Source organism: Neobacillus niacini NBRC 15566 (genome assembly GCF_001591505.1).
Taxonomy (GTDB): domain Bacteria; phylum Bacillota; class Bacilli; order Bacillales; family Cytobacillaceae; genus Neobacillus; species Neobacillus niacini.
Genome location: NZ_BCVA01000006.1, coordinates 1 through 57671, shown reverse-complemented (window position 1 = coordinate 57671; position 57671 = coordinate 1). Strand labels below are relative to the sequence as shown.

Annotated in this window: 57 protein-coding genes and 1 pseudogene (1 of these 58 running past the window's edge); 9 read left to right on the top strand and 49 right to left on the bottom strand. The window is 39.2% G+C overall.

The window, feature by feature from the left end; genetic code table 11:
- The 6 genes from BANA01_RS07495 to BANA01_RS07470 all read right to left on the bottom strand — a co-directional run.
- Positions 1 to 262: the 5' portion of a metallophosphoesterase family protein gene (locus BANA01_RS07495; protein ID WP_063252377.1), read on the bottom strand. It extends 227 nt beyond the left edge of the window; 262 of the gene's 489 nt are visible here — the first part of the coding sequence; it begins with the start codon at positions 260 to 262; its stop codon lies beyond the left edge, outside the window.
- Between the two features lie 296 nt (positions 263 to 558).
- Complete coding sequence (locus tag BANA01_RS07490) at positions 559 to 1896, bottom strand: YjiH family protein (protein ID WP_063252375.1); 1338 nt, start codon at positions 1894 to 1896, stop codon at positions 559 to 561.
- Positions 1897 to 2028: 132 nt separating this feature from the next.
- Positions 2029 to 3036 (bottom strand): agmatinase family protein, encoded by a 1008-nt coding sequence (locus BANA01_RS07485; protein ID WP_235847078.1) that lies wholly within the window; start codon positions 3034 to 3036, stop codon positions 2029 to 2031.
- Complete coding sequence (gene hutI / locus BANA01_RS07480; RefSeq protein ID WP_063252371.1) at positions 3008 to 4306, bottom strand: imidazolonepropionase; 1299 nt, start codon at positions 4304 to 4306, stop codon at positions 3008 to 3010. The genes BANA01_RS07485 and hutI overlap by 29 nt, the downstream gene beginning before the upstream one ends.
- 14 nt (positions 4307 to 4320) lie before the next feature.
- Positions 4321 to 5994 carry a urocanate hydratase gene (gene hutU / locus BANA01_RS07475; RefSeq protein WP_063252369.1) on the bottom strand — a complete coding sequence of 558 codons (1674 nt, stop codon included), beginning with the start codon at positions 5992 to 5994 and terminating at the stop codon, positions 4321 to 4323.
- A gap of 200 nt (positions 5995 to 6194) precedes the next feature.
- Positions 6195 to 7730, bottom strand: a complete 1536-nt coding sequence (locus tag BANA01_RS07470) for a helix-turn-helix domain-containing protein (protein ID WP_063252367.1) — start codon at positions 7728 to 7730, stop codon at positions 6195 to 6197.
- Between the two features lie 132 nt (positions 7731 to 7862).
- On the opposite strand from BANA01_RS07470, the gene BANA01_RS07465 reads away from it, so the two are divergent.
- Positions 7863 to 8273: a VWA-like domain-containing protein gene (locus tag BANA01_RS07465; RefSeq protein ID WP_063252365.1), complete on the top strand. Its 411-nt coding sequence runs from the start codon at positions 7863 to 7865 to the stop codon at positions 8271 to 8273.
- Positions 8274 to 8458: 185 nt separating this feature from the next.
- Here BANA01_RS07465 and BANA01_RS07460 read toward each other — a convergent pair.
- The 14 genes and pseudogenes from BANA01_RS07460 to BANA01_RS07395 form a co-directional block, all read right to left on the bottom strand.
- Positions 8459 to 8740: pseudogene (locus BANA01_RS07460) on the bottom strand (gas vesicle protein); the annotation flags it as partial.
- A gap of 19 nt (positions 8741 to 8759) precedes the next feature.
- Positions 8760 to 9023, bottom strand: coding sequence for a gas vesicle protein K (locus BANA01_RS07455; protein ID WP_063252363.1), 264 nt, complete (start codon positions 9021 to 9023; stop codon positions 8760 to 8762).
- Positions 8998 to 9234, bottom strand: a complete 237-nt coding sequence (locus BANA01_RS07450; RefSeq protein WP_063252361.1) for a gas vesicle protein — start codon at positions 9232 to 9234, stop codon at positions 8998 to 9000. Before BANA01_RS07450 ends, BANA01_RS07455 begins: the two co-directional genes overlap by 26 nt.
- Positions 9235 to 9236: 2 nt before the next feature.
- The gene (locus BANA01_RS07445) at positions 9237 to 10055 is read right to left on the bottom strand and encodes a GvpL/GvpF family gas vesicle protein (RefSeq protein ID WP_063252359.1); all 819 of its coding nucleotides are present in this window, start codon (positions 10053 to 10055) and stop codon (positions 9237 to 9239) included.
- Positions 10056 to 10082: 27 nt separating this feature from the next.
- On the bottom strand, positions 10083 to 10316 hold the full coding sequence (locus BANA01_RS07440; protein ID WP_063252358.1) for a gas vesicle protein GvpG: 234 nt from the start codon (positions 10314 to 10316) through the stop codon (positions 10083 to 10085).
- Positions 10313 to 11071: a GvpL/GvpF family gas vesicle protein gene (locus tag BANA01_RS07435; RefSeq protein ID WP_063252356.1), complete on the bottom strand. Its 759-nt coding sequence runs from the start codon at positions 11069 to 11071 to the stop codon at positions 10313 to 10315. Before BANA01_RS07435 ends, BANA01_RS07440 begins: the two co-directional genes overlap by 4 nt.
- Positions 11068 to 11973, bottom strand: coding sequence for a gas vesicle protein GvpN (gene gvpN, locus BANA01_RS07430; protein ID WP_082799429.1), 906 nt, complete (start codon positions 11971 to 11973; stop codon positions 11068 to 11070). The genes BANA01_RS07435 and gvpN overlap by 4 nt, the downstream gene beginning before the upstream one ends.
- Before the next feature lie 86 nt (positions 11974 to 12059).
- A complete protein-coding gene (gene gvpJ / locus BANA01_RS07425) occupies positions 12060 to 12293 on the bottom strand; it encodes a gas vesicle protein GvpJ (RefSeq protein ID WP_063252352.1) in 234 nt (77 codons plus the stop codon).
- A 240-nt stretch (positions 12294 to 12533) separates the two neighbouring features.
- Entirely contained in the window at positions 12534 to 13340 is an 807-nt protein-coding gene (locus tag BANA01_RS07420) for a hypothetical protein (protein WP_063252350.1), read from the bottom strand.
- A 218-nt stretch (positions 13341 to 13558) separates the two neighbouring features.
- A complete protein-coding gene (locus BANA01_RS07415) occupies positions 13559 to 14863 on the bottom strand; it encodes a UDP-glucose dehydrogenase family protein (RefSeq protein WP_063252348.1) in 1305 nt (434 codons plus the stop codon).
- Between the two features lies 1 nt (position 14864).
- The gene (gene galU, locus BANA01_RS07410; protein WP_063252346.1) at positions 14865 to 15770 is read right to left on the bottom strand and encodes a UTP--glucose-1-phosphate uridylyltransferase GalU; all 906 of its coding nucleotides are present in this window, start codon (positions 15768 to 15770) and stop codon (positions 14865 to 14867) included.
- 130 nt (positions 15771 to 15900) lie between these two features.
- Positions 15901 to 16677 carry a HipA family kinase gene (locus BANA01_RS07405; RefSeq protein ID WP_063252344.1) on the bottom strand — a complete coding sequence of 259 codons (777 nt, stop codon included), beginning with the start codon at positions 16675 to 16677 and terminating at the stop codon, positions 15901 to 15903.
- On the bottom strand, positions 16670 to 17800 hold the full coding sequence (locus BANA01_RS07400; protein ID WP_326160867.1) for a glycosyltransferase family 4 protein: 1131 nt from the start codon (positions 17798 to 17800) through the stop codon (positions 16670 to 16672). The genes BANA01_RS07405 and BANA01_RS07400 overlap by 8 nt, the downstream gene beginning before the upstream one ends.
- Before the next feature lie 54 nt (positions 17801 to 17854).
- Entirely contained in the window at positions 17855 to 18937 is a 1083-nt protein-coding gene (locus BANA01_RS07395) for a hypothetical protein (RefSeq protein WP_063252343.1), read from the bottom strand.
- A gap of 323 nt (positions 18938 to 19260) precedes the next feature.
- Here BANA01_RS07395 and BANA01_RS07390 point away from each other — a divergent pair, with 323 nt between their 5' ends.
- On the top strand, positions 19261 to 20571 hold the full coding sequence (locus tag BANA01_RS07390) for an alkaline phosphatase family protein (RefSeq protein WP_063252341.1): 1311 nt from the start codon (positions 19261 to 19263) through the stop codon (positions 20569 to 20571).
- Between the two features lie 17 nt (positions 20572 to 20588).
- Positions 20589 to 21845, top strand: coding sequence for an MFS transporter (locus BANA01_RS07385; protein WP_063252339.1), 1257 nt, complete (start codon positions 20589 to 20591; stop codon positions 21843 to 21845).
- Positions 21846 to 21897: 52 nt separating this feature from the next.
- On the opposite strand, the gene BANA01_RS07380 is transcribed toward BANA01_RS07385, so the two are convergent.
- Positions 21898 to 22938 (bottom strand): ATP-grasp domain-containing protein, encoded by a 1041-nt coding sequence (locus BANA01_RS07380; protein WP_063252337.1) that lies wholly within the window; start codon positions 22936 to 22938, stop codon positions 21898 to 21900.
- A gap of 175 nt (positions 22939 to 23113) precedes the next feature.
- Here BANA01_RS07380 and BANA01_RS07375 point away from each other — a divergent pair, with 175 nt between their 5' ends.
- Positions 23114 to 23791, top strand: a complete 678-nt coding sequence (locus tag BANA01_RS07375) for an SOS response-associated peptidase (RefSeq protein ID WP_063252335.1) — start codon at positions 23114 to 23116, stop codon at positions 23789 to 23791.
- Positions 23792 to 23832: 41 nt separating this feature from the next.
- Here BANA01_RS07375 and BANA01_RS07370 read toward each other — a convergent pair whose 3' ends face one another.
- A complete protein-coding gene (locus tag BANA01_RS07370; RefSeq protein WP_063252333.1) occupies positions 23833 to 24327 on the bottom strand; it encodes a flavodoxin domain-containing protein in 495 nt (164 codons plus the stop codon).
- Positions 24328 to 24562: 235 nt separating this feature from the next.
- On the opposite strand from BANA01_RS07370, the gene BANA01_RS07365 reads away from it, so the two are divergent.
- Positions 24563 to 26653: a metallophosphoesterase family protein gene (locus BANA01_RS07365; RefSeq protein WP_235847077.1), complete on the top strand. Its 2091-nt coding sequence runs from the start codon at positions 24563 to 24565 to the stop codon at positions 26651 to 26653.
- A 30-nt stretch (positions 26654 to 26683) separates the two neighbouring features.
- On the opposite strand, the gene BANA01_RS07360 is transcribed toward BANA01_RS07365, so the two are convergent.
- From BANA01_RS07360 to BANA01_RS07340, 5 genes are all read right to left on the bottom strand, one after another.
- The gene (locus BANA01_RS07360; RefSeq protein ID WP_477497683.1) at positions 26684 to 27325 is read right to left on the bottom strand and encodes a YfjL-like protein; all 642 of its coding nucleotides are present in this window, start codon (positions 27323 to 27325) and stop codon (positions 26684 to 26686) included.
- Positions 27326 to 27473: 148 nt separating this feature from the next.
- Positions 27474 to 27821: a metal-sensitive transcriptional regulator gene (locus BANA01_RS07355; protein WP_034673066.1), complete on the bottom strand. Its 348-nt coding sequence runs from the start codon at positions 27819 to 27821 to the stop codon at positions 27474 to 27476.
- A 115-nt stretch (positions 27822 to 27936) separates the two neighbouring features.
- Positions 27937 to 29400, bottom strand: coding sequence for an alanine/glycine:cation symporter family protein (locus BANA01_RS07350; RefSeq protein ID WP_157411738.1), 1464 nt, complete (start codon positions 29398 to 29400; stop codon positions 27937 to 27939).
- A gap of 143 nt (positions 29401 to 29543) precedes the next feature.
- Positions 29544 to 30281 (bottom strand): GTP pyrophosphokinase, encoded by a 738-nt coding sequence (locus BANA01_RS07345; RefSeq protein ID WP_034673060.1) that lies wholly within the window; start codon positions 30279 to 30281, stop codon positions 29544 to 29546.
- 29 nt (positions 30282 to 30310) lie between these two features.
- On the bottom strand, positions 30311 to 30985 hold the full coding sequence (locus BANA01_RS07340) for a TetR/AcrR family transcriptional regulator (RefSeq protein ID WP_034673063.1): 675 nt from the start codon (positions 30983 to 30985) through the stop codon (positions 30311 to 30313).
- A 260-nt stretch (positions 30986 to 31245) separates the two neighbouring features.
- Here BANA01_RS07340 and BANA01_RS29840 point away from each other — a divergent pair, with 260 nt between their 5' ends.
- On the top strand, positions 31246 to 31407 hold the full coding sequence (locus BANA01_RS29840) for a hypothetical protein (RefSeq protein WP_169803660.1): 162 nt from the start codon (positions 31246 to 31248) through the stop codon (positions 31405 to 31407).
- A gap of 564 nt (positions 31408 to 31971) precedes the next feature.
- Positions 31972 to 32142 carry a YuzK family famiily protein gene (locus BANA01_RS29835; RefSeq protein WP_169803658.1) on the top strand — a complete coding sequence of 57 codons (171 nt, stop codon included), beginning with the start codon at positions 31972 to 31974 and terminating at the stop codon, positions 32140 to 32142.
- Positions 32143 to 32183: 41 nt separating this feature from the next.
- Here BANA01_RS29835 and BANA01_RS07335 read toward each other — a convergent pair whose 3' ends face one another.
- From BANA01_RS07335 to sigX, 18 genes are all read right to left on the bottom strand, one after another.
- On the bottom strand, positions 32184 to 32921 hold the full coding sequence (locus BANA01_RS07335; RefSeq protein ID WP_063252331.1) for a protein-glutamine gamma-glutamyltransferase: 738 nt from the start codon (positions 32919 to 32921) through the stop codon (positions 32184 to 32186).
- Between the two features lie 106 nt (positions 32922 to 33027).
- Positions 33028 to 33282, bottom strand: a complete 255-nt coding sequence (locus BANA01_RS07330; RefSeq protein WP_063252329.1) for a hypothetical protein — start codon at positions 33280 to 33282, stop codon at positions 33028 to 33030.
- A 181-nt stretch (positions 33283 to 33463) separates the two neighbouring features.
- Entirely contained in the window at positions 33464 to 34774 is a 1311-nt protein-coding gene (locus BANA01_RS07325) for a hemolysin family protein (protein WP_063252327.1), read from the bottom strand.
- 59 nt (positions 34775 to 34833) lie between these two features.
- A complete protein-coding gene (locus BANA01_RS07320; RefSeq protein ID WP_063252324.1) occupies positions 34834 to 35247 on the bottom strand; it encodes a MerR family transcriptional regulator in 414 nt (137 codons plus the stop codon).
- 430 nt (positions 35248 to 35677) lie between these two features.
- Positions 35678 to 36613 carry a manganese-dependent inorganic pyrophosphatase gene (locus BANA01_RS07315; RefSeq protein ID WP_063252322.1) on the bottom strand — a complete coding sequence of 312 codons (936 nt, stop codon included), beginning with the start codon at positions 36611 to 36613 and terminating at the stop codon, positions 35678 to 35680.
- Between the two features lie 153 nt (positions 36614 to 36766).
- Positions 36767 to 37975 (bottom strand): iron-containing alcohol dehydrogenase, encoded by a 1209-nt coding sequence (locus BANA01_RS07310; protein ID WP_063252320.1) that lies wholly within the window; start codon positions 37973 to 37975, stop codon positions 36767 to 36769.
- Between the two features lie 16 nt (positions 37976 to 37991).
- On the bottom strand, positions 37992 to 39515 hold the full coding sequence (locus BANA01_RS07305) for an aldehyde dehydrogenase family protein (protein WP_063252318.1): 1524 nt from the start codon (positions 39513 to 39515) through the stop codon (positions 37992 to 37994).
- 71 nt (positions 39516 to 39586) lie between these two features.
- Positions 39587 to 40480, bottom strand: coding sequence for a R2-like ligand-binding oxidase (locus tag BANA01_RS07300; protein ID WP_063252317.1), 894 nt, complete (start codon positions 40478 to 40480; stop codon positions 39587 to 39589).
- Between the two features lie 9 nt (positions 40481 to 40489).
- On the bottom strand, positions 40490 to 42010 hold the full coding sequence (locus BANA01_RS07295; RefSeq protein ID WP_063252316.1) for an AMP-binding protein: 1521 nt from the start codon (positions 42008 to 42010) through the stop codon (positions 40490 to 40492).
- Between the two features lie 122 nt (positions 42011 to 42132).
- The gene (locus BANA01_RS07290; RefSeq protein WP_063252314.1) at positions 42133 to 42906 is read right to left on the bottom strand and encodes an SDR family oxidoreductase; all 774 of its coding nucleotides are present in this window, start codon (positions 42904 to 42906) and stop codon (positions 42133 to 42135) included.
- Positions 42907 to 43046: 140 nt separating this feature from the next.
- Positions 43047 to 43448 carry a MaoC/PaaZ C-terminal domain-containing protein gene (locus BANA01_RS07285; protein ID WP_063252313.1) on the bottom strand — a complete coding sequence of 134 codons (402 nt, stop codon included), beginning with the start codon at positions 43446 to 43448 and terminating at the stop codon, positions 43047 to 43049.
- Positions 43445 to 43894, bottom strand: a complete 450-nt coding sequence (locus BANA01_RS07280) for a MaoC family dehydratase N-terminal domain-containing protein (protein WP_063252311.1) — start codon at positions 43892 to 43894, stop codon at positions 43445 to 43447. Before BANA01_RS07280 ends, BANA01_RS07285 begins: the two co-directional genes overlap by 4 nt.
- A gap of 25 nt (positions 43895 to 43919) precedes the next feature.
- Complete coding sequence (gene fabG, locus BANA01_RS07275; RefSeq protein WP_063252309.1) at positions 43920 to 44684, bottom strand: 3-oxoacyl-ACP reductase FabG; 765 nt, start codon at positions 44682 to 44684, stop codon at positions 43920 to 43922.
- 57 nt (positions 44685 to 44741) lie between these two features.
- Positions 44742 to 45920: an acyl-CoA dehydrogenase family protein gene (locus tag BANA01_RS07270; protein WP_063252307.1), complete on the bottom strand. Its 1179-nt coding sequence runs from the start codon at positions 45918 to 45920 to the stop codon at positions 44742 to 44744.
- 469 nt (positions 45921 to 46389) lie between these two features.
- Entirely contained in the window at positions 46390 to 47793 is a 1404-nt protein-coding gene (locus tag BANA01_RS07265; RefSeq protein WP_063252306.1) for a DL-endopeptidase inhibitor IseA family protein, read from the bottom strand.
- Complete coding sequence (locus BANA01_RS07260) at positions 47790 to 49163, bottom strand: sensor histidine kinase (RefSeq protein WP_063252304.1); 1374 nt, start codon at positions 49161 to 49163, stop codon at positions 47790 to 47792. Before BANA01_RS07260 ends, BANA01_RS07265 begins: the two co-directional genes overlap by 4 nt.
- A complete protein-coding gene (locus BANA01_RS07255) occupies positions 49160 to 49867 on the bottom strand; it encodes a response regulator transcription factor (RefSeq protein WP_063252302.1) in 708 nt (235 codons plus the stop codon). The genes BANA01_RS07260 and BANA01_RS07255 overlap by 4 nt, the downstream gene beginning before the upstream one ends.
- A gap of 109 nt (positions 49868 to 49976) precedes the next feature.
- On the bottom strand, positions 49977 to 50504 hold the full coding sequence (gene sigX, locus BANA01_RS07250) for an RNA polymerase sigma factor SigX (protein WP_063252536.1): 528 nt from the start codon (positions 50502 to 50504) through the stop codon (positions 49977 to 49979).
- A 245-nt stretch (positions 50505 to 50749) separates the two neighbouring features.
- Between sigX and BANA01_RS07245 the strand changes: the two genes are divergently transcribed.
- Complete coding sequence (locus BANA01_RS07245) at positions 50750 to 52042, top strand: ATP-binding protein (protein WP_063252300.1); 1293 nt, start codon at positions 50750 to 50752, stop codon at positions 52040 to 52042.
- 36 nt (positions 52043 to 52078) lie between these two features.
- Here the strand turns inward: BANA01_RS07245 and BANA01_RS07240 are convergent, their stop codons facing one another.
- From BANA01_RS07240 to BANA01_RS07225, 4 genes are all read right to left on the bottom strand, one after another.
- Positions 52079 to 52303 (bottom strand): hypothetical protein, encoded by a 225-nt coding sequence (locus tag BANA01_RS07240; RefSeq protein ID WP_063252299.1) that lies wholly within the window; start codon positions 52301 to 52303, stop codon positions 52079 to 52081.
- A 371-nt stretch (positions 52304 to 52674) separates the two neighbouring features.
- Complete coding sequence (locus BANA01_RS07235) at positions 52675 to 52941, bottom strand: phage holin (protein WP_063252297.1); 267 nt, start codon at positions 52939 to 52941, stop codon at positions 52675 to 52677.
- A 92-nt stretch (positions 52942 to 53033) separates the two neighbouring features.
- Positions 53034 to 54389, bottom strand: coding sequence for an ABC transporter permease (locus BANA01_RS07230; RefSeq protein WP_063252296.1), 1356 nt, complete (start codon positions 54387 to 54389; stop codon positions 53034 to 53036).
- Positions 54386 to 55075, bottom strand: a complete 690-nt coding sequence (locus BANA01_RS07225; protein WP_063252294.1) for an ABC transporter ATP-binding protein — start codon at positions 55073 to 55075, stop codon at positions 54386 to 54388. Before BANA01_RS07225 ends, BANA01_RS07230 begins: the two co-directional genes overlap by 4 nt.
- Positions 55076 to 55245: 170 nt before the next feature.
- On the opposite strand from BANA01_RS07225, the gene BANA01_RS07220 reads away from it, so the two are divergent.
- Positions 55246 to 57339 carry a PBP1A family penicillin-binding protein gene (locus BANA01_RS07220; RefSeq protein ID WP_063252293.1) on the top strand — a complete coding sequence of 698 codons (2094 nt, stop codon included), beginning with the start codon at positions 55246 to 55248 and terminating at the stop codon, positions 57337 to 57339.
- The last annotated feature ends 332 nt before the right edge of the window (positions 57340 to 57671 follow it).

Genomic DNA, 57671 nt, shown 5'->3' with positions numbered 1-57671 from the left:
GGCCATGAGTAATACCAAATCTAAAACCGCCAGCTTCAACAATCTTTTTTGAAGGTAACAATGCGATTATTTCCTTATCATCCACGTTCCCATAAACTCCCTCAACCCTGCCATACGTCCGCAACTGATGATAAACATCCAGCGTCTGCCAGTCACCCGCATGGATGATTAATTCAGCAGCTTTTAATTCGTCTAATAATCTCTCAGGCAATCCTTTTTTTCGTTTTGGTAGATGTGTATCTGAAACTACAACCATTTTCATTTGTTATCCCTCTTCATTTTTTGGAAAACATGTATCTATTTTTGAGCAAGTACTTCTATTCAACATTTTTTGACAAATAGCCGCCGTAAATGTCTATTCCTGCGCTTTCCCAAGAAATGTTTTCTAAATTTCCTGAATTTTTAAAATTATTAACACGTATCCTCTACAAAATAATCTATCAATGGATTTATTTCAACAACAGCTTTCGCAATAATTTGATGTTTTTCGTAATTTATTATATATCTTTTCATAGTATAAAAAAACTGTTCCCCATTTAAAGAGGAACAGTTTATCTTTTATAGGATTAAGTAAGCAAGAGGTGCAGTTAAGAGTATGGTGAATACTACCCTTTCAAACCAAATCACGACGAGTTTTCCAATGGTTAGTGGAATTTCTGTCGATAAGATACATGGCACTACCGCTGAAAAGAAGATAATGGATGATACTGAAACGACAGCGATCACGAACTTGGTCACAATAGCGGCCTTGGTAACTAACAGTGCCGGCAAGAACATCTCTGCAATTGAAACTGCGCTTGCTTTTGCTGCCAGCATTGGGTCAGGAAGTTGAACGAGTGCGGTGAAAGGATAAAATATATAACCCAGCCAATCAAATACTGGTGTAAATTCAGCTAATATCAGTCCAAGTAACCCCACAGACATAATGGACGGCAAGATTCCCATGGTCATGATAAAACCATCCTTAAGATTGTCCCAGATATTTTTACCTAAGGTTGAAGATTGGTCAGCAGTAATCATCGCTTCTTTCCAGGCTGTTTTAACACGGTCCTTCTTAATAATAACCTCCTCGTCACCCTCCATGTCTTGGTAATACGATTCACTCATTTTATTTAGCGGCCAAATTCTTACAGTAATAGCGGTAACGAGAAAGGTTACAACAAAGGTGATCCAAAAATATGCATTCCAAACCTCCATTAGATTTAATGTTTTCGCGACCACAATCATAAAGGTTGCGGAAACCGTTGAAAAACCGGTGGCAATAATGGCTGCTTCTTTAATAGAATATTTACCTTCTTTGAAAACACGGTTGGTAATTAACAGACCAATGGAGTAACTGCCTACAAAAGAGGCTACCGCATCAATGGCTGATCTTCCCGGCGTTTTCCAAATCGGTCTCATTACTGGCTGCATGAATATACCGATAAATTCGAGCAGCCCGTAACCTACTAGGAGGGCAAGAAAAACAGAGCCAATGGGAACTAACAATCCAACGGATATTACTAGTTTGTTAAAAAGGAATGGTGCCATATTAGGATCAAAAAACCATTTCGGACCAAAATTAAAGACAAGCATTATCGCAGTCACAAGTCCAAAAATTTTCAGAATTGAAAACACGGTGGTAACAACATCTTTATTCCATGACCGTGTGACAAATGGATATATGGCTCCTAACAAAATGACCAATAATGCATAATAAGGTAAAACACTTGGCACCGCAAGTTGTATAAATGAAACCAAATGATCCAGCATAATAGAAGACTTGCCATTCAAAGTAACAGGAACAAAAAATACAAAAATACCGATTGCGCTAAAAACAAAGAACTTCATACTATTTAAGTAATTACTATTTTGCAATTCTGGCTGCTGCACCTGCTGTAACGGCTGATTTTCCATACCCAATCCCCCTTGCTCCAATTAAATCCCTATGTTCAAAATACTTTAATTCCTAACATGTCCACTCCAGGCGGACAAATGTATTTTAGAGGTGCCTGTCACCCAGTCTAGCAACTAGATATCAACTGCTATCTACTTGCTAGCACTTTGTCGAAGCATGACTCCCGTTAGGAAGGTGAGGAATACGTGTGTTCCTAGTTTAACGGTTGGCTGAACGTGTGTGTCTTTTAATGGGTCGAGGCAGACGATGTCCATTGCTTTTACTTTTGGATGACGTCCTGCTGCTAGTACCCCTTCTAGCAGTTCTTCTGTTGTCATGCCCCCCGGCGTGGATGCCGGTACCCCGGGAGCATAGGCAATATCTAACACATCCATATCTACCGTTAAATAAATGGTATCCACTTTTGAAGATAACTCTTCTAAGCAACGCTGAACGGTTTCTTCTATCCCCTTCTTTCTAGCTGTGCGGAGTGTAAAATAATTAACTCCTTTTTCCTCGGCATACTGTTTTAAGTCCTTCGTATTAAAAAAGCCATGCAGACCAATGTTGTACATATGACTGCCGTCAACCACTCCACTCTCAATTAAGTTACGCATAGGTGTTCCATTGGAGGGACCATTATCTGACATGTCTCGCAAATCAAAATGGGTATCAAATTGTAAGATGCCAATTTTTTCAGAAGGCTTTGCCTGCTTCATTCCTTTTACCATCATAGCGGTGATGGAGTGATCACCGCCGATCGCACATACTTTTGAACCTTTAAAATAGCTATGAACCAATTCGGATGCCTGAATGATGTTGTCATGGCACTTACGAATATCCGTAACATGCATCGGAACATCGCCGGCGTCAAGTGCAGTCATTTCAGCCAAATCGACATCCTCATCCAGATTGTAGGTTGCAAAGCTTCGCCAAGAACGTCTGAAGGCCTCTGGAAATTCAGATGCACCAGAAGCACTTATCGATGAACGAGACAAAGGAACACCGAGAATCACAACCTCGGCCTCCTTGCTCCTTTTACCTTCATTCAAAGTCGTGATGGGCTGAATCCATTCGTGAACCTTAGACACTCCCCCACTCTCAAGGTTTACCCAAGTAAAGCTCGGTGGATTAATTTTTGGATAGAGAAAGCTCTTCAAGCAAATGACCTCCTCTGACAACCACCACTCCATTTTTTATTACCGTATGCGTATGATTCACTCCATAAGAATATTGAAGTTTCATATAGTTATCTACACTAAACATGGTAATGTCGGCTTTCTTACCAACCTCTAAACTGCCAATTTCCTGACCGCGATTAATCGCATGTGCGGCATTGATTGTGGCTGCAGTAATAACCTCTGCAGGAGTCATCCCCATTTTCAAACAGCCTAAATTCATGATAAAAGGCAGTGACACCGTTGGAGATGAACCAGGGTTACAGTCGGTAGACAACGCTACAGGTACTCCCAAATCAATCATTTTACGACCGTTCGCAGATTCTGCCATTAAAAAGTAAGCGGTCCCCGGCAGAAGCACACCGACCACACCTTTTTCAGCCATCGCTTTCATGCCTTTTTCTGATGCTCGTAATAAATGGTCTGCCGATATCGCCCCAACCTCGGCGGCCAGTTCCGCCCCTTCATAGGGTTCAATTTCATCCGCATGAATTTTCGGTATAAGCCCGTGTCTCTTACCAGCTTCAAGAATCCGTTTTGATTGCTCTGGTGTAAAAACACCATGCTCACAAAAAACATCATTAAATTCTGCTAATCCCATTTCTGCTACCTTTGGAATCATTTCATGGATCAATAATTCTACAAATCTTTCAGGATTCTCTTTAAATTCTTTTGGAACAGCGTGTGCACCCATAAAGGTGGAAACTACATCGATTACATGTTTTTCGTTAAGAATCTTCGCTACTTCAAGCTGTTTAAGCTCCGTTTCCCACTCCATCCCATAGCCGCTTTTCGCTTCAACCGTTGTCACACCGTGAACAAGGAATTGATTTAAACGTTCAAAGCCTTCTTCAAAAAGCTCTTCATGTGAGGCTGACTTTGTTCTTCTTGTTGTCGCATGAATCCCGCCGCCGCTATTCATGATTTCCATATAAGTGGCACCCTGCAGCCTCATATTAAACTCATTTTCTCTGCTCCCTGCAAAAACAAGATGTGTATGAGGATCAACTAAACCTGGTGTAACAAGCTTCCCACTTGCGTCCACTATCTCCGCTTCACCCAGACGGTCTGCATATTTTTCAAAAAGCTCTCCATCTTTTCCTACATCATAAATGACTCCGTCCTCAATCCAGACACTTCCATTTTCAATTAAACATAAATCTGACATCGCTTCCTTTACAAGGGGAGCATGTGAACTCCCCTGTAAGGTCACGAGCTGAGAAGCATTTCTTATAAAAATTGGCTTATTCACCCAAACCACCTCTTTTAGTCTTGTTTCAGCATTGGCATTTTAATGCCTTTTTCCTTTGCTGTCTTAATTGCTAGGTCATAGCCTGCGTCAGCATGACGGACAACACCCATACCAGGATCTGTTGTTAATACTCGTTGCAAACGGACTTCAGCCTCTTGTGTACCATCTGCAACAATGACCATTCCGGAATGCTGTGAGTAGCCCATTCCTACCCCGCCGCCATGGTGAAGCGAAACCCAGCTGGCACCTCCAACAGCATTGATCATCGCATTGAGAATTGGCCAGTCAGAAACAGCGTCACTTCCATCCTTCATTCCTTCTGTTTCCCGGTTAGGAGATGCAACAGAGCCTGCATCTAAGTGGTCACGGCCAATAACAATCGGTGCAGACACCTCACCAGAAGCAACCAGGTCATTAATAATTTTTCCTAAGCGGGCACGATCTCCATAACCGAGCCAACAAATCCTTGCTGGAAGTCCTTGAAAGCTGATTTTTTCCTGAGCCATTCTCACCCATTTACAAAGGTGCTCATCATCCTTAAACTCACGAAGGAGGACTTCATCTATTTTTCGAATATCCTCAGGGTCCCCCGACAATGCAGCCCAGCGGAACGGTCCTTTTCCTTCACAGAATAATGGACGGATATACGCCGGCACAAAACCTGGGAAATCAAACGCATTTTCTACTCCCTCATCTTTCGCCACCTGACGAATGTTATTGCCATAATCAAACGTTACAGCACCCTTTTCCTGCATAGTCAACATTGCCTTCACATGGATTGCCATGCTTTGCTTTGATAATTTTACATAATACGAAGGATCTTCTTTCCTAAGAGTGGCTGCCTCTTCCAGACTAAAGCCAACAGGCACATACCCATTTAAGGGGTCGTGGGCAGATGTTTGGTCGGTTAACACATCCGGATTAAACCCTTTTTCAATCATAATTGGCAAAATTTCAGCCGCGTTTCCAATCAGACCTATGGAAAGAGGCTTCCCGGCCTTCTTTGCTTCCTGTGCAAGATTAATAGCCTCATTTAGATCACTAGTTTTTACATCCAGGTAAGCGGTTTCAATCCTTCTGTCAATTCTTGTTTCATCTACATCAATCGCAAGACAAACACCATCATTCATTGTTACAGCTAGCGGCTGAGCTCCACCCATTCCACCTAAGCCTGCAGTTAAAGTAATCGTATGCTTTAAAGACCCGCTGAATTCCTTTCGAGCCAGCTCCGCAAACGTCTCATAGGTACCTTGGACAATTCCCTGAGTTCCGATATAAATCCAGCTGCCTGCAGTCATTTGGCCGTACATCATTAATCCCTTTTTATCTAAATCGTGGAAATGTTCCCAATTTGCCCAGGCCGGTACTAAATTGGAGTTTGCCAGCAATACCCGGGGTGCATCCTTATGTGATTTAAAAATAGCAACAGGTTTGCCAGACTGAATTAACAGTGTTTCATCATTTTCTAGTTCAAGCAGTGATTTGACAATCGCGTCATAAGCTTCCCAGTTCCGTGCCGCCTTGCCGATTCCCCCATAAACCACTAAATCCTCTGGACGCTCCGCTACCTCTTGGTCCAGATTGTTCATTAGCATTCGAAGTGCAGCTTCTTGAATCCAGCCTTTTGCGTGTAGTTCAGTTCCTTTATAATTTTTAATGACTCTTGACTTTGCCGTGTTTGTTTCCATTAATCTCACTCCCTTAAATACTTTTTCCTCCTCTTTATTATAAAAGTAAAATCTTCTGAAAAATACAAATCATTCGTTGGAAAAATAGTACTATTTTTATATACAACTCGTTTATTTTTAGCATAAAACTATATTATTTATTGAAAACACTATAATTTTTAGAAAAAAATAAGATTCAGCTGGCGCTGAACCTTGTCTACTTATCCCTTTTTCATGCGAAAGTCTCTCGGTGAAACCCCGACTATTTCCTTAAACGTTCTGCTAAAGTAGTTGGGATTATGATAACCAATTAAGTGGGAGATTTCCTTTATTGGCTTGGCAGTCTCAAGCAGGAACCTTTTCGCTTCTTTTATTCTGATACCGGTCACTAATTCTGTAAAGCTTCGGCCTGTTTTTACCATTAGCAAATGGCTGAAATAGGAAGGATTCCTTTCGACGTATTTCGCTACATCCTCAAGTTTTAGTCCATGGTTGGAAAAATGGGTTTCAATATAGGAAATTCCACGCTCAATTGGATCTTGTTTAAACAGCTGCCGGCTGGAATCCGTACTTAAAAATAACTTTTGGATAAACAAGATTAGATTTTGTACAGACCGATAAAGAACGCTATCATATAAAATTGAATGAAAAATATACCGATACTCTTTTTCGCAGCTCAGCTGTTCATCTAAATCGAAGGTTTTCATGAATCGTCTAATTTGCGCAAGAATACTCGTAAGCCTAATTCTTACCAATCCCGGATCTGGATATGGATCTCTTAATTGGAGGAATTCTTCATATAACCATTTTTTTATCCCTTCCATGTCATGATTCGTCAGCATATCCACCCACGTCCTTTGTTCTGGCGGAGCCAAAAAAGGGTCGATATGAGTCCAATCAGCAGGATATTCAAACTCAATCATTTGCTGATATCCATAATAATAGGTAAACTCAAGCATTTTCTGTGTTTCTAGAAACTTTTCATTAAGACCTATATGTGGAGAATTTTCGTTTCTGACTACAATTGCAAGCGGTTCTGAGAACTCCTCTTCCCACTTTCTCATTGCCTTTTGACACTGCTCTTTACTATTTTGGCAAGCTTCCTTAAACAAGAGAACAACCCTATCACTTAACGGGAAAATACCATGAAGTTCTTTGAAGGGGTAGTCAGATAAAAAGGAAAATAACATTCCAACCTTTTCACTATTTTCGAGTTTAAAAGCTGCGATAATATAGTCTTCTACAACATATGTATTAGAAATAAACAGTGACTCATAGGTTGAGCCGTTAAAGAATGGAGCACTGGTCTTATCTGAAGAACCTTGTTTTTTATCAAGTGTTTTCATTGCTTTTTGATATGCTGATTTCACCTTTGTGGCAGAAAACGGCTTAATCATCAGTTCCAAGGCTTGAAGGTCAATCGCCATTCGGGCTTTTTCAAACGTTGCCTCGGCGCTCGTTAACAGCAAAATAGGCTGGTAAATCTGTATTAATTCCCGAAAGCTGGACCAATTCTCACTGTTAACCATATCGAGTTCTAAAAGGATAATATCCGGGGTTTCTTTTTCAAAGGTTACAATAAAATCCTGAATATTAGAGGCGAGAAGAATCTCTGTTACAGGGATGGAGGATGTTTTTAACAGCCATTTTAATCCTTCTCGTTCATTTAAATCACGGTCCGCTATCAGCCATTTTCCTTCTATGATAATCTCCCCCCTATCAAAAAATAGTGCTACTAATATAATAAAAGTATACATCCTATGTGGCAATCTACAAGTATTATTCGTTTTATTTCTTATTCATGAAATGCAATAATTTAAATCGAATTCATAGGTTCATTATGAGCATAATAATTTTTGTGACTATTGAAGAGAGGGGAAAATCGATACATGAAATGGCACAAAAATTTACTTAAAATCATCCAGGACCGCCAAGGCAGAAAACTTGCTTTAATGGTTGACACCTCAACAAATGAAACAAAAATCGACCTCATCGCAAATATTGTAACTTTTTTCAAAGAACTAACTCCAGACACAACACTTGTTCAGGCTGATTTTAAAATCCGAAGTACGGAACCGATAACAGCGGGATCGGAAATCAAATATTACACACATGGTAAAGCCTCCTATACCTTGGCATTAGAATGGGCGGAGGAGGAAAAGATAGAAACCGTATTTTATATTACGGATTTAACGGGTTTTATACCAGAGGATATGCAAGTACCCTATGAGGTTTATTGGCTGGTTCCAACCGAATTTGTGCCGAAGGCTCCATTTGGAAAGGTCATGAAAGTTGTTTAACAAAACAGCAAAAAGAGGAGCATAAATCTCCTCTTTCACTTATCTTTCTTTTTTTTTGGCTCGGGATGATGATGGTGAGGATGATGATGCGATGAACTTTCTTCTGTTTGAATTGCAGACGATGAACTTTCCTCACTTGGGTTGCTAACAACCTCATTTTCCAACGGAAGGGCCAATGAGTTATTTTCAATTACCTGCTCTAACCGATTAATTCTTTCAAGTAAGTGGTCATGTTCTTTTTCAGCCAATCTTCCTTTAGAGGAGTAGTATGGATCCTTTTCCCACCAGTCCATGCCTATTTCTCTAGCCTTGTCTACCGATGCAACCAACAGCCTAATTTTTATCGTTAACAAATCGACATCGGCTAAGGATATTTTTATATCTCCCGCGATGACAACTCCTTTATCTAGTATTTTTTCGAGTACATCGAGTAAATTCGATGACTGCGGTGGATGATGAATGGGCATATGATCCCTCCTAATCAGGTTAAAGCAGTTTCCCTAAAGGACCTAATTCTATATTAAGGTCTTCATGTTCTAACCCAAAAATCTGCTTTAATTCTTCCATTTTTTCTTCAAGCCTCATTAATGTTAAACCTAATTCTTCAATTTGCTCATCCGTTAAGGAATCACTTTCGACTCTCTTCATTGCCTGTCTTTCCATCAACTGACGGAGAAGTTCAATAATGGTAAGCACTAGTTTTGCCAACCCCTGCTCTACCTGATTAGAATCCAGTGGTAACCTTTCCATCCCCTAATGCCTCCCCGATTATTTTTCGTTCATATGGTCCATAGGCACTTTCTATCGACGAAATGAGCAGTTTTAAATCCACCACAATTAAATCGATATTGGCAATCGATATCAATATTTCTCCACTCACCACTACACCTGTGTCAATAATTCCATCTAGGAGATCCAACAGGGTCATACCTTTGTTTTGAAAAAGATGATACTGCTCCATGGTTATTTCTCCTTTGAAAAATGGTAGGGAGGCCATGGACCACTCACTTGAAATGTGCACCCGAATGCAGAAAATGTACGTTCAAGTTCTTGAACTTTCGCTAAAAATGACTCTGTTTGCTTTTTCTCAATAAGAAAGTCACAATTTGCGATCATGTCATCCTTTCGCTCCGTTATTTCCCTGCCCCAATTTGCTCGAAGCCTTGAGTCGCAGAAGATTGACTGTAACTGTTGTTCCATCCTCTGCCACCATAGAGATTGTTCTTTTTCTAATTCATTTGTAATCAGCTGGTCTAGCCTCTTCTTCATAATAAATTGCTTTCCTTTTGGCATATTGGCAATGTTTTCTTTTAACTGAAGAACACTTGGATTATGATGTACCACATAGGAAAACGCCTGCTCCGAATTGCAATAAATTTTTAGATTCCATTCTTGTTTTTCTTTGAATCTCAGTAGCTGTTGTAGAATCACATCGTATTGTTCATTAAGTAAGGCGAATAAATTCTCTTCTTTTTGAAAAATCGTACAAAATGACATAGGAAGGACAGTAAAATGGGTATGGATTGCCGAAATACATTCATGATGATGAAATGCTTTTTCCTTTAACCAATCAGGATCTTTTAATTGAAGGTCAATTTGCTGCTGGGAAAATTTCTGAGGATTAACTGGAGTTATGACTGCGGCTAGTTCTTTATAATGTAACACTGTTGCCTTTTTTTGATCGATCCCAACCAATACTGGAACCTCTGAACTTTGTAGTTCCTCTGAAAGAATGACACCATACAAATAAATAAAATCGGTTTCCACCTTAGTATGCGTCATACGTACCTCCTCCTTTACACACTCGTTTTACATCTCATTCTTTTCTCTATCTTTGGCGATTTTGTATCTGATAAGTAATTCTTGCTCTCGTTCTATATAGGCCTCTTCATCAATTTCCTCCATATCGTATATCATATGCAGCTCTATCAGTTGTTGCTGTATATTGACAAGATCATACAGCTCTTCATCCACTTCTTCCTGAATTTTCTCACCTAATTTAATTAACGAACGAATTGGTAATGAAAATAATTTAAATATCATAATTTCCCTTCAATCCTTAACACGATATTCACAAAATTGTAAGCTGGCCATGGCCCAGAATACTTAAACTCCACTTTATCCTTCCAAATTTCATAAAGTTCATTAACCCTTTTATCAAATGATTCTTCATTATTGGTATCAATTAGAAAGGCAGCATTGAGCAGCGTTTTTCCAGGGATTGTTTTATTCAGCTTTCCTGCTTCTGCTAATTCCAGCAAAGGCTCATAAATTTCTGTAACTGTCTTTTCCTCTAGATGCAGTATAAAATTTTGGGCTTGTTCACCTACCTGAATTTGATCATAAAAAGAAGCTGGATTAGCCAAGTCTTTATTTGCGGCTTTCCACTCATTTAAGAGTGGATTTTTCTTCATTTCTTCGTTCATCCATTCTTTCTTTGGAATAACCTTCAAGCCAACTTCCATTTTATTTTTTAATTGAGAAAACAGTTCCTCAAACTCTTCATTTAAATGCTCCATAATTAAGAGAACATCCTTTTTGGAATGAAATACATTTCCAAAACTCATGGGAATAACGCTATATTGTTTCATAACCTCTGTAATTTTTTGTTGGTGTGCCATCAAGTTAGGGCGAGTTGGCAGTACATCACCAGCGACCTTTGATACTACCATAGCCACATTTTCAAAGTGGATGGTATATACCCCGCTCTTCTTGCCATTTAATTGAACACTTCCAAATTTCTTAGGCTCCTTTTCATGTATGGCACAAAAAAGGTACACGCCATCATGTGTACTCATTTTTTTTCATCCTTTCTCAGGATTTCCTTTAGAATCACTTTCCTCACTTCTGCAAAAGAGAGCTTTGGAAGAAGTTGATTCATTGGTCTGCTTAATATATCAATACACAATGCTTGATAGCTTGGATTTTCTGGAATAATGGGGATATTTGTTTTTTTTGAAATCGAAGCAATCATTAATGTTGCTCGCAAACTAGGACTAAATCCATTTCCATATGACCTTAAATTAGAAACAAGTCTGCCTACCTCTTGTGCTTCACTATGGCTTAATCCTGTTTTTTGTTTCAGAATTTCAATTTCCGTTTCCTTATCACAAGAGTCTACATGAATGGTAATCAGTCGATCCAAGAGGGCATCCTGGGTATGAAAAGTTCCAACATACTCATCTGGATTACTTGTAAAAATAATTGAAAAGTCAGGATGACACTTTATAAAAGATTCCTTTCCATTTCCGTATACAGGCAGAACTTTTTCTTCTAATAGAGATAAAAATATATTATTCGTTTCAGGCAGGGAACGTGAAAATTCATCATAAATCACCACATGTCCATTTTTTACTGCTTCGATTAGTTGTCCTTGAACCCAAATTGGTTTGACTTCTTGCTCCTTCTTAAAAACAGAGTGAATATAGTTATCAATTAATTCTTTTTTTCTAACACCATAGTACTGACCCAATAAGTCTTTATTCGTTAATTCATGGTGACCACGAATGATCGTTACCTTTTTATTTAGTTGTTTTGCAATATAGATGGCTAAGCTTGTTTTTCCCACGCCTGTAGGTCCAACAAAATGAATAGGAAATCCAGCTTTCAAATATTGCTGGCTCCTTGAAATGATATCCTCGAAGAAAGGAGTTTTAACAAATTCTCCTGTACCGATTCCTTTTTCAGATGGATTCAACATTATTCCTCCTAACGATTGAAGTATTTTAAAAAAAGGAGCCAAGGCACAGTCAAGCCTCGGCTCCTTCCCATCTATTCAAACCACTACTATGACTCTTCTGCGAAATGATGATGATCATGTTCTTTGAGCAGTCCAACCGCTTTTGCATAGCGTAACCAAGTATCTACACTGGCAATTACGATACGGGCGTCAATGGTCAAAAGCTCGATTCCCACCAAAGAAACACGAGCCCATAAATCAATAACCACACCCTTATCCAAAATACGGTCTATTACTTCCGCCAAGCTTGAAGAGTCTACACTTTTTTGAATAGCAGCCATTCTATCCCCTCCTTCCAATTGACTGCAGTTAAAGAGGGAGTGTTATAAATTATTCTTCATTTCTGTAATAGGTGATGCTTCCTCTTTTTTCTATCAGTCATCCTCGTTTAGGAACGATTACTATAAAGTATGAAATCGTGGATATTTTGAATGGACAGGTGCTCTTATCGAGAAAATAATTACCAATAAAAAAAGAGACTTCAATAATGAAGATCTCTTTCTGATTAGGCTCCCGTTTAATTATCCATTTTTCACTATTTTTGATGGATTGTTGACTTTATATGGAACGGCTGCGTCAACGATGAATTCTTCTTCTACATCTTTGCCTTTTGCCAGTTTTTTCTTCGCCACTTTCCCGTCGAATTCAAGCATATCGCCTGGTTGCAGCTCAAACTTCTTAAGTGTTTTGCTGTGACTGCACCATGCCAGTCCAATTTCTATTGGCGGGTCTTGGACGATCACGACATTTTCAAGAACAACCACTTCATCATTTTCTTCATTAAACGGATTGTATGTAAGGGCGAACTGTTTAACACTGGCAGTAAAGTGAACTTTATCTGCAGGAAGTTCAATTTTCGGTTCTTTCTCTTTTTTTGGTTTGGCAGCTTTAGGTTTTTTCGGTTCAGATTTCTCTTCCAGCTTTGGCTCAGGTTTTTCTTCATTCGCTTGCGGTTCTGTACCTTCTTCTGCTGTACTAAAATCCTTTTCCTCTACTTGCAGCATTGTCTCCTTACCAAAACTTGAAGCCTGCATTTCCTTTAGATAAGCAGGGTGAATGCAGCACAAATTTCCATCCTGAAACTCAATCACAAGTGTATTAAACTCGTCAGACTTTCCATATGTTTCAAATCCCTTAATCGTCACAACACGCTGGTAATTCCTTTCCTTAAACAAAAACTCCCGCTTTGCCCCCTTACCAGAAGAAAGCCCCCATTCCTTCAACTTCTCCTTATAATGATCCTCATCACGAAACCCAATAAAATCCCCCTTAGGAGAAACATAACGCGTCAAACCACTCCGCTCAATCTGCTCATGCTCGATAACCATACTTTCACACCTTTCTATGACGCCCACCTTTTACTTGGGTGACAGGCACCACTAATGTACAAATGTCCGTCTCCAGTGGACACTTTTTATTCAACAAGAACTTCGTTATGTATTTTCGGTTGATACCTTTTTTATTGTATCAAAGTTTTCTGCTAATGAAAAAAGCTAAGGCATGATTTTTGCAGTGACACATTCTGCAAACATTCATGCCTAGTAAATTAGATAATGATGGGTGGTTTTCCGATTGGATAATATTCTACAGCGCTGCATCTTCGGATTTTCTCCTCTGAAAGACAGTTTCTGCCGTCAAAGATGACCGGTTCTTTCATTTTTTCTAGCATCTTAGCTATATCTATTCCTTTGATCTCGTTCCACTCTGTTACAATGAACACCGCGTCTGCTTCAAAGATTGCTTCATCAATGGATCCTGCGTACCTAATCTTATCTCCAATAATCTTTCTTGCATTCTCAGTGGCAACTGGGTCATAGGCGACAACTTCTGCTCCAAATTTGTTTAATGCTTCAGAAATCGGTATAGACGGTGCTTCTCTCATATCATCTGTTTCTGGTTTAAACGCTAGTCCTAAAAGCGCAATTTTCTTCCCTTTTAATCCTCCAAACCGTTTTACTGCCTTTGTTACCAATAATTTTCTCTGATATTCATTTATGGCAATGGTCTCTTTTAATAAAGGGAAATCAACCCCATTTAATCCAGCTGTGTGGAGCAAGGCTTTGACATCCTTTGGAAAACAAGAGCCACCGTAGCCAATACCGGCATTCAAAAAGGCTTCACAGATTCTTTTATCCTTCCCCATTCCTCTGGCAACATCTGTAACATCTGCACCGACCGCTTCACATAAATTTGCGATTTCATTAATATAACTTATCTTCGTAGCCAAAAACGCATTGGACGCATATTTTATCATTTCAGCGCTTCTTGTACTGGTTAAAATCACTGGCACATGTAATGGCTTATACAACTCCTTAATTTTCGCTGCAGCCTCTCGACTTTCTGAGCCAATAATAATTCGATCCGCCTTCATCGTATCCTCAATAGCAGAACCCTGGCGAAGAAACTCGGGATTCGAAACCATTTTCACTGGAAATCCACATTGGTCTTCAATCATTTTCTTAACAAAATCATTGGTTCCGACTGGCACCGTGCTCTTAATCACAATAATGGTGTCAGGATTTATATAGGCAGATATATCTTTTGCAGCGTGTACCAAATAGGATAGGTCAGCGGCCCCGTCTTCACCCTGAGGTGTTCCAACCGCAACTACAATGATTTCTACACCACTTAACGCCACACGATGAGAGGTGGTAAAATGCAGGCGGCCTGCTTGCATATTCGCAGTTAATAAATCTTCCAAACCTGGTTCATAAATAGGAGAAATTCCTTGCAGTAATTGGTTAATCTTTTGCTCATTGATATCGATGCATGTTACATGGTGTCCAATCTCCGACAAACACACACCTGTTGAGAGGCCTACATAGCCTGTACCTAAAACAGCAATCTTCATATCAATCAATCTCTTTCTTACTATTTTGAAGGTTTTCTATCCTAGTAACTTCTTGCAAATAAGCTAACACCGATTCTCTAATATCTTCGCGGGTTAATGCGAAATCAATCGTTGCCTTAATAAAGCCAAGTTTATCTCCAATGTCATAGCGGCTGCCGTCAAAGTTATAGGCAAAAACCGCCTGGTGTTTATTCAGTTCATTGATGGCATCTGTCAACTGTAATTCTTCTCCTCGGCCTAAAGGCATTCTCTCTAAAATCTCAAAGATCTTTGGACTCAGGACATAACGCCCCATAATCGCATATCTAGAGGGTGCCTCTTCCAGGCTGGGTTTCTCTATTAAAGAATCAATATGGAATAAATCCGACTCTATCATCGTCCCCTTTGGTTTAATAATTCCATATTTGCTGACATCTTCGTCTGTTACCGTCTGCACGGCCACAACCGAACTATTATAATATTCAAAAACATCTATGATCTGCTTTAGGCAGGGGATTTCCGACATAACGATATCATCACCTAGTAATACTGCAAATGGTTCGTCACCTATTATGCTTTTCGCACAAAGAATAGCATGTCCCAGCCCTTTTGGCTCTTTCTGGCGGACATAAACAATATTTACTAAGTTTGATATTTTTTGAACTTCTGCTAACATATCAAGTTTGTTTTTTCTATAAAGTGTATCCTCAAGCTCATAAGATTTATCGAAATGATCCTCAATCGATCTTTTTCCTCTGCCGATGATGATGATTATTTCCTGAATGCCAGAAGCGACCGCTTCTTCAACGATATATTGAATGGTTGGCTTATCAACAATCGGCAGCATTTCTTTTGGCTGTGCTTTCGTTGCTGGCAAAAATCGAGTTCCGAGGCCAGCTGCTGGAATAATGGCCTTACGGATTTTCATATGCTGCCTCCTTTCCTTTTCCCTTCTAATCCTTTTATATGCAGGTGGATAACCTCCGGTCACGTTAGTAACCTATTATTTTAGAACTTTCAAAAAAAATAAAACTCCCTTCACTAATAAGATATGGGAGTCAAACGTCATGTTCATGGATTGGCAGATAAACTCGTTTAATAAACCGTTCCATCAATTTTCTTAGTATTCTTTTACGTCGAGTTACCAAGGTACTGACGATTGCTTTTCTTTCCTCACTCGTTACTTGCCAATCTTCTGGAATGACTGCCACAATTTCTTCTATTAAATGAATAGGCAGCGTTTGAATGATTTCTAGCTGCTCATGAAAATCCTGCTCATTCTCAATAAAATAGGCCATAATTTGGTGTGTGGCACTCTTTAGAATCGTGATTGGCAATGATTCAATATCCTCCTGTGTCCAGTTATAAGAAGCGAACACTTCAGCATGATCGATAATCCACAGGCGATAAGACTTTGATGTGTCATCGCATAGAATGATATTTTTCCTAGTTCGATCACGATTACAGAGCCAGTAATCAAATAAAATAATGCCTGCTAGATTTTCTTTGTTTGTAATAGCAGGAACATCGGTTACTTCATGTCCATCAAAACAGTCTGGTACATAACGACTTGCAAATTGAAACTGTGTTTGCTGCATTTGAGCAAGTTCAGGATATTGCGAGGAAAACTCCTGGGGGATTTCTACTAATTGTGCAAAAGGTATTGGCAGTCCAAGGTAACGTGCAAGGCAATAGCCCACCCATTCGTTCGCCAGCGTTTTTTCAAATCCAGGCTGAAAATATTTGACGACATAGTCCTGGCCATCATTAAATGTTAGTAAGTGAGCATTCGATTTTCCTTCTAATGTTTTCTTATATGCGACTGGCTTAATCATTCACAGTCACCTCATCAGAATCGATTCCAGCAATTTTTTTCAAAAGCTGGACATATTGGTCTGCCACAACCTCTATAGCAAATTTGTCATGTACGCGTGTTATTGCTGCATTAGACATTTGTTCATGAAGGCTGGGTTGATCCAAAATATCACATAGCTGTTTCACTGCATCCTCTACGTTTTGACCACGAAATAGCAGCCCATGTTCACCGTGGACAACCAATTCTGTAACTGGCATCATTTTTGAGGCAACGACAGGTACCCCGCAAACCATTGATTCAATAAATGTATTTCCAAATGACTCGGTTTTCGTTGTGGCCAGTGTGCAGCCGCCTGATTGGCGAATTTTCGCATAAACATCCGGCATTTGTTGATAAGGTATAACCGGAAACCACTTAACGATGTCTGTAAGCTCTTCCTCCTGCCATTTGGCTGCAAATTCCTCCCGCTGCACACTCTGTGCACCACCGATGACCCAAAATTGTATATCATCGCGCTGACCTTTCATGAGTTTTGCCACTTCCAATAACATTTGCCAGTTTTTACGTTTATCCAACCTGCCAATCCAGCCAATTATTTTTTTATCGTTAGGGAGGATTGGTTCACGATCGAAGTTTATCTCTTCACACGGCAAAGCACGGTAAAACGAAGTATCAATGCCATTATAAATAACATTTACCGGAATTCCGTCCGTTAAAATCGAAACTAATCGTTTTTGATAGTGTGAAGGAACAATAATCGCTTCTGGCTTAATTCCTCTGAATGATTTTAAATGCGGCCTAAGCTTAATCAGTTCCGGGGTGCGTGCCTCTACCAATACCGGTCCTCGATATTTTGCTTTCTTAAGCCATTTAAAAGCAGCACCCGTATCAACGACAATGATGGCGTCATAGTTATTGTTTTTTATGATTTTGATAATCTCTTGTTCATCCTTTGTCAAATAAACGGGGGCCACATCTTCCATAATATGAAGCCCGCCGTGATTGGTCGTATACAAAAACTCTGTATCAATTCCATGCTTTTTAAAATAAATCGCGCGATTGCGCCAGCCGGCATTCACCCCGCCAACCGTCAGCAGACGCCAAATTATTAATACTTTCATATTGGTTCCCCTCGTTTTCATTAGGCTCCTCCTCAGCCCGGTTCGGTCTCTCTTGTTCGACCCCAAAGCAGCAGCTTAACGTCCTTTTTTCTTATCTTTCTTCTTGTCTCGCTTCTCATCATGACGGTCTCGGTTCTCGTATCGATCTCCTGCGAAGTGTCTTCCACCCTTTGCACCTTTAGCACCTTTGCTGCGTCGACCTCTATCTCCCTCGAAGTGTTTTCCACCGCGGGGTTCTCGATCACCTCTAATGCCTCGATCTCCTTCAAAACCTCTAACCCCGGCATAGGAGTTCTCACCCTCTGGGTGTCTCTCATCAAAATTTTGTTCGAGTTGGTCCCAATGCTCATCGATTTTGGCCATAACTTTTTCCGGATCCACACCTCGTGCAAGCATCGTCTTTACCCATTCTTCCTTGAAAACCTTGTGAACCAACCCTTGCAGCTTAGTTACATAGTTCTTTTCCTCTGCTGTGGTCAACAGGGTGTTACTTAAATTTTTGATCTTATCCTTATCCGGTTCCTGTGGAAGTAGTACCGTCGTGATTTGTCTAGAAATTTCCTCCATGTGGATATAATGAAGCCATTCTGCATATAACTCCGGAGCCATTTCTTGTACATGTGACAAAAAGATTGCTTTATTTTCCTCCCCTAGAGAAGTCAATAATTTACGTGGGTATGGATAAACACGATCACGCCAAATGGTTCTCGCAACGTCTATGACCTTTAGACTGCCATCTGGCTGGAGGTAAATTTGACGTTTATGATGGTCAATTCTCTCAAATCCAATTTTTTTAAAAGTGATTAGCATTTCAATTAATCTTGCAGAAAGTGTTTTTGTCAGGGGCTGCGATTGTAAATATTCGCGTAAATCAACACCCTGGATAATTTCCATCACAATATAAAGCGGTCCTTTTCCATATAGCTTTGGAAATAGCGCGGTTTGTTGCCCAAGGGATAAAGCATAATATTCGCGGTCGCAATCCTCTGTATTCCCAAATACCTTTACACACATGTCATTTGTTAATTGGAATACTGCACCTTGCCTTCCTTTTCCCATCATTAGTAAAGGTGAGTTATTCACAACTTCCACATCTGCATTTACCTTATTTGTCACCTTAATTTTTTTCATCCATTGCTCTAAATTCTGAATATTCATATGTTCACTCCTTTCGTTTTAAGTTGGCAGCTTAATTTAATTATTAGTATCATGGCAGCCTTATTCCATCATGCTTGCCTAGTCACATGAACTTGGAAATACCGCCTACTATAATAGATTCAAATGGGTCATAAAGTGTAAAGGCACTTGTCCATAAAATGAAAATATAAAGGATCGCAGCTTTCTAAATCGAATCCTTAAATGGTAACGACATGATCAGGATTCACAGAAATACATCTTACAAGTTTAGAAAAAATTAACAATAAAGCACTTTATTTATTGTACAATTAGAATAGTAGTTTACTCTTTTTTTGGAGGTTTTCATGGAGCAGCTTACGAATCATTTAATTGTCATTTCTTTTGATTGTCTGTCAGCACTAGACTTTCCATTGCTGCAAACACTGCCTCACTTTAAGACCATCCTTGAAAAAGGTTCCTATGTGAAAAAGGTCGCATCCATTTATCCATCGGTGACCTATCCATGTCATACCACCATTGTCACAGGTAATTATCCGAATAAACATGGAATTATAAATAACACACTTCTTCAGCCGGGCAGAACTTCCCCAGACTGGAACTGGTATAGAAAATTAATCAAAGGGACAACTTTGTATGACGAAGCTAAAAAAGCAAACTTGACAACAGCAGCATTACTTTGGCCGGTAACCGGCAAGGCGAATATTGATTACAATCTGCCTGAAATTTTTCCAAATCGACCATGGCATAATCAAATTCTTGTCTCTCTTCGAAATGGCAGTCCCCGTTACCAATGGGACCTGAATCAACGTTTTGGCCATATTCGTAATGGTTTAAATCAGCCTGAATTAGATGACTTTGTTTTAGCTTCCACCGTACATACCATTAAAACGAAAAAGCCAAATCTGCTGCTTGTGCACTTTACTGACCTTGATACCCAGCGTCATCATTATGGTTTTTCATCGAGGGAAGCCTTTGCTTCCATTCTTCGGCATAATGAACGGCTCGGGCGAATTTTTTCTGCACTAAAGGAAAGCGGCATTTATGAAAATTCTACGATTATTGCACTAGGTGACCATAGTGCCTTAGATGAGAGCAAAGCCTTAAACCTGAATGTTCTTTTCCAGCAACATAAGCTTATATCCGTCAATGCTAAAGGGAAGATAAATAATTGGAAGGCCTATTGTAAAAGTTGTGATGGCTCCGCATATATTTATCTAAAAGACAGAGATGACTTTGAAACTAGTAACAAAGTAAAACGATTATTAAAGTCTCTGCTAGCCGACCCTGCCGCTGGTATTGAAAAAATATTGAATGCTGAAGAAGCAGCCTCAAAGGGGGCAGATGGTTCCTGCACATTTATGGTAGAAGCTAAGAAAGGGTATTACTTTTTAGAAGACTTTCAGGGAGTATATGTTAAAAACGTTACCCGTGAGGATGTTCTGGTCGATAAAAAATACACCCTTGCTTGCCATGGTTATTCTCCAGAAAAGCCGGAGTATTCGACTATTTTTATGGCGGCTGGTAAAGGTATTCGTCATAAGACCGTGGTACAAAAAGCACGCCTCATTGATGAAGGTCCAACAATGGCTAGGCTTTTAGGTCTGAATTTAGGAGATACCGATGGAAAAATCATCAAGGAGCTTTTAACCGTGTAAATGAAGGGGGAAAATTTATGAGTCGTTTGACGAAGCAAGAAAAGAGCTGGGTATTCTATGATTGGGCGAATTCTGCATATTCCATCTTAATTACAACTGCTATTTTTCCTTTATATTTTAAAGCAGCAGCAAATGGTGCAGGTCTTGCTGGTTCTACTTCTACTGCGTATTTGGGATATGCTAATTCCTTCGGGACTCTGCTTGTGTCCATATGCGCACCAATTTTAGGAACCATTGGTGATTTTAGAGGCTTAAAAAAGAGATTATTTACGTTTTTTGTGATTCTAGGGATTGCTTTTACGGCACTGCTCGCTGTTGTCCCAAGTAACCAATGGTTAATCCTTTTAATCTGTTATGTTATTACAGTGATGGGTTTTGGAGGTGCCAATATCTTTTATGACGCTTTTCTTGTAGATGTTACGAGTGAAGAGCGAATGAATAAGATATCCGCCCGCGGTTTCGCAATGGGTTATATCGGAAGTACGATCCCATTCATCATTGGCATTGCTCTTATTCTATTATCACAACAAGGGATTCTGCCTTTGTCTGTTACCGTTTCGACGCAAATAGCCTTTGCCATCACAGCGATTTGGTGGGGAACCTTTACCATTCCAATGTTAAAAAATGTTCAACAGGTTTATTACGTCGAGAGGGTTGCAAACCCGGTTTCTACTAGTTTTAAAAAGGTTTTCCAAACACTTAAACGGATAAAGGCCTACCGTCCTTTATTTCTATTCCTAATTGCTTATTTCTTTTATATCGATGGGGTCCATACCATTATTACCATGTCCACGGCTTACGGCACAGATCTTGGGATTTCATCCACTAATCTGTTAATCATCCTGTTTGCCACTCAAGTCATTGCTGCTCCATTTGCACTTATTTATGGTAAACTAGCAGATAAATTCACAGGTAAAAGAATGTTATTAGTTGGTATTTTTATCTATATTATTATTTGTATCTATGCATATTTCATGAAAACCACCTTAGATTTCTGGATTTTAGCGATGCTTGTTGGTTCTTCACAAGGTGGGATTCAGGCGCTAAGCCGTTCCTATTTTGCTAAGTTAGTACCAAAGGAAAGTGCAAACGAGTTCTTTGGTTTCTATAATATTTTCTATAAATTCGCCTCAATCCTTGGACCAGCTTTAGTCGGATTCACCGCTCAAATTACTGGTAATACAAATGCCGGGGTCTTTAGCTTAGTTATTTTATTTATCTTAGGCGGCGCCGTTTTATTACGCGTCCCGGAAACAAATCAGAAAATCCAATAATAATGACTAAACGAAACAACGCCTTGGAATTTATCCAAGGCGTTGCTTGCTATCAGGCAAAAAGATCTTTATCAAGTATCATTTCCTTCTCGAGATGACTGGCGCGAATACCAAATTTAGGTTTCAATTGACCAATTTCTTCACCAAGCAAGAGCTTAATTCCCAGGTATGGCAGGTTAAGACCTGTTAAGCAGCTAAAATGCATTCCCCCGCTCATTCGCGGATTAATTTCAAGCAGCTTAGGGACACCTTGACTATATTTCACCTGGATATTAAAGATATACGGTATATGATAATGTTGATGAAACCTTTGGGCAAGCTGAATCAGCTCATGATGATCAATGATTTCTCTTATTCTTCCTTCCCCTTTCATCCTTGGAATTGCTGCATACAACTGCTCTGTCGAAGCTACACAGTCAATACTGAATTCCGGACCATCTAAATACTCTAACACCATCAGATCAGGGAAAACCTCTTGCTGACTTAAAATTTCACAGGCGTAATGATACGAGAGCCGGCGGCTGCTCGCCCTTCTAAAAAGCTGGTCGATGCTTTCTATGTCATCCTCAATGACGCGGAAACCCGTTGCCCCTTCACCCACAACAGGTTTAATACAAACTGTATGTCCCTTTGCCCGTAAACTTTCATAGGCTGATTGGAAATCTTTACTATTATTAACAACGTAAAAATCAGGTATCGAAACCAGTTCTGCGCCATCCTCTTCCTTCTGCAGGATAGAGTGGTAGGCAGCTGCCTTATTATCCAAGGTTTCCATTAAGTCAGAATCAGGACAAACCAGCACCTTAACACCTATGTTTTCAAAATCAGCGAGCCTTTTGGATATGAGAACATTTTCTTTCCTCGGAATGAAAATATCTATCTTATGCTTCTGACAAAATGCAAGACAAAACTCTATATATTCCTCACCAGATACAGTGGGTTCTGTAAAAGCATAATCACAATACTGCAAATAGAGTGCGTCCTTATTCGAATGAGTGCCAAAAATTTCAAACCGCCGCCCCTCATCATTCGAACGAATCAACTCCATAAAATGCGTAACCGTCGTAAACCATCTATTAAACCAAATCCTCATAAGCAACCTCTTTCTCGTTGAATTCAAAATGAAAAACCTTAACCATTATAGGTCTATAAAATCCATTTTATACATTTTCCGCCTGCAACCATGTATAAATGAGTGAATAAATGATGATATAATGTATAAATGGTGACAGGCACCGAAAGTAGCAGCGATAAAGGGGGTAGCTTATATGTGCGGACGTTTCACGTTGACTGCCACGGTTGATCAGTTGATTGATCGGTTTGATATTGAAAATTTTCTTCTGGAGGAGGAGTACTTTCCGAGTTATAATGTGGCTCCTTCTCAGTCGGTGTTAGCGGTGATAAATGATGGCTCTCGGAATAAGATGGGGTTTTTACGCTGGGGGTTAATTCCTCCCTGGGCGAAGGATATGTCAATCGGTTATAAAATGATTAATGCACGTGCCGAGACCTTAACGGAGAAACCAAGCTTTCGAAATGCTTATCAAAAAAAACGATGCTTGATTGTGGCGGATAGTTTTTATGAATGGAAGAAGCTTGATCATAAAACAAAAATTCCTATGAGAATAAAACTTAAATCGAATGACTTATTTGCAATGGCCGGAGTTTGGGAGAAATGGGAATCACCTGATGGGAAATCGATTTATTCCTGCTCTGTAATTACCACGAGTCCTAATGAATTAGTCCAAGATATTCACGACCGGATGCCTGTGATATTAAAACCAGAAGATGAAAAATATTGGCTAGATCCTTCCATTACTGACACTGCTAAGCTCCATCCCTTACTAAAACCATTGGATCATACGATAATGGAATCGTATGAAGTCAGTTCATTGGTTAATTCACCGAAAAACAATTCAATTGAATTGATACAAAAAATCTGCTAATTCAACAAAAAATGCCTGACCTGCCAGAGGTCAGGCATTTTCTATACAAGTGCGATGGTTGCATTAATTTTCATAACAAAGGTCATGATGGCCGTCATATTTAAATTCGATGTGTCCTCTGTGATTCCATTTACCTTTTTAACAATTTGCCTTTCAATAAAGTTCATTTTACTGACTAAGAATTCTCCGCCAAAAATACCATTAGCGATGGATATTTTCCTTACTTCCTCAGGGAAGGCAGCGTCAAATTGTTCAAGTGCTGTTTCTCCATCATGCCAACAGCAAAGGAAAAGACCCAATTTTTTTGTTAGCAGTTCATCATGGTGCTTTGCGATATAATGCTTTATTTTCCCTTGAATACTTCCTGCATGGATGGAGCCGCCAATGATTACGAAGTCATATTCACGTACATCAAAGGTAATTTTATCCCGTTTCAAATCAACTGCCAGGACTTCTCCTTCCATCCACTCACTCACCAATTGGACAGCTTTTTCTGTTGTGCCATGAGACGAGCAATAAACAATCAATGTCTTCATAAATCATCCTACCCTCCATGGAAATGTTTTTACACCATTAAGGACGAAAATCATCCCGTCGGACTTTTGTTTTCTTACTACCATTATAAGACAGCTATCAGCCATATCCCTGAAAAATATTGGCAATATTTCTACAATTTATCCACCTAATGAAGCCATTTCATTGTCTGCCTCTAAACCCATGTGCTGGAATAAAATAGCTAACCCAAAATAAAATGATCATGAGGTGATAAAATTGAATTTCATTCCCTTACCAATGATCTTGTCAGGACCGATTGTTCGGAGAGCAGAACCTAATCAAATAACAATTTGGATTGCGACAAGTAAAAGTTACCGAATTCATGCTGAGATTTGTCGTATCACTTCAAGTAATGAAACTAGTTCGTTTGATTATGAAAGTATCCAAACAAAATGTGAAACGAAAAGGATACGGATGGGTAAACAACTGTTTATTCATATAATTCACCTCTCCCCTTATCGTGATACCTTCCCAGCCGATACCTTACTCGGGTACAATATTCATTTTCAGCGAGGCTCTGAACTTCAAGACTTACGTTCAATAGGGTTACTATCGCAGGATAATCCCGAATCCATCACCTACGGTAACCTTGACTACCCTACCCTATTTCTCAACAGCTCCGCACAACGTTGCAATGTACTCTATGGTTCATGTCGAAAACCACATGGCGATGATGAGGATACCCTCTCCACTGCCGACATTTTACTAGAAAGGGAATATAATAATTTACTGGTTCGGCCAAGTACATTATTTCTTATGGGAGACCAGATTTATGCAGATGATGTTGCAGATCCATTGTTTCCCGTCATTGCTAAACTAAGCGAGGCATTAATTGGTGCGAGAGAGCCCCTCGAATTAATAGATGCACGGCTAAACCAAGAGCCCTTCAAAACGGCATTGAACCAAGTCAACGGCAGGCAATATATTTTGGAAAAGTTTTGTCATTTTACCACTTCCCATGGGAGCAATCACCTAATGAAATTCGGAGAGTATGCAGCCATGTATCTGCTCTCATGGAGCCCGCAGCTATGGGAAACTGCACAAGAATATGGACTTTTCGAACATTACGATGGCTGTGTTAAAAAGAATCAGATTTATTTTGTTTTTCCAAAAGAGGATAGGTATCAAAAGGAAAACAAAAACGAAGAAATTCGGCTTAGAAATCGCTTTACGGAGCACCAGGAGGCACTGATTTCTTTTCAGCATTCTCTTTATCGTATTCGACGTCTTCTTGCAAACATACCAACATACATGATTTTTGATGACCATGACATCACCGATGATTGGAACCTATCCTTTAGGTGGAAGGAAAATGTTAAAAACTCCGCATTAGGGAGCCATGTTGTAGGCAATGGTTTATCCGCATATTGGGCTTTTCAAGGATGGGGGAATGCCCCACAATCCTTTAATGATAAATTCCTTTGGCGGATGAAAACTTATTTTAAAATGTTAAGCGTTGGAAAAATTACCTATCAAGAAGAATGGAAAAACACCTTATGGAACTTTGACTCTTGGCATTTTGTGGCACCAACAAATCCAAAAGCGATCTTCTTGGACACACGTACACAAAGAGAATACAGCCAGGAGCCAAGACCAGAGAAATTTGGGCAACTTATTGAGGAAACCATCTGGGCTCCAAAGCTGATTAGTCAAGAAGGCTGGGGGCGTGTAACCCACAGTCTGTTTGAAAGTGAATGGAAAAGCGGCAGCCCTTTAATGATTATTTCCGCCACACCCTTATATGGACTGGGCCTTATTGAAACGTTTTTACATGATTATGTCTATCCTTTAAGAGTATTGGGCGTTAATGTGCATACCAAATTTGATTTTGAAGCATGGAAGTATAATGGCAAAGGATTTACTGAATTCCTCGAACAGGTAGCAGCATGGAAACCTAACCGCTGTATTATTTTATCTGGAGATGTTCATTATGCCTCTGCAGTTAAAGCGGCTGTTTCCTTTCAAAATGGTCAAAAACTTACCATTCACCAATTTACCAGTTCTCCACTGAAAAATATGAGTTTCGGAGGTCTGTGGGGTATCTTGATGAAACAAATAATGGCCCTGAATGCTATCAAAAGAAAAAACAACGAAATTCAACGTGTCTGCACTCCCTCTTATAACATTCAAGAAGTCGGAAAAAGTATTGCATCAAATCCATATTTATGGAGGGATATCGTAAGCTATCAAACATTAGAAAATAATTCTATTATGGAAACGAATAACAACCTCGGCCTACTCATGATTAGAAGAATAGCAATAAAAAACTACCTGCTTAATCATCATCACAAATTCATACAACCATGAAAAAATAGTGCTCCACTATATGTGGCAGCACTATTTTTCAATGATTTCTCCTGTTTCCGTAATAAAGAAAACCTTCGCCTGTTCGTTCATTTCAGTTTCATAATACCTGACTTCCATTAATACAGGAAAATCTGCCTCCTGTAAAAATTGACTAAGCTTTTTCATTTTTTGTATTTCATTTTTTTGATTCACTTGTGCCCAATTTGCTTTTATATCGATTGGTATAGAGGTGGAGAGTGTCGAAATGTTTGTTTCTTCATAGGAAGGTATATTCACACCAAAGAGTTCCGCTTTGTCCTTAATTTGGAGTGCTTTAAACATTCCTTCATCCAATTCTGGAAAGAGTTCTTTGATTTGTGCTTTAAGGCTCTTTGCTAACTCACTATCCCACATAACCTTTGGATAATTATCCGAATAGCCAAGAGCAGAGTCCATATCTTCCTCAATGATAAACAAGAGGTTCGAGTGCTGTGTAGGGTAGGCATATCCCTGGTATGTTTCGCTTAAAAAATTGTAATTCAATTTAGTAAGAACAAATTCTGTATGGTATTTATCCTTAATGTAGTTTTTCATATTTTCTTCATGTTGTTGTTTGGTCCAAGGTGTTCCATAAAACACTGTATAAGCGTATACACTAAAAGAAAGGATAAGTCCAGCAAATACCATTAGGATTATTTTCGTTGCCCTTATATCTCCTCACCTCTATAATTTTCAGAATATTATAATTATAATATACTCCATACTAATTTCTTATTCCTTCTAGAAATAATTGGTAGTGGAATAAAAAAAGACGTACATAAAGTACGGCTTGATGAACCTGCTATTTCTTCATTAATTTTTGGATAGTTACGAGAACTTCGTCTAAAACTTCATGGTCTCCTTCTTGTATTCTCTCAATTACACATGTTTTCAGATGTCCTTCTAACAAAATTTTTGCCACACTATTCAGTGCAGATTGTGTTGCGGAAATTTGCGTGATCACATCATCGCAATAGGTGTCCTTTTCAATCATTCCTTTAATTCCGCGAATTTGCCCTTCAATGCGATTGAGCCTTGTAACAAGATTACTTTTCACCTTATCAGAATGATGACTTTTACGGTGACTGCCCTCCGTATTACAGCAAGATTCTTCGATCATTTCTTCCTCAGATTTATGTTCAAAAGACATTCCATCACCTCATTTTTTGTTATTATATCATACCCCCCTATCGTAAAGCGATAGCTCAACCTTGAAAGTAAAAAAGAAACTGACAAGCGTGCGTCAGTTTCTTTTCTTTTTCAAGTTACCCTATTTTTTCAACAGATTCGGCTTCTGGATACTTATATTCATGTTCCCAGAAATCAGCATCTTTAATCCCTAATTTTACCGGATCAAACACGGGATCTTTTCCGTCTTTTAATTGAGCTTCATAGTCCTTTAGAACTTTCATAGCAGGTTTCGTTAAAAGAAGAATGGCAATCAGGTTTAACCAAGCCATTGCTCCAACACCAACATCCCCTAGAGCCCAGGCAAGACCTGCTTCTTTGACGCAGCCGTAGTAGACCATGCCTAAAATAACAAATTTCAGGACATATTCCGTCCATTGATTCTTATTTTTTCTAATATAGGCAAGATTCGTTTCTGCCATATAATAGTAAGCCATAATCGTTGTAAAGGCGAAGAACAACAATGCAATGGCTACAAATGGTGCACCAAATCCTGGTAATACAGACTCAACTGCCGCTTGTGTATATCCAGGACCCGCTTCAACTTCAGTCAGGTTTGTAACAATTGGTTCTTTCCCTTCAGGAGTTACATTATACATTCCTGTCATGAGGATCATAAAGGCTGTTGCCGTACAAACAAACCAAGTATCAATATAAACGGAGAAGGCTTGAACAATCCCTTGTTTAGCAGGATGTGATACTTCCGCAGCTGCTGCTGCATGAGGTCCAGTACCCTGTCCGGCTTCATTGGAGTATATACCACGTTTTACTCCCCAAGAGATAGCGGCACCTAAAATTCCCCCATATGCTGCATTTCCGCCAAATGCACTTGAGAAGATTAAAGAAAGGACTTCTGGTATTTGAGAAAAATTTGCAAATGTAATGATTAGAGCAACAATAATATAACCAACAGCCATAAATGGTACAACAAATTCAGCTGTTCGTGCAATACGTTTTACTCCTCCAAAAATAATTGCAGCTAAAACTAACATTAATACGATACCTGTAATACTTGTATTGATGCCGAAAGCATTATCGATACTGACAGCGATACTATTTGCTTGTACCCCAGGTAAAAGGGCTCCCGTCGCAATAACTGTTACAATCGCAAATAATACGGCATACCATTTAAGCTTCAGCCCTTTTTCTATGTAGTAAGCTGGACCGCCTCGAAATTGTCCGTCTTGTTTTGACTTATATACCTGACCAAGTGTGGATTCTATGAAGGCTGAACCAGCACCTAAAAACGCGATTAACCACATCCAAAAAACGGCCCCTGGCCCCCCAAATGCAATCGCAGTGGCAACACCTGCAATATTTCCTGTACCAACCCTGCCGGACAATGCAAGGTTTAACGCCTGAAAGGATGAAATTCCAGCTTCGGATTTTTGACCTTTAAACGTTAGCCTAAAAATATCCTTCATATGCCTGATTTGAAGAAACCGAGTTGATAACGTGTAAAATAAACCTACCCCTAAACATAAATAAATAAGTGCCTGGCTCCAAATAATTCCATTCAACCAATTTACAAATCCTTCCAAGTAAATCCCCCTTTTCATCTTTGTTGTTTTCTATTATATAACAGCTCGTTTATAAAATGAAAGAATTTTTTGAATAATCCGTTAGGTTTTCTTACATAAAATAGTAAAAGCCTATTACCAAATGAAGTAATAGGCACTTTTTCTTATTTAATTCCCAGTTTTTCTTCCATAAAAGATTCTAAGAATTTAAGTTTGTTGTTTCCGACTCCAAATGGCACAAGGAGCTCATTAGCTTCATCATCTTTCTTCATTTTATCCATTTCTCTATGCAGCTTCTCCATTTTCCGGTCCAAAAGCCCCGCCATTTCTGCAGTGGATTTTAATTCATCCAGCATTTTTTTAGGAATTTCCTTATTATATTTATAATAGATTTTATGCTCTAAGCTTGCCCAGAAATCCATCGCAATGGTGCGGATTTGAATCTCAACCATAATTTGTTCCTCACGGTCGGACATAAAGATTGGAATCTCCACAATCATATGCAGACTTTGGTACCCATTCGGTTTTGGGTTTTTTATATAATCCTTATATTCTATAATACGGACGTCTTTTTGATTCGCAATCATCCTGCTTATCTCATAAATATCCGAAATGAATGAGCAGGTAATCCTTATTCCAGCTATATCTTTAATATTTGTTTTAATACTTTCTAGATTAAATTCACAATCTTTTCTTTGTACTTTTTTAAAAATACTCTCAGGTGATTTTAACCGTGATTTTACATGTTCTATTGGGTTGTAATCATGAATATAATTGAATTCATCTTTTAGTATATTGATCTTTGTCGTCATTTCATCGAGGGCAAATTTATAAGCCATCATAAAACGAGTCAGTTCAATTTTAATTGTTTTTAAATAATTCAAATCAAGGGTCTTTTCCATTCCCAGTGTTTACATCCTTTCAAAAATCATTACTCTACTTCGTCTGCTTCAGTTTCGTTTTCAGTTTCATTTAATTGTAACTTTTTGATCTCTTCTGGTGGAAAAATGATTCGGCAAATTACTTTTGCTACTTCACGATAATCGGTCACGTTCCCACATTGGTTCATTTTATCAGGTGCATGCTCGGCCAAAGTCATCAGCGACCATGTAACTGTATTTAAATCTAAATCTTTCCAAGTTAGACCCTTCTCATATGCCTTTGTTAATCCTAAAAGAATTCTAGTAAATATCTTCCGTTTTGCCGCTGCTAACACCACAGCAAATTCAGTGTCCTTTGCCAATAATTCAGGAAGCAATCGCTGCATTCCCATTTCCTTAATCCGTTTATCATGTGCCTCTAACAGGGACGCCAGCATGCTTTCCGGATCTGAGTCACTCCATTTTGGTTCAGGCGGCATTAACATCTCGATTTGATTCTCTAACAGAGACATTAATAGCTGTCGTTTATCCGAAAAGTACCGATAAAAAGTCCCAGTCGCTACCCCTGCATGTGCTGCGATTTCCTTTGCCGTGGTATGCTCATACCCTTTTGTGATAAATAATTCTTGACCACTTTTTAGCAACAAATCTCGTTTAAGCTGGGCACGTTCCTGCTTCGGAATTAATGGAAACTCACCCACCAGCTGGTCTTCTCGGTCTGACATTTTTCTCACCTCATTGCTATTATAACACAAAACACAAATATTGAACCCTAGTTCATGTTTCCATTGACAGAATCTCTTAATCATGTAATACTTGAACTATAGTTCATGTTATTTCAATGGATGTTCACACCCCTTGGCATTGATTGTAGATAACATGAACAAATTATTTATTTTTGGTTTTTTTGAGACTTTTTACTCGCTTTTTTTGTTTTTATTCATATATAATATTTTATAATTAACTTTGGAAGGTGTTGATTAATATGGCAAACCAATCTGATAAAAAAGATATCTCAATCAACTCAAGCGTTTCACTAAAGGGAATTGTAAAAGCCATTTTCAACGATACCGTACACGTACAAATTGGCGGCAAGATTATTACTTTGCCTAAAGCCGATTTCCTGTTAGATAAATCTATGAATTAAAAAAGAAATCATTTAGAAAGCCCATTGCAGCAGATGCAATGGGCTTTCTTTTCGGTTGGATGTGTTAAAGTTTATGGTTGATTTTAATAATTTTTAGAAAATAGACGGAGTAATTCCGCTCAATTAATAATTCCCACTAAAAAAAGCTCAAATAAACGGAGAGATTCCGCCTATTGGCTTGGAATTTTCAAAAATAAGAGGTTTTGCTTTACATAACCGGAAACCGTCCGCTAGCTATCCCCAAACAGGCTCCATTGTGCATTTTCCCGGAAAGTCTCCGCCTATTTTACTTAGGCTGGCTTCTGGAGCGCAAATCAACAGCATTATATAACACAGTCTTTCGGTTAAATAACATTACAAGCTCTTAATGGAAGGATATGGCTCCTATTTTAAGGATGTAAGAGTTATATCCGCGACTTTCTACGTCACCCTCATTGACGCCGAGATATGCCGTTTTTTCGACTTTGTAACGAAAAATCTTCAGTGCTATCATTATTATTGTATTAACAAAAAAGCCGTAATGAACGGTAAAAACCGGAGGGATTCATTATCCATTATTTGAAAATGAAGTACACAAATGAAATGGAAAAAGGTTTGTTAAGTGCACATGGAGTATGTTATGAAGTCTACAAACGTAAATTAAATGTGAGAATGGAAGTTGAAAAACGACGTGAGCTGGACCATCTAATATGTAAACGGCTTAGCGCAGATTTTGACGGAAGATTACACTCTTAAATAGATAGAAGGAGCCTCCATAATGGACGCTCCTTAAATTTTCACCGTAATAGGCTGATCGTTTTATAATTTGGTCTTGTGATCATACGCATTAGATAGGCAGACTCATCAGCGTTTTCTTTTCTCTTTCCGTTTAAAAATTTAATAATGGTCTTTGAATCTCTAATTCCAATTCCATGTCCATAGAATTTATCATTTCCCAAAAAAATTACATTTTCTGCCCGCCACCACGGCTGCTTTGGGTCAAAATCTGGGTTCTTAAAATGTAAAACATCTCCAATAAGAAAATCCTCTCCATCTTTTTGATAAATAGGAAGATCTTCATCAAACTGCCAATCCATTAAGTATAGTCGGCTAAAATACGTATTAAAAGCCCTCGGTCCAATCGAATATAGGGCAGCAATGTACAAAACAATGGCAATCGCGGTAGAACATTCAAAGGCATAGAGCTCCCCATTTTTCACTATATCTTCAATTCCTTCGGAAGGATCGATTCCCTCCCGTAAAAGAAACCCTCCGTTTGGCAAGCGATACCAGTATTTTCTGTTCGGAAAAGAATAAGTGAAGGTCGTAAACTTTGCCCCGCTTTTGTTTAATGCATTTGCTGCTTTTACTGTATTCACTCTAAAAAGCAACTCAAATTTCAGCTGTTGAATAGATTCATAATAATAGATCACAGGGTACCTCGCCAATTCATTTACCATTACCTTTTGCTCGCTGCTAGCAATTTCATTACTAAGCTCCTCAGGCTTGAGTATCCGACCATTTAAACTAATCATTTGATACCTCCTCTTTTACACCATATGACTCTATTTCTGGATACATGCAGGAGGCCAATTAGAAAAAGCCAAATCCATACTTAGGACCTGACTCGGGTAATGAAGTTTATTTATTTCTGAAAAAATGAACAATCAATCCGCCCACAATCGAGCCAATGGCGGTAATTCCAAAGATGATAAAATAAAGACGCTCCGCTAAATCGGCCATTCCCTCACCAGGAAAAAACTCTGCCTTTCCATAAAAAGCAATGGCAGCTAGAAATAAAACAAATGATGGCGCCCAAACAATCCAGCTTGGTTTAATCTTTATTAATAAAAACGGAATGACCAACCCGATAAGAAAAAACACAAAGAACAGCATAACCTCAACCCTTCCAGCACCTTTTATTCATTAGACGAATAAATTGCAGCTTTCGTTCCGAATCAGAGTTTACAGGCCAAGCCCATTTTTTCTCCGTAAATACTATAGAAAGAAAACGATAACCTATCTTGCTTTATACCAAAAAGAAACCCCTCTTGCCTTATAGACAAGAGGGGAAGATTTAAGCAATTGATTCGTGTTTCATCAATTTCACAATTTCTAATAATTTAATGTGGTAACCGTCAATTTCAACAACCTTAAATTCATAATCACCATATTCAATTTTATCACCTTCGACTACATCCATTTTTTCGGAAAGAATCCATCCACCAATGGTATCCATTTCCTCATCATGAATATCAAGACCAAATAAATCGTTTACTTCATCAATTAGAACTTTCCCATCCACAACTGTTTTATGCTCACTGATTTTATTAATTTCCGGTACTTCGTCTTCGTCAAATTCATCACGAATTTCCCCGACAATCTCTTCCAGAATATCCTCAACCGTAACTAAACCAGCTGTACCGCCATATTCATCCATTAAAATTGCCATATGAACGCGATCTTTCTGCATTTTAACTAACAAATCATGAATGGCAATTGATTCGATAACCTGAATCACCGGACGTGTATATTCTTCAATTGAAGTATCGAGGTTTTTACCGCTAATATAATCAGTCAATACTTCCTTCATATTCAACATACCGACTATGTTATCTTTTTCACCATCAATAACCGGATATCTTGTATAATTTTCTGCTTTCACAATTTCCAAACATTCTTCTAATGTTTGTGATTTGTCAAAAGCGACGATTTCCGTACGCGGCACCATAATTTCTTTTGCGATACGATCGTCAAACTCAAAGATATTATTTACATATTTGTATTCAGACTGATTGATTTCACCGCTTTTGTAGCTTTCAGAGATAATTAATTGAAGTTCTTCTTCTGAGTGCGCGTCTTCATATTCTGAAGCAGGCTTCAAACCAAAGAGTCCAACAATGATACGCGCAGAACCATTTAACGTTTTAATAAATGGATACATTATTTTATAAAAAATGATCATTGGTTTTGCAAAAAATAATGTAACTGCCTCTGCTTTATTAATCGCAATCGTTTTGGGTGCAAGTTCACCAACTACAACGTGCAAAAAGGTTACGGACGCAAAAGCAATAACAAAAGATAAGATTCCTGCTGCTGATTCAGGTATGTTTAAATGTGTAAACAATGGATGTAGTAAATGTTCAACGGTTGGTTCACCCAGCCAACCTAATCCTAAAGCCGTAACAGTAATACCTAATTGACAAGCAGATAAATATTCATCTAAATTTGAAACAATTTTCTTAGCCGCAATTGCTTTTTTATCGCCTTCTCCTACGAGCTGATCAATTCGTGTACTACGGATTTTTACGATGGCAAATTCGAAAGACACGAAGAATGCCGTAAAGCCAATTAAAATAGCAATCACAATCAAGTTAATAATGGTCAATGGTCTCCTTACTCAAAGAATGAGTAAGGAATACACCTCCTGGTTTTTGTAAATGTAAGTTAACTTAGTAATAATAATAAGGTTTGAGCTAAAGGTACACCTTGAGAAGATAATTTATTTCTAACCATTTCTTTCTGTCCGCTGTTTAGTTTGTCAAGAATTGGTTCGATTGCTTCAATTTCTTCCTTTAGGTGACGCATTAGGATCCCAATCTGTTCAAAATGCTTTTCTACCTTTTGCTTATCCACACAGTTTTCCATCTTAATTAATTCAATTGAAGATTTTATCTCCTCAAGTGGCATATTAAGATTTTTATAGTGTTCAATTAAATGCATGATTTGAATACAGTCTTCTCCGTACAATCGATAATTAGAGTCCGTCCGAATAGGGTTAAGTAAGCCTATTTGGGTGTAATAATCGATTGTTCTTTTAGAGATATTCATTAATTTCGCTATTTCACCAATACGATACAACTTCCCAACCTACTCACCCCTTTCTATTATTATATAATACTACCATAACCAAAACTGTACAGTCAACGTAGTAGTTTTTACTATAAAATTTGGCCTGTTGATTTCCACTCCACTAAGGAAAGCTTCTTTGAATAATCACCGCAGTGACATGCGTTCTTTGCCTGACACGAGGCACTTCGCGCACCTTAGGGCGTGCCGTGGATCCTCCTCGGCGCTAAAGCGCCTGTGGGGTCTCCCCAGCCCCGTACTCCCGCAGGACATTGAATTCCTCCTCGAATCCGCCCACGCACGAAGAAAATGCGATAGCATTTTCGAGGAGTCTTCGTGCCTTCCGTTCCAATCAACAGGGTGCAATATCAGCAGTTAAATGAACAAACCCTAAAAATTTAAAAAACCGTTCCTATAAAATAAGAACGGTTTTCCTTATTAATTAAATCCCTTGATTAAATATATCCGTTAGAACTGGGACGATTTGTTTCTTACGGGAAACTACGCCCTTAAGAACGGCTGTATTATTCTCTAAAGTAACATTGTATGCTTTTTCAACTGCATTGGTTTTACTGCCTAATGCTAAACCAACAGAGTCATTTGTTAAAATATCTGTTACCACAAATAAGAATAAGTCTAGATTTTTTTCTTCAATATTTTTATTGATCGCAGCTTCTAATTCTGCTTGGCGTGCAAGCACTTCTGCCGTATCAACTGCATTAACTTGTGCGATTTCTACTTTACTTGAACCCATTTCGAATTCTTTAGCGTCCAGTGTGATTAATTGTTCAATCGTTTTATCGCTTAAATCTGCACCTGCTTTGAGCATTTCTAAGCCGTAGCTTTGTGCGTCAACACCTGCAATTTCAGCTAATTCTTTCGCAGCCGCAACATCTTCAGCTGTGCAAGTTGGAGATTTAAACAGCAATGAATCTGAAATAATCGCTGATAGCATAAGACCGGCAATTTCCTTTTTGATTTCCTTGCCATTTTCTTTGTACATTTTATTTAAGATGGTTGCTGTACAGCCTACTGGCTCACAACGATAGTACAAAGGATCACTTGTTTCGAAGTTAGCGATACGATGGTGGTCGATTACTTCTAAAACACGAACATCAGCGATATCATTAGCACTTTGCTGGCGTTCATTGTGATCAACTAAAATAACTGAATTTACTTCAGAAGCTACATTTTCCACTAAGCGTGGTACTTCTGCTTTGAACGTTTCCAGAGCAAATTGAGTTTCACCATTCACGCTTCCTAAGCGAACTGGTTCTACATCCATCCCAAGTTGTTTTTTCAAATCTGCATAGGCAATTGCAGAACAAATCGTATCTGTGTCAGGGTTTTTGTGGCCGAAAATAAGTACTTTTTCCATTTTTTTGACTCCTAATCGTATTAATATATGTAGACAAGCTCCATTACTGAGTTTGACCCTAACGAAAATTATATCCCATTCTTACCCAGTATTCAAAAAAAAAAATTAAAACCCAGCCGACGAATGAACATGTTCCTGGCTGGGTCACTATATTTATTTTACTCCAAGAGGGACAACCCTTTGTCCTATCGCTGCAATTAATTCTTTTGGCATTGGGAAGCTAAGTGCTGCCGGGTCTTTCATCACCGCTGGCAGCGTTTGTGCGAGATTTTCTTCAGAAATATTGTATTGTTTGAAATCGGAAGGGAGTCCAACCTTGTGCTGAAGCAAACGTATCTTTTCCACAACCTTTACTAATGCTGCTTCTGCAGTTTCCCCTTTGACCTCAACGTCCAATGCAGAAGCAAGCTCGTTTACCTTTGGCAGGTATAATGCAGGAATCATCTCCATTACAATAGGCAGGAAGACGGCATTTGCCAATCCATGTGGAATGCGGAATAATGCACCGTAGGCGTGTGCCAGGTTGTGTACCGGTATAGCATTTAAGGCAAAGCTAAAGGCAGTTATCCCCATTAAACTGGCTTGCAATAAATCCATTCGAGCACCTAAATTCGTCCCATCCGCTACAGCGACTGGAAGATTTTTTTCAATTAACCGAATTGCATGAAGGGCATGAGCGTCTGTAAGCGCTGTTGCGGTTGGCGAAGCAAGGGCTTCGATTGCGTGTGTTAAAGCGTCAAAACCGGTAAAAGCCGTGATGAATGGAGGAAGTCCGACGGTTAAATCAGGATCAAGAATTGCCATATCGGCATTAATGAATGGATTAATGATATTAGTCTTCATTTGAATCTCTTCATTGAAAATAACCGCTATCGGTGAAACCTCTGACCCTGTACCCGCAGTTGTTGGTATCGCAATATGCGGAATCGGAATATAGTTTGCCTTAGGGAATTGTTCATATAGCAGTCCGCCTGGTATGGCATCCTTTATATCGGATAATCCTTTATGAAGTGCATATTTTACCCCTTTTACGGTATCAAGAACACTGCCCCCGCCAACTGCCAGCAGGGCGTCTCCGCCTACTTCTTTTACATAACGGACAGCATCATTAATACAGCGGCTTTCTGCATCCTGAGAGATGTCTAGAAACTGGCCAACTAACTGTGGCCCGCTTCCATGACCAGTTAACTGAAATATTTCTGCAACCTTTTGGACGACACCTGCTGCCTCAAGCCCTCTGTCACTTAAAAGGACAACTCTTTTTGCACCTAGTCCTGCAAACAAGCTCGGTACCATAGCCCTAGAATTTGAACCGCTGTAAATACCCGTGCGAAGCATAAACTGTGATAAGGATGTTTTCATATTCTTCACCTCTTCATTAGTTTTGGCCAAACAGAATGCCATACCAGTTGCGTCTTTCAAGCTCCGGAGACATGGAAGTGTGTACATGCTTTGTTTGTGTATAGGCGTCTAGTGATTGCTGTCCCATTTCTCTGCCAATCCCGCTTTGTTTATAACCGCCAAATGGAGCATCGCTTCTAAGCATATGCCAGTCATTTATCCAAACCACACCTGCCTGCAGTTTTCTTGCCACTTCATAGGCTTTATTGACATCACGTGTCCAAACACCTGCAGCTAAACCATAAATGGTATCGTTGGCCATCTTAACGGCTTCTTCTAACTCAGAATAGCGAATCACACATAACACTGGTCCGAATATTTCTTCCTGTGCAATCTTCATATCATTGGTCACATTGGTAAAAATGGTTGGCTCTACAAAATATCCATCTTCACAGCCTGGAACCTTAACTTCCTTCCCACCACAAACAAGAGTGGCTCCTTCTTGTTTACCAGCTTCAATGTAAGAAAGGATAGTCTCCTTTTGTTTTTTAGAAATAACCGGACCTACATCTGTCATTGGGTCCAGAGGATTGCCCAGCTTCAACTTGCTAGTTAACCCTGCTAGACCTGCAACAACTTGATCGTACAAGGAATCTGGTACAAACAGGCGGGTTCCACTCTCACAAAGCTGACCAGAATGTAAGAATACTCCAAACAAACTGCCTGGGAGAGCGATGCTTAAATCCGCATCCTCTAAAAGTATGTTTGGTGACTTCCCGCCTAGCTCCAAGGTTGTCTTTTTAATGGTTTCGGAAGCCAATCCCATAATTCTTCTTCCTACTTCTGTTGAACCAGTAAAGGCAACCTTGTCTACCTTCGGATGACGAACCAGCGCTTCACCAATTTCAGCCCCAGGACCAGTAACCACGTTAATAACACCTGGCGGCACAACATTAGAGATTATTTCAGCCAGCTTAAGAGTGGATAACGGGGTATAGCTTGCTGGCTTAATCACAACTGTATTCCCCATTGCTAACGCAGGAGCAATTTTCCAGGTTGCAATAACCATCGGTAAATTCCAAGGTGTTATCGCTGCGCAAACTCCAATTGGTTCCCTCCAGACAAAGTTATGTGCGGGTCCTGGAAATGGCGGCACCGGCAAGGTTTCGGAGAACGGATATTCTAACGTAAAATTTGCAAGTGTTTGGAACAAATCCACCATTTGTAAAATATCACTATTGCCAATTCGGCGTACTGTACCGCCAGAACTAATTGCTTCTAAGTACGCCAGTTCCTCCGCATGCGCCGCAATTTGATAGGAAATCGCATAGAGTACTTTGGCTCTGTCTTTCGGATTCATACTTTTCCATTCGGTGTTGTCAAACGCATCTCTTGCAGCCTGAACTGCACGATCTACATCTGCTGAGGTACCTTTTGCCACTTTTGCTACAAGCTCACCAGTGGCTGGGTTAAAGACATCAAAAGTTTCTTGATTACTTGCAGGTTCCCACTTTCCATTTATAAACAGCGGGAATTGTTGAACTTCGACTTTTACTGTCATTTTCGTTCCTCCTTTTTAATAAAGGCTAATTTTGTGTAGATTGTTGTTAAAATCTTAAAGGCGATTTTAACTTATAAAACACCTAGTTCGCTATCTGAGAATCTATAAATCTCTTCGATTTTTTTGCCTTTTGCACGTGCGAGGATATCCATTCTTACTGACAGTTGTCTAAGCGTAAACTCCATCACCAATGCGGGATCTCCGCCAAATGCACTTACCTCCCTTCCTGCTATACCTTCTTCATTTAACCTTAACGCTAATGGAGTCAGTTCTGTCATTTTTGCTGCTACGTAGTCAAAGAGATGAGGGTGCTCACAAATTAAACGTTGAAGCAGGAATGTGCCATATCCAATATGCCGGGACTCATCCTTTTTCAAATGACCAATGCCCTCTAAGAGACCTGGCATGATACGAGCATTTTCTAACGCTTGATAAAAGGAATAATAGCCCGTTTCAGCTAAGACACCTTCGACAAACATGTTATACACAACGGAGGCTTCGGCTATTGCTGCTGGAGATTGGTCCGTCACGAGACGTTCCATTGTAGTTGGAAGAAGTTCATAGAAGATTTTTTTATACGTATCTGTGTGGAAATGTGATAAATCGCCTTTTTCACCAATTGCATTTAATACTAACCGGAAAAATTCGGTATGCTTGGCTTCTTCATATAAAAATGTGGTTAAAAACATCTCTTCCTCGAGACGCCCTTCTTTTGCAATGGCCATGATTAAGGGGAGCAGATCTAGTGTCACGGCTTCCTCCCCTGCTTGAAACTGTGAAATCAAACGGAGAATATCTTCCTGCTGATCAGTATTAAGTTTTTTCCAGTCATGCGCATCCTGACTAAAATCAATGTCAGCGGGGTTCCAAGTTCCTAACCTTTTTGCTTTTTGATATAAACGGAAAGGGAATGAATCCTCCAATAATCCTCTATTACTTGTCGTTAACATTTTTCTCTCTGTCATATAGGCCTCCTAGTACTTCATCTCTATTTCTGTAACTGTTTTCCGCAAATGGGTTTTTAAAATTTTTCCAACACCGTTCCTTGGCAATGTCTCAAAAAAGACAATTCTTCTAGGAGTTTTGTTTTTTGCTAAATGCTCCTGACAATAGCGAATTAATTCTTCTTCTGTTACTGAAGATCCTGGTCTCACCACTACGCAGGCAACCATTTCTTCACCCATCTTTTCATCAGGAACACCAACAACTGCGACTTCGGATACTGTTTCATGCGTATTTAAAATTTCTTCAACATCACGCGGATAAACATTAAAGCCGCCGCGAATAATCAAGTCCTTTTTTCGGTCAACAATATAGACATACCCTTCATCATCCATTCGTGCCATATCACCCGTATGTAACCAGGAATCAATCAGGACTCGTCTTGATTCTTCAACATTTTGATAATAGCCTGGTGTTACGTTTTCGCCGCACACACAAAGCTCCCCAACCTCTCCACAAGGTACCTCGTCACCATTGTCAGCAACAATTTTCACCTCTACTCCCGGAATCGGGATTCCTACAGAGCCAGGTTTAATTTCAATTCCATCTTTATGAGCTGTCACAATAGGAGCAGCCTCCGATAAACCGTAGCCTTCGTACACCTTAGCACCAAACTTTTTTTCAAAAGCATGCAGCAAGGCGACAGGAAGCGGAGCAGAACCGGAGCTTACTGACTCAAGGCTGGAGGTGTTAAATTGATCAGCATAAGGATTGGATACTAATGCATGAATCATCGCTGGTACGGCCGAAAAGGTTTTTACCTTATATTTATCAATCGCTTTCAAAACTTCTCTTGTGTCAAAGGTGGAAAAAATGACAATCGAGCTGCCTACGGATAAGCAAATATTAGAAATGGTCAGCCCATAAACATGTGCAAGCGGCAGAACGCCAATCGTTGTTCCTCGTTCAAGGTCATTATGCTTTATTGAATTTTGAGCGTTACTCGTTAAATTTTTATGAGTTAATTGAACACCTTTCGGATTACCTGTAGTACCAGACGTGTAAAGAATAACAGCGGTGTCATCATCCTTCCTCGTACTGCCAGAAGCAAAAGAACCCTCACCTTTTACTTCATAAAAGTTTAACCTTTTTTCACTTGAGGGCTGATCCACAACAATCACTAATGGTTGAGAAGGTAACCCCTCAAGTGATTTTTCAACATTTACTAGAACAAGTGAGGAGGTAATCACTGCTGTTGCTCCAGAGTTAAGTGCAATATAATACAATTCTTTTGGATGGAGGGTGAACATAACAGGTACGATAATAGCACCCGCTCTTGTAATCCCCTGATAAGCAAAGATGACTTCTGGACAGTTTGGCATACAAACAATGACTTTATCACCCTCAGCAATACCATGGTGACGGAGCCCGTTTGCCAACTGGTCAGCAAACATCTTACATTCAATGTTGGAATATTGCTTTTCATTAAAATGTAAAAAAGGATACTCGCCAAAATGACTTATGTTTGTTTCAAGCAAATCACTTAGCCTCACTTCACCAACCAACTCCTTTTAAGGAACTATTAGAAAAGCTGTTCTAAAATTTAGAGTATCTACGTCATTTTTGTAAACGCTATCATTTCCTCGCATTATCACCCCCTCTATTAAGCTATTATTTACATTGCATGTGCGCCACCGTCCACGACCACAATGTCCCCTGTGATAAAATCAGAGGCAGGTGCTGCTAGGAATAGTGCAACTCCCTTTAAATCTGTATCTGAACCAAACTTATGCAATGGAGTGCCTTCGAGAATTCCTTCACTGACTTTGTCTAGCAATCCTTTTGTCATTTTTGTAGGGAAAAAACCTGGAGCTATTGCATTTACATAGATTCCGTGCGGGCCCCATTTAACTGCTAAATCCTTTGTAAACGTAATGACTGCTCCTTTAGAAGTGTTGTAGCCAATCGCATTCATATAGTTAGGATTACTTCCCTTAAGCCCTGCTACAGAGGCAATATTTATGATTTTTCCTGATTTCTGCTCAAGCATTACTTTTCCCACAGTCTGTGACATAAGGAATGTTCCCGTAACATTGACGTCAATTACTTTCTTCCAAGCCTCGAGAGGCATCTCTTCCGCTAAGGCCCCCCAAGTCGCACCACTATTGTTTACCAGGATATCGATTCTTCCAAACCTTTCTATTGTAAGGTCAACTACATTTTGTACATCCTCTGGATAGGTTACATCGCATTTTATAGCAAGACTCTCCACGCCGATTTTCTTTAACCCTTCACTTACCTCCTGACAAGCCTCAATTTTCCTAGAACATACCACTACATTGGCACCGGCTTCCGCAAACCCTTCAGCAATTTGCTGGCCAAGTCCCCGTCCACCGCCTGTAACAATTGCGACCTTTCCTGTCAAATCAAATAACTCTTTCACATGCATCGCATATTCCTCCCATGGCTATATTTACTCTCTCGCTATCAAAACACTTTACATACTAACTAGTTGGTATGTAACAATAGAAACTTCTAATAAACCCAGCCAATAGAACAGAGTTCTCTTTTGGCCAGGTTATCAAAAAGTTAGTATTGGCTAAACAAAACTTCCCCTTTTAATACTTCCCTTCCATTTTGGTTTACAGCCTGAACCTGAAAGCGCAGTTTATTGTCAAGTGCTTCCTTTAAGGATGCTTTAAGGGTAATGACATCATTTAAAAAGACCATCCCTTTAAATCGAATAGAGTAATCCTGGACATATCCCTCTTCAAAATACGGCGTAAATAGCTTTGCAAGGTTGCCCATAGTCCACATACCATGCGCAATGATCCCTGGCAGTCCGGCTTTCCTCGCTTCCTCATCGATCGTATGAATGGGATTAAAATCGCCGGAGGCACCTGCATATTTTATTAAATCAATTCGTGAGACCGGGTCTAGCTGAACTTCTTTAATGGATTCACCCACCTGTAATTGCGTAAGAGTACTCATTTTGTCAGCACCTTCCTCACTGCTTCCGAAATAACAATAGTAGATGTCGAACTAAATATCATTTGGCCAGTTAAATCTTCACCAAAGCTTTCTAAGACAAGAAAACCCATTTCACCAAAATTCCCTTTTCTCTCAAAGTATTTTTTCACTTCGAAGTAACAAAGAAGTTCCTCGCCAATCACTAGAGGACGCTTATAATGAAAGGTTTGCTCACCGTGAATTAATCCTTTATCTGGCAGATTCAATCCCTCAATCTCCCCATAATCAAACGTTCTTGGAAATGTTGGCGGTGCAATATTGTTTTGGTAGCGTGAATTTTTTCCGGTTTCTTCATCAAAATAAATAGGATGAAAGTCTCCAATGGCCTCTGCAAATTTCTTTACTGCACCTCTTTCCACGACGTTTTTCACTTTCGTGGAACGTTTACCAACTTGTTCACTAAACAATTTATCTTCCCCTCGCTTTTATCATTTAATTTTTGGGTCCGCCTGCTACATAAATAACCTGACCATTTACAAAAGAAGATTTTTCATCGGCAAAGAATGCCACAGCATTGGCAATATCCGCAGGCTTCCCACTTCTTCCAACAGGAATGCTGGCTACACTGTGCTGGATTAATTGCTCAAATGGAACTCCAATCCTATCAGCAGTTTCCTTTGTCATTTCCGTCTCAATAAACCCTGGTGCAACAGAGTTTGCTGTAATACCATATCTCCCCAATTCAATCGCAAGCGTTTTTGTGAAGCCCTGTAATCCTGCTTTTGCGGCAGCATAATTTGCTTGACCGCGATTACCAAGTGCTGAGGTCGAGGATATATTAATAATTCGGCCGTATTTGTTTTCAACCATATATTTTTGCGCGGCACGTGCAGCGTTAAACGATCCTTTTAAGTGAACATCCATGACAGTCTGCCAATCTGAATCTGTCATTTTGAATAATAAGTTATCACGAATTACTCCTGCATTATTAACGAGAATATCAATCGAACCAAATGCCTCGTATGCCTCCTTGACAGCCCCCTCTACTTGCTGTGCATCTACTACATTTGCAACCTTTGAAAATACATCATAACCTTGTTCTCTTAGTTCATTTGTGGTTGCTGCTAAAGCTTCTTCATTTAAGTCAATGAAGGCTACTTTTGCGCCTTCTTCCGCAAAATGTTGAACAATTCCTTTTCCAATCCCACGACTTCCGCCTGTTACAAACGCCACTCTTCCTGTAAATCTTCCTGACATTTCTTTTCCTCCAAACTTAATCTATTAAACTAGCAGTTAGATAACGCTTTCATTTATTTATACGTATTGACCAACTTTAACATGTCCTCTAATTAAATTCCTTGCAATAATCATTCGTTGAATTTCGTCGGTACCGTCATAAATTCTCCAAAGTCTTGCTTCACGGTACCAGCGCTCAATTGGTAATTCTCTCGTATAGCCCATCCCGCCATGAATTTGCAGGACACGGTCGACAACCTTATTCCCCATATTCGAACCATATAGCTTTGCCATTGAAGCTAGATGGCGATTATCTTCTCCGTGATCAAGAGTGAAAGCAGCGTTTAATACCAGCCATTTAGCTGCTTCAATTTCAACTGCAGAGTCAGCAATTTGCCACTGAATGGCTTGTCTTTCTGCAATAGGTTTTCCAAAGGTAATCCGTTCCTTTGAATAATCAATGGCCATCTGCAATAATCTCTCTGCTGCTCCTACAGCTCTGGCACCGACTACCCACCTAGCAAATCCTATCCATTCCAGTCCTAGATTGTAACCTTTGTGTAATTCACCAAGGATATTCTCTTCGGGAACTCGAACATTCTCAAATACAAGGCCGGCTGGTCCCCATTCTCCCATAGTATGTATATACTCAGATTTCCAGCCCATAGCCCGGTCAACAATAAAGCATGTAACACCTTCACGGCCCTGTGTTGATTGATGCAGTTCTTTATCAGTAATCGCTATCGCCATGACAAAATCTGCTTCATTTCCTCCTGTTATAAATGTTTTTTCGCCATTCAACACCCAGTCATTTCCATCCTTGACAGCAGTCATCTTGATATTTCTAGTATCTGACCCTGCACCTGGCTCCGTCATTGCAAAGCAAGACTTTTTCTCGCCATTAATCGTAGGGATTAGATATTTCTTCTTTTGTTCTTCGTTACCATAATAAAGGATATTGTCTGCTGATCCGCCAAAGCTGAAAGGTACAAACGTCTTTGAAACCTCCATCAGGACGATCGCCATCATCATTTGGCCAAGGTTAGCGCCGCCATACTCTTCTGGTGTATTTATTCCCCAAAAGCCAGCTTCTTTTGCTTTTAACTGGAGTTCTTTTAATACTCCTGCAGGAAGGCTTGGCTTTCCTTCTCTTTCATTTCTTAACACTTCATTTTCTAAGGGGATTAACTCTTTTTCTACGAATCTTCTAATTGTCTTTTGGACCATTTTTTGCTCATCTGTCAGACGTAAATGCATACCTTTCACTCCATTCATTTTTTAGAATTTAGTATAATAGCCGCTAATATTATTATGCTGGCAAGACCGGTTACATACCTACCGGTTGGTATGTCTATTTAATTTTATTCTGAACTTTCAGATAAAACAAGTTTTTTATTCAAATATATGATACTTTTTAGATTGGCTGTGTTACATAGACCTGTTGATTTACACTCCAGGCACTTCGCGCACCTTAGGGCATGCCGGGGAGCCTCCTCGGCGCTGAAGTGCCTGTGGGGTCTCCCCTGCCCCGTACTCCCGCAGGACATTGAATTTCTTCCTCGAATTCGCCCACGCACGAAGAAAATGCGATAGCATTTTCGAGAAGTCTTCGCGCCTTCCGTTCCAATCAACAGGGTGCAAAATCAAAATTTTTCTTTAACACAGCCTATAGTTATACAAACCACTAAAAAATCAGCAAGTTCATATTCTTAACTTGCTACCTTCGTTAGAATGTTCCCGGTTCTGAGAAAATTCTCCATCCATTTTCTGTCTTTTGAAAGCTTACATGAACAAATTCATAGGAATTCGTTTCACCAACTGGAACTTTCATGTCAACTTCCATTTCATTTCCTTTATCCTTCTTTTGGACAACTTGTGCTTGTTGATAATTTAGAAGTGATCCTCCATCTGCGTTGAGTTGAATTAGCTTACCAAAAAACTCAAAGATTGTTTTCTTTTTCTGAAATGAATCTATTGCACTAGTTGTAAAAGAACTGGATAAATACTTCACCAATTTTGCGTGTGTATCCAAATCTTTACCTAGATATCGATACTCCTGGTCATTAACCATTACCTTTTCCATTTTACCCTCGGGATATTCTCCACCACTCATGACATACCAGTATTGACTTGCCGCTTCCCTCACCTTTTGAATAATCAACTCATCTTCTAAGCTGCTATATTTACTGATATATTTAGGAGGGTTACTAGTGATAAAATTTACTTTTGGCATCATTTTTTCTGCTTGCATTCTTAAAGTTTGGAAATAACCTTTTGTTGGGACGACGGAATTTAAACTCATCCCCTTATCAATAGCGTGAATAGCCTGTTCGGGAAGATTCGCTTTCAAATGGGCATCTGCTAAATAATACCAATAGTAAGCTGCGTCCGGTACCTCAGCTATTCTTCGCTGATAATAAGTAATCACTCCTTGAAAATAGGATGGATAGTACTCTCTATCAGATATAACAGAGTCACCTTTCCATGTTAATAAATCAATCTTATAGGCATCTGCCATATCACGCTTCCAAACGGCCAGCCTCGTTTTTTCTGCGTCTTCAAATCGAACGGCTTCCATTTCGTTATACGTTAATTCTTTGAGTTTTGTCAGTTTATCCTTCTTCCAATGAAAAATTTCAAGAAGACTTTCTGCCGACCCTTCTGACTGCCACCCCAGAAGCAATTCCTTTTTTTTATCCCCCATCACATCTGCAGCATTGGCCCAATGAATCTTATTGCCAGAACCTTTCGTAATAAATATTTTTTCCCAGCTCTTTGAATTTTTCTTCAAAACAAACGCTCCCACTTGACTATCATGACTCGTGGATTGATAAAAAACGAGTGCCTCGTCTCTTCCATCACCATCAAGATCAACACTAACAACTGGTTCCATTCCAACTGGTCCATCGGGGACTGTAAGTTTTGAACCCTTAGGTAAATTTCTTTGAGCGATTGAAACTAAGTCTTGTCCTTGATTCACTGCCTTTGCTTGTTTAGGAGCCTGAATTAAACTTTCTGGAGCAGGAAATAAATTGCAGCCGTTGAGCAAAACCATTATAAAAACAACCATCACAGCGGCTTTTTGCCTCTTGCCTTTCATACCATCACTCGCCATCATAATATCTATCATAAGGGAAGTCGTATTTCCGCAGTTGTTCCGCTGCCCACCTTACTCGCTAGGGAAAAAAGACCATGATGTGCTAGGATAATCTCCTCAACAATAGCTAGTCCTAATCCGCTTCCGGCTGCTTGTGACTTCCCTTTGAAAAATTTGTCTTTTACAAACTTAAGCTCTGCATCTGGAATTCCAATGCCGGTGTCGTTAATCGTGATTACTGCTTCTTTCTTATCCCTTACCAATTGGACCGTAATTAATCCGCCGCTCGGTGTAAACTTCAACGAGTTATCTAGTAGGTTTATCAGGACCTGTTTTAAACGATTATAGTCTGCAGAAATCTCCTTTACCGACTCGTCAATTTCCACCATAATCTTCAGATTTTGCCTAGCTCCTCTGGGCTCCAATTGCTGGACAACTTGCTTAATTAAAACTGGCAGATAGACCTCTTGAAAGACCAATGGAAGTCTTCCAGATGATAAGCTTGAAAAATCCAATAATTCATTTAACAAGCCGTTTAAGCGATCACTTTCGTTGGAAATAATTTCTAATCCATCCTGAAAAAAAACATCCTCAGACATAGAATGTAAGGTCACCGCCCACCCTTTTATAGAAGTTAACGGTGTCCTGAGTTCATGTGACACGGAAGCAATAAACTCATTCTTCAATTGTTCATTTTTTTCAATTTTCTTGGCCATATAGTTTAACGTATCCGCTAACTTACCAATTTCATCGTCTTTTTCCTTTGGAATGCGGGTCGAGAGCTTGCCAGAAGCCATCTGCTCCGCTGCTATTGTAATCGCACTTACTGGCTTTGTGATGGTATTCGCTAAAAAGAGACTCATTATAGCAGCAGCTAAAATAACAATTCCACCAAAGGATAGGAGTAAGAGTGTATTTTGAAAATGGATCTCGTTAACCTTCTCTAACGAAGTCGTAAAGCGTATGGCTCCTATTACGGTACTCCCGCGTTTTAGGGGCTGTGTTACAATTAATACCCGTTCATCCTCTACTACCGTATCTAAATATCCTGTTGTTCCCATTAAAGCTGATCTGACATCATCATACTTGCTTACATTTTGGTCTGTACCTTGATGTGTATCTGCTAGTATATGCCCATTTTCATCAATTAATTGCACCTGTGCATTAACGAGAAAATTGTATTGATTTAATAGATTTACTGCATCAGGTTTTAAACGATAGTCTATGATTTCCTGTTCATAGAAAGAAGAGAACATCGTTCCCTGATCGCGTAAGGCCTGCTTCATACCATCTACATAATAGAGTCTCAGCGCTAATAGTAACATGGTTTCAAATAAAGCCACGCTAAAGATGATTAACAGCAAATAACTCCACACTACTCTTCTTTTAATCCCTTTTTTCATTCCTGTTTCTCACTCTCATGGAAACAATAGCCAAAACCCCAGATGGTTTTAAGATGAATGGGCTGAGAGGGATCGTCTTCTATCTTCTCCCTTAATCTTCTAATATGGACATCTACCGTTTTCGGGTCGCCAAAATAGTTGACTCCCCAGATTTCATCTAATAGTTCATCTCTTGTAATTGGTTCATTAAACCGAGCAAAGAATAACTTTACTAACTGATATTCTCTTGCTGTTAATTTAACTAGCTTTCCCAATTTATAAAATCGCTGTGTTTTCAGTTCCAATACAAATGGTCCTGTCCTGATTTCGTTTACTGGGGATTTGGGTGCAGCTAGGTTCGTTCTTCGTAAGACAGATCGAATTCTTGCTACTAATTCTAATGGATTAAACGGTTTCACAATATAATCATCTGCACCTAACTCTAATCCCATAATTTTTTCCATATCCTGCCCCCGTGCTGATACAATTACAATCGGTAATTCCGGATGAGTTTCTCTAAGCTTTGTACAAATTTCAAACCCATCCATATCTGGAAGCATTAAATCTAACAATACTAAAGCAGGGGACTGGTCATGAACAAGCTGAATTGCATCTTTCCCGTCCCCCGCTTCTAATACTTCAAAGTTTGACCTTTGCAAATTAAATACAATTAACTTCCGAATAGGTATTTCATCCTCTACCACTAAAATCTTAGCCTCAAACATCCTATTTTCCTCACAATTTACGAATATACAATCTTCTATTATTTTACATCTCCGTTAAAACTTAGAAAAGTGTTTTCTGAGGATATTGTAATAGATTGAGATTATGACGTTAACCAGCCATTTCCTTTCGCAGCGTTTTGTTCATAAACGTTTTTAATTGTTTTATCGCACGGTGCTGTGTAGTTTTCACCTTACTTTCCTTCCAGCCTAACACCTGAGCAGTCTCTAGAATTGAGAGCTCTTGAATATAGCGAAGAATAATCACACTTCTTTGATCGACCGTACATTTTTCTAAGCAGCGGTACATTAGCTTCGTCTCTTCCGATTGGAAAATTATTTCCTCTGGTAATGGTGATTCATCTTTTACCTGTAGGTCAAAGATTTCAACTTTTTTGATCATTCGCTGGTTCAAACCTTTTTGTTTCCGAAAAAAATCAATCGCTACATTACGAGCAATGGCATTCAGCCATGTTTTCTCACTGCTCTCTCCCTTGAAATGCTGGTACGATTTTAAAACACGTATATATACTTCTTGCACAAGGTCTTCCGCCTGCTCACGACTCTGGACCATATAATAAAGAAAATTAAATAAATCACTATGATATTTTTTATATAAATCATTAAAAATGGTTTCCAAAAACATTTCACCGCCTCTAATCTACCTGTAAATCATACATTTTTCTGCCAAAAAAAGGGTTACACATCGGTAACCACTTTTCAACAAGGTTGTTACCAATTTGTAACCTTTTTAATGTTAGTATGTAGATTTCCAGGTTTCAGATATTCCAAATTACCCGATTTTTTAGTAGTATAGATTATGCAACTAATTTTTTTTGAAATATCGTAGGGAACTTTCCTTCCACGAGAGGATAGGAGTATTAAATGAAGAAAACGAAATTAGTCATTCTTTACTTAATTACTAGCTTAATTTGGCTTTACGCAAGTAATTATATCCTGACACATTATATCCCTTTGGCCCTTGTTAATTACTTTGAACGGGGGAAGGAAATTTTCTATATTCTTGTGACAGGTGGAATTTTTTATTTTTTCATTCTAAAAAAAGAAGAACTGGATACCACGAAAGAACAAGAACGGCGTTTATCCACTCTTATCAATTCAATGGTAGATTTTGTAAACTTTAAAGATGGTGAAGGACGCTGGATTCAAGCCAATGACTTTGGACTGCAATTATTTCAGCTTGAGAATGTTGATTACTTAGGAAAAAAAGACTCTGAATTAGCAGAATACACCGAGTTCTATTCAGATGCGCTAAAATACTGTGAAGTATCTGATGAAGAAACATGGGAAAATGGTACCGTTACACGTTGTGAAGAGGTCGTTCCACTGCCTAATGGAACTTCTAAAATATTTGATACGATTAAAGTTCCATTATTTCATGATGATGGGAGCAGAGAAGGTTTAGTTATCATTGGTCGTGATATTACGACACTAAGGCAAACAGAGGAACGTTTAAACAGAACAGAAAAATTATCTGTAGTCGGCGAATTATCAGCTAGTGTTGCTCATGAAATTCGGAATCCCCTTACCTCTTTAAAAGGCTTTGTGCAATTACTTCAAATGGAAGATGATAAACATCAGGATTATTATCAAATCATGCTAGATGAATTAAATCGAATTAATCATATCGTAGGTGAGCTCTTACTTTTAGCGAAACCACAGCATTTAAAATATACAGAAATATCGATCCAAAAAATATTAAAGGATGTCATTTCCTTATTAGCCGTCGAAGCTACCTTATATAATGTTCAGATTGAATCGCATTTTCCAAAAGAGGATATCATTATTGAATGTGAGCCAAATCAGTTGAAACAGTTATTTATTAATTTAATAAAAAATTCAATTGAAGCTTCGAAAAGTGATAGTAAAATATCGATTTATCTTGGTCTAAATGAAGAACACCAAGTAGCCATTACAGTAAAAGATCAAGGCTGCGGTATTTCAAAGGAACTTCTACAAAAGATTGGTGAACCTTTTTATTCATCAAAAGAAAAAGGGACAGGCTTAGGATTAACTGTCAGCTATAAAATTGTTCAATCCCACAAAGGGGCTATTAATTTTGATAGTGAAAAGGGTATCGGAACCACAGTTAACATTACCCTGCCACTGGAACAAGCTTCTTCAGCTGATATCCGTCACTCAAAAGCAACCGTATAAAAAAAGTTCCTTTACAGGTTTGTAAAGGAACTTTTTTTATGCAGATTGTTTACCAGCATTATCTTTATTTGTATGTTTACGTCGAATTTCTATTAAGCGTAATCGAATGATAAAGGCTATTTCTAATAAGATTCTTTTCCAACGTCTTGCTTTTCTCTCTTTTGGTCCATACACATAACGATTCCAAAGGTAATAAACAGACTCCTCGAGAATAATGAAAAGTATATATATTCCTGCAGCCATCCCAATCCAGTACCACATTTTAAGAATCCCCTTTCTCACGTTATACTTATACTTAGCTGTACTTTGTTCTCATCCTCATTATACCTCCTACATCTTCGACAATTCAGAAATTTCAATCACCTTATAATTACAAATTTCAACATAAATAAAGGCTGCGCTAATGAAGACTAATGATTTTAGAACCTGTTGATTGGAGCGGAAGACGCTCGACTCCTGCGGGATGATCGAGCTGAGTGAGACCCCGCAGGTCGGAACGACCGAGGAGGCTCACGGGCTAGCCCGCTGAAAGCGTAGCGCATGGAGCGCAAATCAACAGCCAAGTCTAACACAAAAAAACGCTCGAACTTGCCTTAATGCCAGGCTTCCAAGCGTTTCTTCAAGCTATATTATTAATTAGGTTCTTTATATGTTTTTGCACGTTCACTGTCACTCATACCTTTAGTGGTTGGATCCTGTACGATGCCCATTAATGACAATAAAATAAATACAGCATTAATAAATGTTAAAATGGATTGCTGAATCGCATCTGACAGTTGAAAGTCAGTAATACCTAATGCATTCAATCCTCCTAAAAGCATTTGTGCCACAATCATTAACTGCGCAACAAATGCCATAACCCAGCTTCTATTCTTAAAGCGGACCTTCCAGTTGATCATTCCCCTATCCCCTTTCTATGTTAGAGATGTCCTTTCTACTAACATATGCTTGGACTGAAAATGGTTGTCCGCAAATATCACAGTTTCAACAATTAAACCTCTCTTCTCATGGCTCTCAGTACATCTACCTTTGTTGCCCTTTGTGCAGGACGAAGACCTGAAAGTATCGTGACTCCATAACAGATGACAATACAGATAATTGGCAGACTTAATGGAATATCACTAAAGATGAGTTCAGGAGGTGTTTCTTCCCCAAAAGCCTGCTTAATAATTAAAGGTATAACAATATTGACAGCATAACTAATCCCGTAAGAAACAATTGTCCCAATCAACGCACCAATCAAACCAATATAACTGCTCTCTAACAAAAAGATTTTCTTAATGATACGAGGATTTGCCCCAATCGCTTTCATAATTCCGATATCGGGTGCACGTTCTGTTACCGCCATCGTCATCGTATTATAAATACCAATGGAGGCAATTAGAATCGCTATGGTCCCAATGAAGATGAGTCCTGCCTTGGCAATCGCGAACATCAAATTAACTTCCTTTAATTCATTTACTACGGAATAGGTGGCATAGTCTTTTTCCTTAAGGCTATCCACAATGCCTTGAACTGCTTCCATGTTTTCCGCATATATCTTTACATCATCAAAGGTATTTTTTGAAGCTTCTAAATCTGCTGGCTTTACCTGTTCAGCTGAATCCAATACAATTCCTTTTGGTGTTCCGGTAAACTCTTCGATATCCTTTAATAGTTCCTCCGAAATATAGACACTTCTGTCTTCTGCCCATTCCTTCGTTGGTTTTTTAGAAATCCCTGCAACTTTTACTTCAAATACTTTTTCTATTTGCTTACCTTCTTCTAACTTCCTAACAGTTAAATGGATGGTTTCTCCAATAAGCTTCCCGTTATAACGAAACTCTTCTTTTAATTGACCTTTGTCATCAAACATTTCTTCTGTTTGTTCACCTTGAACAGCTAAGTTAAGCGGAAAATTATAACCGACTACTACTTCAGTCTTATCCTTAGCAAGGCTGCCCTCTGACAATTCAAAACCAGCACTAATTTCAGATGGAAAGTTCGCTACCACTGTTTGCGCACTCTGATGATAATCTCCAATGGAATACTTTCCTTCCTGCTGAAGCATTATTCTTCTTGTTACCGCTTTTACATCAGACATCTCTTCAAATATTTGAACGTCCTTACCATCTAACTGACGATACCCTCCATTCTCACTTGTTTCCTGACCATAGACGTCTATTTGAGTCATGATTCGTCGTTCTGTTATTTCCTTAACCACTGATTTTTGTAATCCGAAGCCAACAGAAGCAAGGACAATTAAGAAGGCGCAGCCCATTGCTGTGGCTAGGATCGTCATATAAACTCTTGTTCTGTTTTTCTTCATATTTTGGCGGACGAAACGGAATTGATCTTTTAGCTTCATATTAGCACCCCCTCTTTTATTCGTCCGTCTTTTAATTCAATCGTTCGGTGACCAATCGCAGCAACCTTTTCGTCATGTGTAATGATTAAGAAGGTTATACCCAAATCGGTGTTTAACTCCTTGATAAACTTCAATAGATCTTCTTCCGTTTCACTGTCAAGACTTCCAGTTGGTTCATCCGCTAGAATGATAGGTGGATTCACTATTAAAGCACGGGCAATACTAACTCTTTGCTGTTGTCCCCCTGATAATTCTCCGGGATAATGATCCTGGTAATCTAGTAAGCCAACCTTTGCAAGCATTTCCTCTGTCTGTTTTTTCCTTGCTGCTTCGCTGATTCCTTTTAAAATTAATGGAAGTTCCACATTTTGAAAGGCTGTCATACTAGGAATCAACTGAAAGCTTTGAAAAATAAAACCAAGGTTTTTAATTCTAAAATCTGCAAATTTTGATTCATTCATTTGCGAAACCTTCTCGCCATTAATCCAAATTTCGCCCTCTTTCGGACGAATAAAACCACTTACCAGATTTAATAAAGTGGATTTACCCGAGCCACTACGGCCTACAATCGTGACAATCTCCCCTTTTTCAACCTCAAAAGAAATATCCTTAAGAATAGGTATAAATGTTTGCTTTCCTTTTTTACCAACCACAAATTCATGACTTAAATGGTTAATCGTAATCATAATATCCTCCTGTGTCCCTACTTCACCTTAATAGACGATGAGTGATTATCAAACCCCTACAGGTTTACGAAATTTTTGTGTATTCATTATAAAAGGCTATGATTGGAGTTTTTTTGCTAAAAAAATTATAATGAATAAAGCAAAAATCCCTTTGAAAGTAAGGAGACAAAATGGAAAAACTACGCCCCTATTGGGAAATGACTGTTCGTTTCTGGAAAAAGAAGCACATTACACAGTTTTTATTATTAATCATATTAATCGTCGTTCTTGTAACCATTGTTTATTTCGGCTGGCTTGCAACTAGAGCGAATGTACAGTCATTAAAGGAAGGTCTAAGCCAACCGACTGTCATTTATGACCGCAATAGCAGTGTTGCGACAAATGTTGCAACCAATCGGACTGGGGGAATTACGATTGAAGAGCTCCCGAAATATGTTCCTGGTGCAGTGGTCGCCATTGAAGATGAACGCTTTTATGAACATAATGGATTTGATATTAAAGGCATTACGAGGGCTTTTTTCAACAATTTATTTGCGGGAGATATTACGGGCGGCGGCAGTACTTTAACACAGCAATTAGCGAAAAACGCCTTACTTTCTCCTGAACAAACCTATAAACGGAAAGCGGAAGAGTTATTTTTGGCAGTGAAGATCGAGAAGGTCTATAAAAAAGATGAAATCTTACAAATGTACTTAAATCAAGTTTATTTTGGCAGTGGTGCATGGGGAATCAGTAATGCGTCAAAAAGATATTTTAATAAAGAGATTACGAATGTTACCATTAGCGAGGCAGCACTGCTCGCTGGGTTATTGCAATCACCGAGTTACCTTGACCCAACAAAAAATTATGACGCGGCAATGAAACGAAGAAATGTCGTTCTTAGCAAGATGAATGAACTTGGGATGATTACGAAGGAACAATACACATCGGCAAAGAAAGAAAAAATTGAAATTAAAAGTGGATCCGGTAGTTTTGTCGAACGTAAATATCCTTATTATGTGGATGCGGTCCTAAACGAAGCAATCTCTAAATATGGATTAACACAGGAAGAGATATTAACGAGGGGTTACCGAATTTATACAGAATTAGACCAAAACCTGCAAACTGGACTCGAAAAGGTAAACAACAATAAATCCCTGTTTCCAAGAGGGTCTGGTAATAGTATTGTTCAAAGTGGATCTGTCTTAATGGACCCGGCTTCGGGAGGTGTACTGGCTCTAGTTGGAGGACGTGGTGAACATGTGTTTAGAGGCTTTAACCGTGCTACCCAATTAAAGGCGCAGCCAGGTTCAACGATGAAACCCCTTGCCGTTTATACACCTGCCCTTGAGGAGGGCTACACTTTTGATTCAGAACTCGTTGATGAGCCTACTTCTTTTGGAGAATACAACCCTGAAAATTTCTCAAAAACATATCAGGGTAAGGTTCAGATGTATAAGGCTTTGGAAGATTCCTTAAATGTGCCAGCAGTGTGGCTCTTAAATGAGATTGGTCTCAAGAAAGGCTTAGACAAGCTCAAAACCTTTGGATTACCAGTTGAAGAGGAAGATAAACACTTGGCAATCGCCCTAGGCGGGATGAGCAAAGGAATCTCTCCACTTCAATTAGCGAATGCATTCTCCGCATTCCCAAATGACGGAAAGCGACAAGACAGCCATCTGATCACAAAAATTGTCGGCCCTACCGGAAATATCATTGCGGAACGTGAACCAGAAACCACTAAAGTAACTTCAAAGGGAAATGCTGATAAGATGACAGCCATGCTTCTGAATGTGGTAGAATCTGGTACTGGGAAAAACGCACATATTCCTAATGTTCAAATCGCGGGAAAAACAGGTTCAACACAACTTCCCTTTAATGATATAAACGGAACGAAAGATCAATGGATGGTCGGTTACACACCTAACTTAGTAGCAGCGATATGGATAGGCTATGACCAAACTGATCGACAGCATTATCTCCCAAGCAGCGGTTCTGGTAATGTTGTCCCCATTTTTAAAGAAATCATGAAATCATCAATCCCTCATATACAAAATGAGACTTTTGATGTCGTTTCGATTAATGACCAATTAGCTGGTAAAACACAGACAAGAGAAGAGATAAAAGAGCAGGCTGAAAAAATCAAAGAGGAATTAAATCAAAATGCCCAAAAGCTCGGTGAAAAGATTCAGGAACAAGCCCCAGTGTGGAAAAAAGGCTTAGAGGATGTTATGTTTTCAATTGGAAAACGCATTGATAACGTCATTCAAAAACTAAAGGAATAGCACGCCCTATCGGCGTGCTCAGATTGTCGAGAAAGATATCTTTCTCGGCAATTTTTATTTTTCTGCCTGCCCAAATGTCTGTTGATTTCCGCTCCACTAAGGAAAGCTTCTTAGGTTAATCATCGCAGGGACAGGCGGTCTTTACCTGGACCGAGGTGATTCGCTTTCCGCGGGCGTGCCGGGGAGCATCCTCAGCGCTTAAGCACCTGCGGTGTCGCTCCAGCACCTCTGCATTAACCCAAAATACTTTTCCATATCAGGCTTGGGTCACCCCAACACCTCTGCATTGACCCAAATTTCTTTTCGTGCCAGGCTTGGGTCACTGCAGCACC

Coding starts and splice junctions, on each gene's coding strand:
- BANA01_RS07490 (WP_063252375.1), bottom strand. CDS start 1,896: ATGGAAAATCAGCCGTTACAGCAGGTGCAGCAGCCAGAATTGCAAAAT.
- hutU (WP_063252369.1), bottom strand. CDS start 5,994: ATGGAAACAAACACGGCAAAGTCAAGAGTCATTAAAAATTATAAAGGA.
- BANA01_RS07470 (WP_063252367.1), bottom strand. CDS start 7,730: ATGTATACTTTTATTATATTAGTAGCACTATTTTTTGATAGGGGGGAG.
- BANA01_RS07465 (WP_063252365.1), top strand. CDS start 7,863: ATGAAATGGCACAAAAATTTACTTAAAATCATCCAGGACCGCCAAGGC.
- BANA01_RS07455 (WP_063252363.1), bottom strand. CDS start 9,023: ATGGAAAGGTTACCACTGGATTCTAATCAGGTAGAGCAGGGGTTGGCA.
- BANA01_RS07450 (WP_063252361.1), bottom strand. CDS start 9,234: ATGGAGCAGTATCATCTTTTTCAAAACAAAGGTATGACCCTGTTGGAT.
- BANA01_RS07445 (WP_063252359.1), bottom strand. CDS start 10,055: ATGACGCATACTAAGGTGGAAACCGATTTTATTTATTTGTATGGTGTC.
- BANA01_RS07440 (WP_063252358.1), bottom strand. CDS start 10,316: ATGATATTTAAATTATTTTCATTACCAATTCGTTCGTTAATTAAATTA.
- BANA01_RS07435 (WP_063252356.1), bottom strand. CDS start 11,071: ATGAGTACACATGATGGCGTGTACCTTTTTTGTGCCATACATGAAAAG.
- gvpN (WP_082799429.1), bottom strand. CDS start 11,973: ATGTTGAATCCATCTGAAAAAGGAATCGGTACAGGAGAATTTGTTAAA.
- gvpJ (WP_063252352.1), bottom strand. CDS start 12,293: ATGGCTGCTATTCAAAAAAGTGTAGACTCTTCAAGCTTGGCGGAAGTA.
- BANA01_RS07420 (WP_063252350.1), bottom strand. CDS start 13,340: ATGGTTATCGAGCATGAGCAGATTGAGCGGAGTGGTTTGACGCGTTAT.
- BANA01_RS07415 (WP_063252348.1), bottom strand. CDS start 14,863: ATGAAGATTGCTGTTTTAGGTACAGGCTATGTAGGCCTCTCAACAGGT.
- galU (WP_063252346.1), bottom strand. CDS start 15,770: ATGAAAATCCGTAAGGCCATTATTCCAGCAGCTGGCCTCGGAACTCGA.
- BANA01_RS07405 (WP_063252344.1), bottom strand. CDS start 16,677: ATGATTAAGCCAGTCGCATATAAGAAAACATTAGAAGGAAAATCGAAT.
- BANA01_RS07400 (WP_326160867.1), bottom strand. CDS start 17,800: ATGAAAACGAGGGGAACCAATATGAAAGTATTAATAATTTGGCGTCTG.
- BANA01_RS07395 (WP_063252343.1), bottom strand. CDS start 18,937: ATGAATATTCAGAATTTAGAGCAATGGATGAAAAAAATTAAGGTGACA.
- BANA01_RS07390 (WP_063252341.1), top strand. CDS start 19,261: ATGGAGCAGCTTACGAATCATTTAATTGTCATTTCTTTTGATTGTCTG.
- BANA01_RS07385 (WP_063252339.1), top strand. CDS start 20,589: ATGAGTCGTTTGACGAAGCAAGAAAAGAGCTGGGTATTCTATGATTGG.
- BANA01_RS07380 (WP_063252337.1), bottom strand. CDS start 22,938: ATGAGGATTTGGTTTAATAGATGGTTTACGACGGTTACGCATTTTATG.
- BANA01_RS07375 (WP_063252335.1), top strand. CDS start 23,114: ATGTGCGGACGTTTCACGTTGACTGCCACGGTTGATCAGTTGATTGAT.
- BANA01_RS07370 (WP_063252333.1), bottom strand. CDS start 24,327: ATGAAGACATTGATTGTTTATTGCTCGTCTCATGGCACAACAGAAAAA.
- BANA01_RS07355 (WP_034673066.1), bottom strand. CDS start 27,821: ATGTCTTTTGAACATAAATCTGAGGAAGAAATGATCGAAGAATCTTGC.
- BANA01_RS07345 (WP_034673060.1), bottom strand. CDS start 30,281: ATGGAAAAGACCCTTGATTTGAATTATTTAAAAACAATTAAAATTGAA.
- BANA01_RS07340 (WP_034673063.1), bottom strand. CDS start 30,985: ATGTCAGACCGAGAAGACCAGCTGGTGGGTGAGTTTCCATTAATTCCG.
- BANA01_RS29840 (WP_169803660.1), top strand. CDS start 31,246: ATGGCAAACCAATCTGATAAAAAAGATATCTCAATCAACTCAAGCGTT.
- BANA01_RS29835 (WP_169803658.1), top strand. CDS start 31,972: ATGAAGTACACAAATGAAATGGAAAAAGGTTTGTTAAGTGCACATGGA.
- BANA01_RS07335 (WP_063252331.1), bottom strand. CDS start 32,921: ATGATTAGTTTAAATGGTCGGATACTCAAGCCTGAGGAGCTTAGTAAT.
- BANA01_RS07330 (WP_063252329.1), bottom strand. CDS start 33,282: ATGCTGTTCTTTGTGTTTTTTCTTATCGGGTTGGTCATTCCGTTTTTA.
- BANA01_RS07315 (WP_063252322.1), bottom strand. CDS start 36,613: ATGGAAAAAGTACTTATTTTCGGCCACAAAAACCCTGACACAGATACG.
- BANA01_RS07310 (WP_063252320.1), bottom strand. CDS start 37,975: ATGAAAACATCCTTATCACAGTTTATGCTTCGCACGGGTATTTACAGC.
- BANA01_RS07305 (WP_063252318.1), bottom strand. CDS start 39,515: ATGACAGTAAAAGTCGAAGTTCAACAATTCCCGCTGTTTATAAATGGA.
- BANA01_RS07300 (WP_063252317.1), bottom strand. CDS start 40,480: ATGACAGAGAGAAAAATGTTAACGACAAGTAATAGAGGATTATTGGAG.
- BANA01_RS07290 (WP_063252314.1), bottom strand. CDS start 42,906: ATGCATGTGAAAGAGTTATTTGATTTGACAGGAAAGGTCGCAATTGTT.
- BANA01_RS07285 (WP_063252313.1), bottom strand. CDS start 43,448: ATGAGTACTCTTACGCAATTACAGGTGGGTGAATCCATTAAAGAAGTT.
- fabG (WP_063252309.1), bottom strand. CDS start 44,684: ATGTCAGGAAGATTTACAGGAAGAGTGGCGTTTGTAACAGGCGGAAGT.
- BANA01_RS07270 (WP_063252307.1), bottom strand. CDS start 45,920: ATGCATTTACGTCTGACAGATGAGCAAAAAATGGTCCAAAAGACAATT.
- BANA01_RS07265 (WP_063252306.1), bottom strand. CDS start 47,793: ATGATAGATATTATGATGGCGAGTGATGGTATGAAAGGCAAGAGGCAA.
- BANA01_RS07260 (WP_063252304.1), bottom strand. CDS start 49,163: ATGAAAAAAGGGATTAAAAGAAGAGTAGTGTGGAGTTATTTGCTGTTA.
- BANA01_RS07255 (WP_063252302.1), bottom strand. CDS start 49,867: ATGTTTGAGGCTAAGATTTTAGTGGTAGAGGATGAAATACCTATTCGG.
- BANA01_RS07245 (WP_063252300.1), top strand. CDS start 50,750: ATGAAGAAAACGAAATTAGTCATTCTTTACTTAATTACTAGCTTAATT.
- BANA01_RS07240 (WP_063252299.1), bottom strand. CDS start 52,303: ATGTGGTACTGGATTGGGATGGCTGCAGGAATATATATACTTTTCATT.
- BANA01_RS07235 (WP_063252297.1), bottom strand. CDS start 52,941: ATGATCAACTGGAAGGTCCGCTTTAAGAATAGAAGCTGGGTTATGGCA.
- BANA01_RS07230 (WP_063252296.1), bottom strand. CDS start 54,389: ATGAAGCTAAAAGATCAATTCCGTTTCGTCCGCCAAAATATGAAGAAA.
- BANA01_RS07225 (WP_063252294.1), bottom strand. CDS start 55,075: ATGATTACGATTAACCATTTAAGTCATGAATTTGTGGTTGGTAAAAAA.
- BANA01_RS07220 (WP_063252293.1), top strand. CDS start 55,246: ATGGAAAAACTACGCCCCTATTGGGAAATGACTGTTCGTTTCTGGAAA.